The 57,671-nt window shown below is 72.5% G+C and carries 42 protein-coding genes and 2 pseudogenes (1 of these 44 running past the window's edge); 28 read left to right on the forward strand and 16 right to left on the reverse strand.

The features are described 5' to 3' along the window. The 3 genes from ABT245_RS23275 to ABT245_RS23285 form a co-directional block, all read right to left on the reverse strand. On the reverse strand, positions 1-337 hold the 5' portion of the coding sequence (locus ABT245_RS23275) for a hypothetical protein (RefSeq protein WP_351736512.1). The gene continues 611 nt to the left of window position 1, outside the view; the window shows 337 of its 948 coding nt (coding positions 1-337); it begins with the start codon at positions 335-337; the stop codon falls past the left edge of the window. A gap of 39 nt (positions 338-376) precedes the next feature. Then, entirely contained in the window at positions 377-1,942 is a 1,566-nt protein-coding gene (locus tag ABT245_RS23280; protein ID WP_351736514.1) for a DUF6801 domain-containing protein, read from the reverse strand. Positions 1,943-2,072: 130 nt separating this feature from the next. Further along, positions 2,073-2,699, reverse strand: a complete 627-nt coding sequence (locus tag ABT245_RS23285; RefSeq protein ID WP_351736516.1) for a hypothetical protein — start codon at positions 2,697-2,699, stop codon at positions 2,073-2,075. A gap of 701 nt (positions 2,700-3,400) precedes the next feature. Here ABT245_RS23285 and ABT245_RS23290 point away from each other — a divergent pair. The 14 genes from ABT245_RS23290 to ABT245_RS23355 all read left to right on the forward strand — a co-directional run bounded on the left by ABT245_RS23290 (position 3,401) and on the right by ABT245_RS23355 (position 17,547). Beyond that, on the forward strand, positions 3,401-4,405 hold the full coding sequence (locus tag ABT245_RS23290) for an ABC transporter ATP-binding protein (protein WP_351736518.1): 1,005 nt from the start codon (positions 3,401-3,403) through the stop codon (positions 4,403-4,405). Beyond that, a complete protein-coding gene (locus tag ABT245_RS23295; RefSeq protein WP_502982169.1) occupies positions 4,402-5,166 on the forward strand; it encodes an MlaE family ABC transporter permease in 765 nt (254 codons plus the stop codon). The genes ABT245_RS23290 and ABT245_RS23295 overlap by 4 nt, the downstream gene beginning before the upstream one ends. Positions 5,167-5,171: 5 nt before the next feature. Further along, positions 5,172-5,978 carry an MlaE family ABC transporter permease gene (locus tag ABT245_RS23300; RefSeq protein ID WP_351736520.1) on the forward strand — a complete coding sequence of 269 codons (807 nt, stop codon included), beginning with the start codon at positions 5,172-5,174 and terminating at the stop codon, positions 5,976-5,978. Between the two features lies 1 nt (position 5,979). After that, entirely contained in the window at positions 5,980-7,233 is a 1,254-nt protein-coding gene (locus ABT245_RS23305) for an MCE family protein (protein WP_351736521.1), read from the forward strand. After that, the gene (locus ABT245_RS23310) at positions 7,230-8,288 is read left to right on the forward strand and encodes an MCE family protein (RefSeq protein WP_351736522.1); all 1,059 of its coding nucleotides are present in this window, start codon (positions 7,230-7,232) and stop codon (positions 8,286-8,288) included. Before ABT245_RS23305 ends, ABT245_RS23310 begins: the two co-directional genes overlap by 4 nt. Beyond that, on the forward strand, positions 8,285-9,406 hold the full coding sequence (locus ABT245_RS23315; protein ID WP_351736523.1) for an MCE family protein: 1,122 nt from the start codon (positions 8,285-8,287) through the stop codon (positions 9,404-9,406). Before ABT245_RS23310 ends, ABT245_RS23315 begins: the two co-directional genes overlap by 4 nt. Then, the gene (locus ABT245_RS23320) at positions 9,403-10,419 is read left to right on the forward strand and encodes an MCE family protein (RefSeq protein WP_351736524.1); all 1,017 of its coding nucleotides are present in this window, start codon (positions 9,403-9,405) and stop codon (positions 10,417-10,419) included. The genes ABT245_RS23315 and ABT245_RS23320 overlap by 4 nt, the downstream gene beginning before the upstream one ends. Before the next feature lie 236 nt (positions 10,420-10,655). Next, the gene (locus tag ABT245_RS23325) at positions 10,656-11,873 is read left to right on the forward strand and encodes an MCE family protein (protein WP_351736582.1); all 1,218 of its coding nucleotides are present in this window, start codon (positions 10,656-10,658) and stop codon (positions 11,871-11,873) included. Next, entirely contained in the window at positions 11,870-13,144 is a 1,275-nt protein-coding gene (locus tag ABT245_RS23330; RefSeq protein ID WP_351736526.1) for an MCE family protein, read from the forward strand. Before ABT245_RS23325 ends, ABT245_RS23330 begins: the two co-directional genes overlap by 4 nt. Next, positions 13,141-13,659, forward strand: a complete 519-nt coding sequence (locus tag ABT245_RS23335; RefSeq protein ID WP_351736528.1) for a hypothetical protein — start codon at positions 13,141-13,143, stop codon at positions 13,657-13,659. The genes ABT245_RS23330 and ABT245_RS23335 overlap by 4 nt, the downstream gene beginning before the upstream one ends. Before the next feature lie 365 nt (positions 13,660-14,024). Further along, positions 14,025-14,630, forward strand: coding sequence for a hypothetical protein (locus ABT245_RS23340; RefSeq protein ID WP_351736584.1), 606 nt, complete (start codon positions 14,025-14,027; stop codon positions 14,628-14,630). A gap of 26 nt (positions 14,631-14,656) precedes the next feature. Then, a complete protein-coding gene (locus ABT245_RS23345; RefSeq protein WP_351736530.1) occupies positions 14,657-15,199 on the forward strand; it encodes an Rv1363c family protein in 543 nt (180 codons plus the stop codon). Positions 15,200-15,250: 51 nt separating this feature from the next. Then, positions 15,251-16,237: a hypothetical protein gene (locus ABT245_RS46150; RefSeq protein ID WP_502982170.1), complete on the forward strand. Its 987-nt coding sequence runs from the start codon at positions 15,251-15,253 to the stop codon at positions 16,235-16,237. 68 nt (positions 16,238-16,305) lie between these two features. Continuing rightward, positions 16,306-17,547: a lytic transglycosylase domain-containing protein gene (locus ABT245_RS23355; RefSeq protein WP_351736534.1), complete on the forward strand. Its 1,242-nt coding sequence runs from the start codon at positions 16,306-16,308 to the stop codon at positions 17,545-17,547. A gap of 855 nt (positions 17,548-18,402) precedes the next feature. Here ABT245_RS23355 and ABT245_RS23360 read toward each other — a convergent pair. From ABT245_RS23360 to ABT245_RS23375, 4 genes are all read right to left on the reverse strand, one after another. Then, the gene (locus ABT245_RS23360) at positions 18,403-20,541 is read right to left on the reverse strand and encodes an SUMF1/EgtB/PvdO family nonheme iron enzyme (protein WP_351736536.1); all 2,139 of its coding nucleotides are present in this window, start codon (positions 20,539-20,541) and stop codon (positions 18,403-18,405) included. 34 nt (positions 20,542-20,575) lie between these two features. Beyond that, positions 20,576-20,704 (reverse strand): hypothetical protein, encoded by a 129-nt coding sequence (locus ABT245_RS23365; protein ID WP_351736594.1) that lies wholly within the window; start codon positions 20,702-20,704, stop codon positions 20,576-20,578. Positions 20,705-20,713: 9 nt separating this feature from the next. After that, a protein-coding gene (locus tag ABT245_RS23370) for an IS5 family transposase (protein ID WP_502982173.1) occupies positions 20,714-21,648 on the reverse strand; the annotation gives its coding sequence in 2 pieces (ribosomal slippage) (positions 20,714-21,250 and positions 21,253-21,648; 933 coding nt in all). A gap of 53 nt (positions 21,649-21,701) precedes the next feature. Beyond that, positions 21,702-21,881, reverse strand: coding sequence for a hypothetical protein (locus ABT245_RS23375; protein ID WP_351736538.1), 180 nt, complete (start codon positions 21,879-21,881; stop codon positions 21,702-21,704). 66 nt (positions 21,882-21,947) lie between these two features. Here ABT245_RS23375 and ABT245_RS23380 point away from each other — a divergent pair, with 66 nt between their 5' ends. After that, positions 21,948-22,604: a nucleotidyltransferase domain-containing protein gene (locus tag ABT245_RS23380; protein ID WP_351736540.1), complete on the forward strand. Its 657-nt coding sequence runs from the start codon at positions 21,948-21,950 to the stop codon at positions 22,602-22,604. Between the two features lie 240 nt (positions 22,605-22,844). Here the strand turns inward: ABT245_RS23380 and ABT245_RS23385 are convergent, their stop codons facing one another. Beyond that, positions 22,845-23,264: a cysteine hydrolase family protein gene (locus ABT245_RS23385; RefSeq protein ID WP_351736542.1), complete on the reverse strand. Its 420-nt coding sequence runs from the start codon at positions 23,262-23,264 to the stop codon at positions 22,845-22,847. Positions 23,265-23,592: 328 nt separating this feature from the next. Between ABT245_RS23385 and ABT245_RS23390 the strand changes: the two are divergent. The 6 genes and pseudogenes from ABT245_RS23390 to ABT245_RS23425 all read left to right on the forward strand — a co-directional run. Beyond that, positions 23,593-23,920: pseudogene (locus ABT245_RS23390) on the forward strand (IS5/IS1182 family transposase); the annotation flags it as partial. A 449-nt stretch (positions 23,921-24,369) separates the two neighbouring features. Continuing rightward, a complete protein-coding gene (locus ABT245_RS23395; protein ID WP_351736544.1) occupies positions 24,370-27,375 on the forward strand; it encodes a glycosyl hydrolase in 3,006 nt (1,001 codons plus the stop codon). 391 nt (positions 27,376-27,766) lie between these two features. Continuing rightward, the gene (locus ABT245_RS23400; protein ID WP_351736546.1) at positions 27,767-30,343 is read left to right on the forward strand and encodes a glycoside hydrolase family 127 protein; all 2,577 of its coding nucleotides are present in this window, start codon (positions 27,767-27,769) and stop codon (positions 30,341-30,343) included. Positions 30,344-30,487: 144 nt separating this feature from the next. Then, a complete protein-coding gene (locus ABT245_RS23405) occupies positions 30,488-33,874 on the forward strand; it encodes a glycosyl hydrolase (protein WP_351736548.1) in 3,387 nt (1,128 codons plus the stop codon). A 35-nt stretch (positions 33,875-33,909) separates the two neighbouring features. Next, entirely contained in the window at positions 33,910-37,197 is a 3,288-nt protein-coding gene (locus tag ABT245_RS46155; RefSeq protein ID WP_502982171.1) for a family 78 glycoside hydrolase catalytic domain, read from the forward strand. Between the two features lie 161 nt (positions 37,198-37,358). Further along, positions 37,359-37,544 carry a hypothetical protein gene (locus tag ABT245_RS23425; protein WP_351736550.1) on the forward strand — a complete coding sequence of 62 codons (186 nt, stop codon included), beginning with the start codon at positions 37,359-37,361 and terminating at the stop codon, positions 37,542-37,544. Between the two features lie 103 nt (positions 37,545-37,647). Here ABT245_RS23425 and ABT245_RS23430 read toward each other — a convergent pair whose 3' ends face one another. Continuing rightward, complete coding sequence (locus ABT245_RS23430; protein WP_351736552.1) at positions 37,648-38,601, reverse strand: aldo/keto reductase; 954 nt, start codon at positions 38,599-38,601, stop codon at positions 37,648-37,650. A gap of 84 nt (positions 38,602-38,685) precedes the next feature. On the opposite strand from ABT245_RS23430, the gene ABT245_RS23435 reads away from it, so the two are divergent. Next, a complete protein-coding gene (locus tag ABT245_RS23435; protein ID WP_351736554.1) occupies positions 38,686-39,315 on the forward strand; it encodes a TetR/AcrR family transcriptional regulator in 630 nt (209 codons plus the stop codon). Positions 39,316-39,420: 105 nt separating this feature from the next. On the opposite strand, the gene ABT245_RS23440 is transcribed toward ABT245_RS23435, so the two are convergent. The 4 genes from ABT245_RS23440 to ABT245_RS23455 all read right to left on the reverse strand — a co-directional run bounded on the left by ABT245_RS23440 (position 39,421) and on the right by ABT245_RS23455 (position 44,545). Continuing rightward, positions 39,421-40,155, reverse strand: a complete 735-nt coding sequence (locus ABT245_RS23440; protein WP_351736556.1) for an SDR family NAD(P)-dependent oxidoreductase — start codon at positions 40,153-40,155, stop codon at positions 39,421-39,423. A gap of 49 nt (positions 40,156-40,204) precedes the next feature. Next, positions 40,205-40,945 carry a GntR family transcriptional regulator gene (locus ABT245_RS23445; protein WP_351736558.1) on the reverse strand — a complete coding sequence of 247 codons (741 nt, stop codon included), beginning with the start codon at positions 40,943-40,945 and terminating at the stop codon, positions 40,205-40,207. Positions 40,946-41,119: 174 nt separating this feature from the next. Continuing rightward, entirely contained in the window at positions 41,120-44,035 is a 2,916-nt protein-coding gene (locus ABT245_RS23450; RefSeq protein WP_351736560.1) for a GH92 family glycosyl hydrolase, read from the reverse strand. A 345-nt stretch (positions 44,036-44,380) separates the two neighbouring features. Continuing rightward, a complete protein-coding gene (locus ABT245_RS23455) occupies positions 44,381-44,545 on the reverse strand; it encodes a hypothetical protein (protein ID WP_351736562.1) in 165 nt (54 codons plus the stop codon). A gap of 305 nt (positions 44,546-44,850) precedes the next feature. Between ABT245_RS23455 and ABT245_RS23460 the strand changes: the two are divergent. Beyond that, positions 44,851-45,208 (forward strand): annotated as a pseudogene (locus tag ABT245_RS23460) (alcohol dehydrogenase catalytic domain-containing protein); the annotation flags it as partial. Positions 45,209-45,521: 313 nt separating this feature from the next. On the opposite strand, the gene ABT245_RS23465 reads toward ABT245_RS23460, so the two are convergent. Next, positions 45,522-46,310: an HAD family hydrolase gene (locus tag ABT245_RS23465; protein WP_351736564.1), complete on the reverse strand. Its 789-nt coding sequence runs from the start codon at positions 46,308-46,310 to the stop codon at positions 45,522-45,524. 528 nt (positions 46,311-46,838) lie between these two features. Between ABT245_RS23465 and ABT245_RS23470 the strand changes: the two genes are divergently transcribed. The 4 genes from ABT245_RS23470 (at position 46,839) to ABT245_RS23485 (ending at position 52,110) form a co-directional block, all read left to right on the forward strand. Beyond that, positions 46,839-47,558, forward strand: coding sequence for a ScbR family autoregulator-binding transcription factor (locus ABT245_RS23470; RefSeq protein WP_351736566.1), 720 nt, complete (start codon positions 46,839-46,841; stop codon positions 47,556-47,558). Between the two features lie 265 nt (positions 47,559-47,823). Then, complete coding sequence (locus ABT245_RS23475; protein ID WP_351736568.1) at positions 47,824-49,590, forward strand: PP2C family protein-serine/threonine phosphatase; 1,767 nt, start codon at positions 47,824-47,826, stop codon at positions 49,588-49,590. A gap of 268 nt (positions 49,591-49,858) precedes the next feature. Next, positions 49,859-51,490 (forward strand): phosphodiester glycosidase family protein, encoded by a 1,632-nt coding sequence (locus tag ABT245_RS23480; protein ID WP_351736570.1) that lies wholly within the window; start codon positions 49,859-49,861, stop codon positions 51,488-51,490. A gap of 116 nt (positions 51,491-51,606) precedes the next feature. Beyond that, entirely contained in the window at positions 51,607-52,110 is a 504-nt protein-coding gene (locus ABT245_RS23485; RefSeq protein ID WP_351736572.1) for a hypothetical protein, read from the forward strand. Between the two features lie 92 nt (positions 52,111-52,202). On the opposite strand, the gene ABT245_RS23490 is transcribed toward ABT245_RS23485, so the two are convergent. Beyond that, positions 52,203-54,098: a glycerophosphodiester phosphodiesterase gene (locus tag ABT245_RS23490; protein WP_351736574.1), complete on the reverse strand. Its 1,896-nt coding sequence runs from the start codon at positions 54,096-54,098 to the stop codon at positions 52,203-52,205. Positions 54,099-54,507: 409 nt separating this feature from the next. Beyond that, entirely contained in the window at positions 54,508-55,980 is a 1,473-nt protein-coding gene (locus ABT245_RS23495; protein ID WP_351736590.1) for a N,N-dimethylformamidase beta subunit family domain-containing protein, read from the reverse strand. 754 nt (positions 55,981-56,734) lie between these two features. Between ABT245_RS23495 and ABT245_RS23500 the strand changes: the two genes are divergently transcribed. Then, entirely contained in the window at positions 56,735-57,406 is a 672-nt protein-coding gene (locus tag ABT245_RS23500; protein WP_351736576.1) for a ScbR family autoregulator-binding transcription factor, read from the forward strand. Positions 57,407-57,671: the final 265 nt, after the last annotated feature.

Genomic DNA, 57,671 nt, shown 5'->3' on the forward strand with positions numbered 1-57,671 from the left:
TGATCGCACCGTCGCTCGGGGCCACCACGGTACTGGTGCCGTCCGAGCTCTGCACGACGCCCATCTGGAGGTTGGTACGGCCCGTCACCACGGTGGTCTTGCCCAGCGTGATGGAGCCGTTCGGCGAACTGGAGACCACGCACTGCGGCGTCCTGGCCAGGCCGTCCGCGGCGAGCATGGCCGGCGCGTTCACCGGGCAGCGGGTGAACGGCGCCCACTCGCCGCTGAGTTGGGCCGTGGCCGCGGTCGCGGTGCCCATCGAGGCGAAGGCGCCGAGCGCGGTGCCGAGCGCGGTGACGGTGGTGGCGAGTCTGGCGCCGAGCGGGAACCGTTTCATGAGGTGGCCTTCCGTGAGGGGTACGGGCTGGGGCGGGACTCAGCGTTCGGGAACGGGAATCTTGAGGGGCTGCAGATCCGTGGTGCACTCCTCCGGGTTCGGCACGTCGGCGGCCACATAGCAGGTCTGACCCTGCATCTGCTTGACGTAGTTGCCGGAACCGGAGACCGAGGCCGTCAGCAGGCGGTCCACCCGCTCGCCGCCGGCCCCGCAGCCGGTGAAGGCGGGGATGGTCACCTCGCCGGTCAGCGGGCCGCCGGACAGCAGTAGATAGCCGGTGGCCGGCTCGCCCGTGACCTGCTCCCCGCGGCCGTGCAGCACCAGATGGTCGCCGGGATGGTGCGCGGGATCCGGTTCGGGGGAGGCGAGGGGCTTCTCGGTGCGGCAGTTTGGCCCCACCTCCAGCGGTGTCCCGTTGACGGTGAGCGAGATGACCCGGAGCACCAGCGGCACCCGGACATAGGTGTCGGTGCTGGTGAACACGAAGTCGGTGGCGCCGAGCGAGTCGATGGTCAGCGGGCCGGTCTGCTCCAGCACCATGGTGGCCTTCGTCGGGGTGAAGCCGAACGTGAGGAAGGTGGCCTCGAACGGGGGCGACCAGGCGCGGCCCCCGTTGTACAGGTCGCCGGTGGAGTGCTGCTTGATGGTGCCGCCGCTGAAGTCCGGGTAGAACTCGAACTCCGGCTCGCCCTGCTCGATCAGGGTGCAGGTCAGCGGGATCAGCGCGGCGCCCTTCAGCTTCCGGACGTTCGCATAGCCGGTGATGTACGCGTTGAGCGACATCGGGCCCGCCGGGTACCGGGCGTCGTACCGGCACGGCGGCGCGTCGGGCCGGGCCCCTGTGCCGCCCGGTGTGTCCCCGCTGACCCTGGGGGACCGCTCCCGCTGCCGGTCCGCCGGTGCGCCGCCCTGCCGGGTGGGCGTGCCGGACGGGGAGGGCGAGGCGGACGGCGAGCCGTCCGGGCCGCCGGGGTCCGGGCCGACCGGGACGGCGGCCAGCAGGCCGTTGTCAGGCGCGTCCTCGGCGAGGGCGCACTCGACGGTGAGCGCGGCGGGCTCGGCGGCGCCGTCGTCCGCCGCGCCGAGCGCCAGGTCCACCGCGAAGTCCGCGGCGGACAGCGTCAGTTCACCGGCGCCGCGCCCGGTCACCGTCGGTACGTCGCCGGTCGCGGTGAGCGTCAGCGGCCCGGCCGTCGGGAGGACCACCGGCTGCGCGGTGCCACGCCAGGTCGCCTCGGCGGTGGCGTCGTTCTGCGCGACGGCGACGGTCAGCCGGGTCTCGGCGGACCGCACACCTGGCGCTCCGGTCGCGGCAAGGTCGGCCACCGCCTGCGCCGGGAACTCCACGGTGGTGGTGACGTCCGCGGGCCGGATCGGCTCGCCCGCCGCCACCCGGTCGGGAAAGGCCGCCGAGACCCGCACCGTCACGGGCCGCTGCCCGGACGGAAGCGTGCACACATAGGGGAGTTCGGTGTCGACCTCCCGTATGCCCGCGGCGACGGCCGCGGCCGGGACCGTGGCGGCCAGCACCACGAACGCGGCGATCGTCGCGCCGCGGGCACGGGCACGGGACGGCCGCCGCACAGCGGCACGGGGACCTCTCATCGATTGCTCCGCTCGCATCGTTCGCCGGCCCGGGGACGGCGGTGGCGGCCGGCGGTCGCCGGCCGGGCGCGGACAGCCCGCGTGCGCCCGGCCGGTACCACCGGCCGGGCGGGCGCGAGCGGGACCTGCCCTACGGGTTGGAGCCGACGATCGTCGGGATGGTGCTGGTGCCGCTCACCTTGACGGCGTAGTTGCCCTTGAAGGTGGGTTTCGTGGACGTCGTGACCACGGTGCCGCAGCCGCTGGCCGAGGCGACGCTCAGATCACCGGAGACGCTGTTGACCGCGAGGATCCCGGTGGAGTTGGTGTAGGTCGCGCTCGCCTTGCCCGTCACCGTGAACACGCAGGCGCCCGCGGTCACCTTGGCGTTGACGTTGCCGACATAGCCGGTGGTGACGCCCGCGTTGTAGTCCTTGCCGACGACCGTCCACGGGACGGTCGCCACCGTCGTCACATTGCCGAGGACGCTGGTGCACGGCGCGCCGCTGCTGCCGAAGCTGACGGCGGCGATGGAGGCGACGGTCGCCGGGTTGCCGGTGGTGCTCTGCATGGTGCCCGACGCGGTCGATGTCGTACACGTCATCGGGATGTTGGCGGTCAGCACGATGTTGCCGCTGTTGGTCGCCGTGTAATCGGCCGGTGACGGGGTCACGGTCCACACCGTGGAGGGCACCGCGGAGGCGGGGGCGACGGCGATGCCGAACGCGGCCGCTGCGGCGCCGAGGACGAGGGCGGTCCGTGTGCTGGGTTTCTTCATGACTCTGGGACTCTCCTTGTGGATTGACCGGCAGAGGAGGGCCGCTACGGAAGCGGACGGAGATGGGGACCGGGCGGCCCGCGGCTCGGAAAAGCTCGACCGCGGGCACCGACGTTACTTGCCGGAAACTTGGCCGAACAATGCCATCGCCCATGATTCTTTGGAGAACGGAATTATCTGTCCGCCGGGTGAGCACTCCATGCTTCCGCTTAGTCATCGGATGCTAAGGACGAGGCCGTGGGAAGTTTGTGGCAGGCCACCCCCGTGATGCTCACCGAATGACAAGAACGGCGCCCTTTTTTGTCTCCGTGCTGACAGATTCCGGGCGGTCGGTCGGAAACGCGCACAAAACTCGGAACCCGCTCTTGCCCGCCGAGGTTACTCGGTCGTAACGTGCCGGGTACCGTGCCGATCTCCAGGTGGGTGGCCCCCGCAGGCCGACGGCGCGGCGGACGAGGTACGGCCCTCACCCGCCCTCCGGGGCGGTTGTCCGCCGGCCGGGCCCCGCGGATCCCGCCCCTGTGCGGGCCCGCCGCGCCGCCCTGTGCCGGCGCGACAAGTACGCGACCGGTCTTTGTCTGCGCGGTGACAAAGTCCGCGGGAGCCAAGGGAATCCGGCGCCCCACCTATTGTCAGCCGACCGCGCACCGCTTTAACGTGCGCTCCGCGGTGCACGCCGAACCGTTCCTGTCGGAGGTGATATGGGAATCGAAGTGGTCGTCGAGGGCCTGACCAAGTCCTTCGGCCGGCAGAACATCTGGCAGGATGTGACCCTCACCCTGCCGGCCGGAGAAGTCAGTGTCATGCTCGGCCCGTCCGGCACCGGAAAGACCGTCTTCCTGAAGTCGCTCATCGGTCTGCTCAAACCGGAACAAGGCCGTGTCCTCATCAACGGGGTGGACATGGTGAACAGCCCGGAACACGACATATTCGAGACCCGGAAACTCTTCGGGCTCATGTTCCAGGACGGCGCCCTTTTCGGCTCGATGTCCCTCTTCGACAACATCGCCTTTCCGCTGCGTGAGCACACCCGCAAGAAGGAGTCCGAGATCCGCCGCATCGTCATGGAGCGGATCGAGGTCGTCGGACTGCTCGGCGCCGAGGGCAAACTACCGGGCGAGATCAGCGGCGGCATGCGCAAACGGGCCGGCCTCGCCCGCGCCCTCGTGCTCGACCCGCAGATCATCCTGTGCGACGAACCCGACTCCGGACTCGACCCCGTACGCACCGCCTACCTGTCCCAGTTGCTGATCGACCTGAACGCGCAGCTCGACGCGACGATGCTGATCGTCACCCACAACCTCGACATCGCCGCCACGGTCCCCGACAACATGGGCATGCTCTTCCTGCGCCGACTGGTCACCTTCGGCCCCCGCGAGGTGCTGCTCACCAGCGAGGAACCCGCCGTGGCCCAGTTCCTCGGCGGACGCCGCGAGGGACCCATCGGGATGTCGGAGGAGAAGGACGCCGCCACCCTCGCCGCGGAGGCCGCCGACACCCGCCCGGCCCATCCGGCCGTGCCCCGCCAGATCGTCCCGCAGCTGGAGCCGTCCCCCGGACTCCCGCCCCGCCGCGCCGTCGCCCGGCACAGGGAGCGGGTCGTCGGCATGCTTGACCAACTGCCGCCCGCCGCCCGCTCGGTCATCGAGCGCACCTACGCCACGGCCGCCATCGCGCCCGCCACCGCCGCCGGGAGCGGCCCATGATGCTCGGCGCGCTACGGCAGACCGGACGGCTCTTCGCGCTCGCCGCGGAGGTCGGCCGGGCGATCTTCAAACGGCCCTTCCAGTTCCGGGAGTTCATCGAGCAGTTCTGGCTCATCGCGAGCGTCACCATCCTGCCCGCCGCCCTCGTCTCCATCCCCTTCGGTGCCGTGATCGCCCTTCAGGTCGGCTCACTCACCCAGCAGTTGGGCGCCCAGTCGTTCACCGGCGGGGCCAGCGTGCTCGCCGTGGTGCAGCAGGCGAGCCCGCTCATCGTCGCCCTGCTGATCGCCGGCGCCGGCGGCTCCGCCATCTGCGCCGACCTCGGTTCCCGGGTGATCCGCGAGGAGCTGGACGCGATGCGGGTCATGGGTGTCTCACCGGTACAGCGCCTCGTCGTGCCGCGGGTGCTGGCCGCGATGGGCGTGGCCGTTCTGCTCAACGGCCTGGTCTCGGTGGTCGGCATCCTCGGCGGCTACTTCTTCAACGTCTTCATGCAGGACGGCACCCCCGGCGCCTATCTGTCCAGCTTCTCCGCCCTCGCCCAGCTGCCCGACCTCTACATCAGCGAACTCAAGGCCCTCGTCTTCGGCTTCATCGCGGGCATCGTCGCCGCGTACCGCGGGCTGAACCCGCGGGGCGGCCCCAAGGGTGTCGGCGACGCCGTCAACCAGTCCGTCGTCATCACCTTCCTCCTGCTGTTCTTCGTCAACATGGTGATGACCGGCGTCTACCTCCAACTCGTCCCGCCGAAGGGAGGCTGAGACCGATGGCCTCCCCGCTGGTCTGGCTCGACCGCTCTGGCGACCAACTGCTCTTCTACATCCGCTCCCTGCTGTGGGTGCCGCGCACCCTGCACCGCTACCTCAGGGAGGTGCAGCGCCTGCTCGCCGAGGTCGCCTTCGGCACCGGCGGCCTCGGCGTGATCGGCGGCACCATCGGTGTGATGATCGCGATGACCCTGTTCACCGGGACCGTCGTGGGCCTGCAGGGATACGCGGCGCTCGACCAGATCGGCACCGCCGCGTTCACCGGGTTCGTCTCCGCGTACTTCAACACCCGGGAGATCGCCCCGCTCGTCGCCGGACTCGCCCTGTCCGCGACCGTCGGCGCCGGCTTCACCGCCCAGCTCGGTGCCATGCGCATCAACGAGGAGGTCGACGCCCTGGAGGGCATGGGCATCCGCTCCCTGCCCTATCTGGTCACCACCCGCATCATCGCCGGGGTCGTCGCGATCGTCCCGCTGTACGCGATCGGGCTGCTCTCCTCCTACGTGGCGTCCCGCTATGTCACCGTCCTGTTCAACGGCCAGTCCCGGGGCACCTACGACCACTACTTCAACCTGTTCCTGTCACCCACGGACGTCCTGCTCTCCGTACTGAAGGTGCTCATCTTCAGCGTGATGGTGATCGTCGCGCACTGCTATTACGGCTACCGCGCCTCCGGCGGTCCGGCCGGCGTCGGCGTCGCCGTGGGCCGTTCGGTGCGCAACGCCATCGTGCTGATCAGCCTCACCGACTTCTTTCTGTCGCTCGCCCTGTGGGGTGCCACCACAACGGTGAAGGTGGCCGGGTGAGATGAGCAGCCCACGGGGTCAGACGCTGCGCCGCCGGCTCGCCGGAGTGGTGTTCTGGGTGGTGCCCGCCCTGCTGATCTGGCTGGCCGTCGCCGTCTACGACAAGAAGTTCACCGAATCCGACCCGGTGAGCGTGGAGACTGGCAGCGTCGGCAACGAGATGCACCTGGGAGCCGAGGTGAAGCTGCGCGGCGTCGTCGTCGGCGAGGTCCGCGCCATCGAGTCCACCGGTGACGGCGCCCGGCTCACCCTCGCCCTCAGGCCCGGCGCCCGCGCCGGCATCCCCTCCGACGTGCGCGCGCAGATGCTGCCGACGACCCTGTTCGGCGAGCGGTTCGTGGCCCTCGTGCCACCCGCGCACCCCTCCGGCCGGCCGCTCGCCGCCGGAGCCGTCATCCCGCAGGACCGCTCGGCCAACGCCGTCGAGTTGCAGCGGGTCCTCGACGACGTCCTGCCGATGCTCACCGCGGTCCAGCCGCACAAGCTCTCCGCCACCCTGTCCGCGGTCTCCCGGGCCCTGGAGGGACGCGGCGACCAGCTCGGCGCGACCCTCAGCCGACTCGACGCACACCTGCGCAAGTTCAACCCCGACCTGCCCGCACTCAACCGTGACCTGAGAGAGCTCGTGAAGGTCAGCAACCTCTACGCCGACGCCGCACCCGACGTCATCACGGCCCTCACCGACTTCACCACCACCAGCGGCACCCTGGCCGAGAAGTCCGGCGACCTGGCCGCCACGCTCGGCGCCACCACCGGCGCCGCGGACGACCTGACCGGCTTCCTGCGCCGCAACAAGGACACCATCATCCGGCTCAGCGCCGACTCCCGGCCCACCCTGCGCCTGCTCGCCGAGTACTCCTCGTCCTTCCCGTGCACCCTGCGCACCCTCGCCGACTTCGTGCCGGAGATGGACAAGGCCCTCGGCAAGGGCACCGACCGGCCCGGCCTGCGGGTCGACCTCACCACCGTGCCGTCCCGCGGCGCCTACGTCCCCGGCCAAGACACCCCCTCCTACGACGCCGGCGGCGGACCCCGCTGCTACCCGGTCCCCTACCTCGGGGTGCCCACGAAACCGGCCGCCCAGGTGTCCGCCGCGGCCGGCCAGGACCTCGGGCTCGCCAACTCCCCGCAGGAGAACGCCCTCGTCAACGAGCTGCTCGCGCCGGCCACCGGCAAATCGCCGGCCGACCTGCCGGACTGGAGCAGCCTGCTCGCCGGGCCCGCCCTGCGCGGCACGGAGGTGACCCTGCGATGACCCGGCCGCGCCCCGCGCACACCCGGCGCCGCCCGCCGACCGGCCCCGTGCTGAAGTCCCTCGTCTTCCTGGTGGTGACCGCGCTGGCCACGACCGTGCTCGGGCTGAGCGTCGCGGGCACCGGCGTCGGCTCCGCAACCCGCTCCTACAAGGCGCTGTTCACCGATGTCACCGGGCTTGTCGACGGCGACAGCGTGCGCATCTCCGGGGTGAAGGTCGGCGAGGTCACCGGCATCCGCGTCGTCCACCGGCGCACCGCGCAGATCACCTTCACCGTCCGCGACGACCGCACCCTGCCCCGCTCGACGACCGCAGCCGTCAAGTACCTCAACATGGTGGGGCAGCGGTACATCGCCCTGGACCGCGGCAGCGGCGACCTCACCGGCACCCTGGAGGACGGCGACACCATCCCGCTCGACCACACCGCGCCCGCCCTGGACCTGACCCTGCTCTTCAACGGCTTCAAGCCGCTGTTCGAAGGGCTGTCACCGAAGGACGTCAACGAACTCGCCGGTTCCATCGTGCAGGTCCTACAGGGCGAGGGCGGCACCGTCGACAGCCTCATCCGGCACATCGGCTCGCTCAGCCGCACCGTCGCCGCGAAGGACGAGGTCGTCGGCGCGGTCGTGAAGAACCTCAACACGGTCCTGACCACCCTCAACGACCGCGAGGCCCAGTTCGACGACCTCGTGGACACCCTTCGCCGGCTCGTCACCGGCTTCAACGACGACCGCAAACCCCTGGGGCGGGCCGTCGCCGCCATGGGCGACCTGACCACGGTGACCGCGGACCTGCTCCAGGACGGGCGCGCACCCCTGAAACAGGACATCCACGAACTGGGCCGGCTCTCCCAGAACCTCGGCGCCGCCACCCCCCAGATCGAGGACTTCCTCGCCAGGACACCCGCCAAGATGACCGCCCTGGCCCGGCTTTCCTCCTACGGATCATGGTTCAACCTCTACCTCTGTGAGGCGCGCGTGAGTCAAGTGACCACCTCCGACGGCTCCGAGGCCCCCACCGGCATCGCCGTCACGGAGCCGAGGTGCGGCGCATGAGGCTGTCTGGCCGGCCCGGCCGCCGCGCGGACGACCGCACCACCGGCACCGGCACGCGCACCCGCGCCGGCCGGCGCCGCGGGCCGTGGCTCAAGCCCGTCAAGGACCGCGACCCGGTCGCCGTCGCCCTCGTCGGCCTGCTCCTGCTGGCCCTGCTCACCGTGTTCGCGTACCAGGCCGGCCGGCTGCCGCTGATCGGCGGCGGCACCACCTACAGCGCCGACTTCAGCGAGTCGGCCGGCCTCGACGAGGGCGACGAGGTGCGCATCGCCGGCGTCAAGGTCGGCCGCGTCACCCAGGTCTCGCTCGACGGCCCCAAGGTGAAGGTCGGCTTCGAGGTCGACGACGCCTGGATCGGCGACCGGAGCACCGCCGCCATCGCCATCAAGACACTGCTCGGCGAGAAATACCTGGCCCTGGACCCGCTGGGCAGCGCACGCCAGGACCCCGGCCGCCGTATCCCGCTGGCCCGCACCACCTCGCCGTACGACGTGACCCAGGCGTTCCAGGATCTCAGCGGCACCGTCGACGCCCTCGACACCCGGCAGCTCGCCAAGAGCTTCGAGACGATCTCCAAGACGTTCGCGGACTCGCCGCCCCATGTGCGGGAGGCCGCCACCGGACTGTCCGCGCTGTCCAGGTCCGTCTCCGAACGCGACACGGAACTCTCCGAACTCCTGGCAGGCAGCGCCCGGTTCAGCAAGACCCTCAAGGACAAGAAGTCCAGCTTCGAGACCCTCATCGAGGACGGCGGGTCCCTGCTCGGCGAGTTGAAGGACCGCCGCAGCGCCATCCGCGCCCTGCTCAAGGGCAGCAGGGCACTGTCGACACAGCTCAGCGGCCTCGTCGCGGACAACGAGAGCCAACTCGGGCCCACCCTCAAGGCGCTCGGCCGGGTCACCACCATCCTGGAGAAGAACGGCACCCAGCTCGACCGCACACTGGCGCTCGTCGGGCCCTACTACCGGCTCGTCGGCAACACCCTCGGCAACGGCCGCTGGTTCGACAGCTATCTGTGCGGGGTGGTGCCCCGCGACTACCTGCCCGACCCGGCCCAGACCGAGCCGTGCATGCCGCCGAAGCAGTCGGCACCGGCCCAGGGGGGTGGGGCGCGATGACCGGACGCGGCAGACTCCTCGCGGCCGCCCTCGCCCTGGTGGTGGTCGCCGCCTCACTCGCCGTCGCCCGGGCCCTGGACTCCGGCACCCGGCTGACCGCCTACTTCGACCGCGCCGTCGGCATCTACTCCGGATCCGACCTGCGTATCCTGGGCGTGCGGGTCGGCGAGGTGACCTCGGTACGGCCGCGAGGCACCCGGGTGCGCGTGGAACTCGCCCTCGACGAGGGCGTACGGGTCCCCGAGGGCGCCCGAGCCGTGATCGTGGCGCCCAGCGTGGTCGCCGACCGCTATGTGCAGCTCACCCCCGCCTACCGCGCCGGCCCGGCCCTCGCCGACGGTGCCGTGCTGCCCGCCTCCCGCAACCGCACCCCCGTCGAGATCGACCAGCTCTACGCCTCCATCACCGATCTCAGCAAGGCGCTCGGCCCCGACGGCGCCAACGCCTCGGGCGCCCTGTCCGACCTGCTGACGACCGGCGCGGCCAACCTCGACGGCAACGGCGCGGCGATCGGCGACACCATCGAGCAGTTCGGCAAGGCCGCAAAAACGCTCAACGGCAGCAGCGACGACCTGTTCGCCACGCTCAGCCGGCTCCAGTCCTTCACCAGCATGCTCAAGCAGAAGGACACCGATGTGCGCACCGCCCAGGAACGCCTGGACACGGTCGTCGGCTTCTTCGCCGACAACAAGGACGACCTCACGGGCGCCCTCGAAGAACTCGGCAAGGCCCTCGGCCAGGTCAAGCGGTTCATCAAGGACAACCGCGGCGAGCTGAAGAAGAACGTCGACCGGCTGGTGCCGGTCACCCGCACCCTCGTCGAGCAGCGGGCCTCCCTCGCCGAGGCGCTGGACGTGGCACCGCTGGCCGCGGACAACCTGGTGTCGGCCTACGACACCGACACCCGCACCCTCGACGGCCGGGCGAACCTCAACGAGATCAGCATGGGCGGACCGCTGCTGCCGCTCCCGGCGACGGGCGGCTCCGCGTCCTCGGGGGAGGGGAAGCGGTGAGGCGCGGCCTACGACGACACAACGCCTCCGGCGCGGCCCGGCCCGGCACCCGACGCAGGGACGACCGGGGCAGCCAGGACACTCGGCGGCACGGGGACGCCCCGGAGGACCGGGACACCCTGGAGGACCGGGACACCCTGGAGGAGAGGGACGACGGGGCGGAGGGGGACGACGGGGAAAGGGCGGACGGCGACGAGAACCGGGCGGGCACGGCCGGCGCGGCGGTCGGACGGGGCCTGCTCACCGGCGGGACGGCCGTGGGCGCAGGAGCGGGCGGACTGCTCGCCCTGGCACTGGGCTTCGCGCTGGCGGTCGGCGCGTTCACCGTACCCCTGCCACGCTTCGGCGGGATCGAGAACCTGCCGCTGCCCGGCGGCGCCGACCTCGGCTCCCACCCCTACACCGTCACCGCCGAACTCGACGACGTACTCAGCCTCGTCCCGCAGGCGGCGGTCAAGGTCAACGACGTCGCCGTCGGCAGGGTCACCGCCATCGACCTCGACCACGACGGCTGGGCCGCCCGCGTCACCATGAAGATCAACGGCGATGTGCGGCTGCCCGCCGGCGCCGGCGCCCGGCTTGAGCAGTCCAGTCTGCTCGGCGAGAAGTACGTCCAACTCGTCGCGCCCAGCACATCGCACAGCGCCGGCCGGCTCCGCGACGGCGGCGTCATCCCGCTGTCCCGCACCGGCCGCAACACCGAGGTCGAGGAGGTGTTCGGCGCGCTGTCCCTGCTGCTCAACGGCGGCGGCGTCAACCAGCTCAAGACCATCACCAAGGAACTCGACGCCGCTCTCGGCGGGCGCGAGCCAGAGGTCCGCTCGATGCTCGAACGGGTCAACACCCTGGTGACCGACCTCGACGGGCACCGCGAGGACATCACCGACGCCCTCGACGGCGTCAACCGGCTCGCCGCCACCCTCGCCGGCCGCAAGGACGACGTAGGGACCGTCCTCACCGACCTCTCGCCCGGCCTGAAGACCCTGGACGAACAGCGCGGCTCGCTGCTGGCCATGCTGCGCTCCCTGGACACGCTGTCCGACGTCGCCGTCTCCACCGTCAACGCGAGCAAGGACGACATGGTCGCCGATCTCAAGGCCCTCGCACCCAGCCTGCGGGCACTCGCGGACGCGGGCACCGACCTGCCCGACTCGCTCCAGGCGCTGCTCACCTACCCGTTCACCGACGAGGTGCTGCGCGGCATCAAGGGCGACTACCTCAACGTGTACCTGAGCATGGTCGCCGCCCCCGGAACGCGGATCATCCCGCCCCTGGTGCCGCGCAGCACACCCTCGCCCTCCGCCTCGGCGCAGGAGACACCCGGCACGGCCCGCGGCAAGAGCACCACCAAGGGGTCCGGCGGCAGCGCCCCCGCCACCCGGGCCCCGACGGCGCCGCCGCTGCCGCTGCCGTCCGTCACCACGTCCTCCCAGGACGGAGGCGCCACGCCGTGATCACCCTCGCCGTACGCCTGAAGAACCTCGCCTTCCTCGTCATCGCCGTCCTCGTCCTCGGCTTCGTCGGCATCCGCTACGCCGACCTCGGCCGCTACGCCGGCGTCGCCGACTACTACACCGTCGACGTCCGACTCCCGCGCACCGGTGGCCTGTTCACGCACTCCGACGTCACCTACCGCGGGGTGTCGGTGGGCCGGGTCGGCCCGATCGGGCTCACCGCGGACGGCGTCGTCGCCGAACTCCGCATCAAGAAGTCCGCGCCGCGCATCCCCGCCGACACCCGCGCCGTGGTGGCCGGGCTGTCCGCGGTCGGCGAGCAGTACATCGACCTGCGGCCCGCGAGCGACAGTGGGCCCTATCTCGCCGACGGCGCCCGGATCGAACAGGCCGACACCGAGGTGCCGGCGCCCGTCACCGACGTGCTGTCCAGCGTCGACGGCCTCGCCCGGTCCGTGCCGCTGGACGATCTGCGCACGGTCGTCGACGAGTTCGGCAAGGCGTTCGAGGGCCACGGTGACGACCTCCAGGTGCTCCTGGACAACGGCAGCGCCTTCGTCGAGGCCGCCGACCGCGCCCTGCCGTCCACCAGCCGGCTCATCCACGACGGCGAGACCGTGCTGCGCACCCAGGCGGAAGAAGCCCGTGCCGTCCGCGACTTCGCCACCGGGGCCGAGCAACTCGCCCGCGCCCTCAAGGGATCTGACGCCGACCTGCGGCGCCTGCTGACCGTCACCCCCGATGCCGCCGGCCAGGTCAGCGGCGTCCTGCGGGACCTCGACCCGAGCCTCGGCGTGGTCCTCGCCAACCTGCTGACCACCTCCGAGATCGCCGTCACCCGGCAGCGCGGCATCGAGGAACTGCTCGTGAAGTACCCGGCGGCCGTGTCCGCCGGAGCCACCGCCGTCGACGGAGGAAAGGTGAACTTCGGCATGGCCGTCACCTTCTTCAAACCCCTGCCCTGTACCGCCGGTTACGGCGGCACCCGATACCGCGACGGACTCGACCTGGGCACCGCGCCCGCGCTCAACACCGGCGCCTCGTGCACCGCCCCGGCCGCGAGCGGCAGCAACGTACGCGGCTCGGCGAACGCGCCCAGGGGCGGCCTGGTGCCCGACCCGGTCCGACCGCCCTCCCTGCCCTCCGGCAGCGCCGCACCGACCGCCGCCGGGGCGGCGCTGCCGGGCGCGCTCGCCCTGGACGACCTGGGCGACGGCGCCCCGACGGACCTCGCGGCCCTGCTCGATCCGACCGGCGAGGTCGCCCGATGAGGCCCGCCTGGATCATCGCGGCCGCGGGGCTCGCCCTGGCGCTGGGGTTCTGCGGCACCGGCGCGTGGACCTACGCGCAGGCCCGCGGCGACGACGGGCTCGCCTACGGTCGGGAGCGTGACGCGGCGCTCTCCGACGGGCGGCGCGCCGTCGCCGTGCTCAACACGCTCGACGCCTCCTCGCAGCAGCGGGCACGGGCGGGCATCCGGGCCTGGCGCGCGGCGTCGACCGGCCCGCTCCGGGACGAGCTGGGCCGCACCGAGCCCCGCACCGGCGCGTCGGCCCGGGGCACGGTCACCGAGGCCGCCGTCACCGCGCTGGACCCGCGCGCCGGCACGGCCAAGCTCATCGCGGCCGTACGCGTCGAGGTCACGCCGGCCGGGTCCAAGACGTCGACCACGGACCGCAAACGCCTGGAAGCAGTGCTCGCCCGCACGGCCGCGGGGGAGTGGAAGGTCCAGGCCCTGAGCGCGGTACCGCTCGCCCGGACGGCCACCGAGGAGGCCACCCGATGACACGACTGCTACCCAACGAGACGAAGGGCACGGCGAGGCAAGCACCGCGGGACGCGGAGTCCGAGGAACCGCGGGATGCGGAGGCGGCAGTGGGACAGGGAGCGGTGGCGAAAGCGCCGCTGGGGGCTGAGGCGGCAGTGGGGCAGGGGGTGGTGGTGGAAGCGCTGAGGGACGCGGAGTCCGAGGAACCGCGGGATGCGGAGGCGGCAGTGGGACAGGGGGAGGAGGCGGACGTGCCGCTGGGGGCTGATGCGGGAACGGGGCAGGGCGTGGTGGCGGAAGTGTTGCGGGAGGGGGAGGCGGCGGAAGCGGAGGACGGGCGGGGCCAGGCTCCCGCGGCGGTATCCGAGGACGGCGCGGGTCGGGTGCCCGCGGCGGAGTCGGGGGACGGGTCGGGGCAAACGTCCGAGGCGGCGTCGGAGGGCGGGGTGGAGCCGGGCGAGGGGGAGGTTTCCGGGCGGTGGCGTCCGGGGGTTCGGGTGTGGCGCGTCGCGGTCGCCGTACTCGCCGTGGTCCTCGTCCTCGCCGGCAGCGGCTTCTTCTACGGCGCCCACCAGTTGACGTCCACCGCGTCGGCCCGGAACCGCGCGCTGACCGACACCGAGGCAACCACCCGTGTCGCGGGAGACGTCGGCAACGCCCTCGCCCGCGTCTTCTCCTACACCCCCGACGGCCTCGACGCCGCAGAGCGCTCCGCACGCTCCGTCCTCGACGGCCGGGCCGCCCGCCAGTACACCGAACTCCTCGGCCGGATCCGTGCCGAACTGGCCAAGCAGCGGGTCACCCTGAGTACCCAGGCCGTACGCGTCGGAGTGATCGAACTCAACGGCCACAGCGCCCGGTTGCTGGTCTTCCTCGACCAGGTCTCCCGCCGCGACAAGGCCGCGCCCGCCTCGGCGGCGGCCCAACTCAGCATCACCGCACGGCGGGAGCACGACCAGTGGCGGATCGTCGACATCACCACCCGCTGAACGAGCGCGGGAGACGGGAGCACCCCATGAAACGCGCGGTCCGCGCCCTCACCGGAGCCCGGACGCTGCCGGCCCTGGCCCTCGCACTCGTCCTGACCGCGGGCGGTTTCGCGGCGTGGACGGGCTGGGACTGGTACGCCGCGGCGCACGACGACTCGGCCGGGTACGCCGCGCAGCGCGACGCGGCACTCGCCGCCGGTGAACAGGCCGTGCAGAACCTGAACACGCTCGACCACCGCGACGTCGAGCACGGCCTCGATCTGTGGGAGTCCTCGACGACCGGTGACCTCCACAACCAACTCGCCGACGGACGCAAGGAGTTCGCAGCCCAGGTGCGGACGGCGAAGACGGTGACCACGGCCCGGGTGCTGTCCGGCGCCGTCACCGAACTCGACGACCGCGCCGGCCGCGCCCGGGTCCTCGTCGCCCTGCGGGTGACCGTGAAGGCGTCCGGCGCACAGAGCACCGACAAGGACAGCCGCCTGCTCGGCGAACTCACCCGGACCGGCGGCCGGTGGAAGCTCAGCGCCCTGGGCCAGGCACCCGTGGGCGGCACATCAGCCGGCTGACCCGGACCCGTGCCGCGCGTCGGCCGGCCGCACGAGAGGACGACACATCCGATGGCGACGACCCGTCACCACATCAACCGCGAGCGCCGGCGTCAGGCCCGCGAGGCCCGGCCCCCGGCACCCGCGTCCGGGCCCGGAGCCGGTCCGGGCGGGCCGGCCGACGAGGCCCTGCCCGCCGCGGCCACACCGGGCCCGTCCCGCTCCGGGCTCGCGGTGCTGCCCGAACGCGCCGCGCCGCCCGTGTCCCCCCGCCGCCCCGCACTCACCGAGGCCGCGAAACCGGACGGGGCTGGCGGGCCGGACGGGGCGGACCGGGCGGGCAGGCGGGACCCGGCGGGTGCGGGAGACGCGGGGCATGCGGCGGGTGCGGGAGACGCCGGAGATGCCGGGGGCGCCGCAGACGCTGGGGATACGGAGGATGCGGCGGGTACAGGAAACGCCGTGGGCGTAGGGGCCCCGAGCGGAGGCCGGAGACGGGTCCGCCGTCCGTCCCGCGGCGTCGGCCTGTCCCTGCTGTGCCTGCTGACCCTCGTCCTCGGCGGCTTCGCCGGCTGGGCGCACGCCCGCGCCCAGACCCTTCGCGACGACCCGGCCCTGCGCAACACCGCGCTGAGCGACCCCGCCCGCACCAGCGAGATCAAGGGGCAGACGGCGAAGGCGGTCGCCGCGCTCTTCTCCTACGACCACGCCGACCCCGCCGCCTTCGAAAAGGCCACGAAGGGCCTGCTCACCGGGAAGGCCGTGGCCCAGCACGAGGCCCTGCTCGCCGACGTCCGGGCCCGAGCCGACCAGCAGAAGGCGGTGATCACCACCACCGTCACCGACAGCGCGGTCGAACGCATCGACGGCGACCGGGCCCGCGTCCTGGTCTACGCCGACCAGAGCAGCGTCAGCACCGCCGGGGGCAAGAGCGCGGCGGACACCGAAGCCAAGCAGGCCGCGGACGGCGGCAGTTACGCCGGGGCCATGCTCGCGGTCGACGTGGTACGCCGCGACGGGCGCTGGCTGGTCTCCGGCATCGACACCTTCGGCCGCTGAGGGCGCCGGCCCCGCCGCCCCGGGGCGCCGGCACCGGTATCCGGCCCATCGACAAGGGAGCGACAGCCATGCCCGCACGCCGTGTACGCCGTCCGCAGGCCCGGACCCTACGGGGCCTGCGGGCCACCGCCGTCGCCGTCGCGGCCGTGGCGGTCCTCACCGCCTCACAGGCGCCCGGTCTCGTGTCGAGCGCCGACGGGAGTCCCGGCCGACGGGCCGCCGACGACGCGCCCACCCCGGCCACGGGCACCCCCTACGCCGATCTCGCCCCGCCAGGCGACGGCTCGTACCACACCGAACTGCCACCCCTGACGAGGCGTCAAATGCCCTACAGTGCCGGGGAGATCACCCGGATCAACGACGAGTCCGGCATCCCTGCGACCGTCCTGCGCGCCTACCGCGCGGCCGAGAGGGCCGTCGCCCGTACGGACCCGGGCTGCCGGCTGCCCTGGGAGCTGCTCGCCGCGATCGGCAAGGTGGAGTCGGGCCATGCGCGCGGCGGCGCCGTCGACCGGGCCGGCACGACCCTCGGCCGGATCACCGGCCCGGCCCTCGACGGACGGGGCTTCGCCCTGATCCGGGACACCGACGGCGGCGTCCACGACGGCGACCCGGTGTACGACCGGGCGGTGGGGCCGATGCAGTTCCTGCCCTCGACCTGGGCCCGCTGGGGCGTCGACGGCAACGGCGACGGCCGCGCCGCCCCCGGCAATGTCTTCGACGCGGCCCTGGCGGCCGGGCACTATCTGTGCGCGGGGGACCGGGACCTGGCACGGGCCGCCGACCTGGACCGGGCGATCCTCAGCTACAACTACTCGCGTACCTATCTGAACCTGGTCCGGCAGTGGCTCGACTTCTACCGGCGGGGCGTGCACGGCGTGCCCGACGGTGAGGGTGTCGTCCCGCGGTCCCCGGGCGCCGGCAGCGACACTCAGGCGACCGGGCCCGTGGACGGCGAGGGCGACGGCACCGACGGCGGCGGGATCGTCATCGGCCCCGACCCGGGCGGCCCCACCCCCACCCCCACGCGCTCGCCGAGCCCGTCCCCCTCCGCGACGGCCACGACGGGCCCGGAGCCGTCCAACTCGCCCGGGGAGCCGCCCGCGCCGGACCCGTCCGGCTCCCCGACCGGGGACTCCTCGGCCACACCGGACCCCACCGCAACCGCGACACCCTCCCCGGACCCGACAGACCCGACGGACCCGACGCCCGAGCCGTCCTGCCCCGATTCCTCACCGAGTCCGTCCCCCGCCAGCCCTGGCCCCACGGATGACACCCCCGCCTGCGCACCGCCGACACCGACGACATGAGCACACGGCACCGCGGACCGCGGGACCGAACCGGACCCGCCGGGGCGTTCGGGAAACCCCCGGCGTCCCTTCCGGTGCCCGCGGCGGCCGACGTCGCCGCGGCCACCGTACGGACAGGGCCGCTCGGACGATGACGAGGGCGTCGGCGCGGTCCATGCCGAGGGAGCCGCCCGCGCGGCCGTACGCCGCCGCGGCCCCGGCCGCGCGTGTCCGGCTCCGGTCGCCGCCGGAGGCGACATACGTCCCCGCATGGCCGCGGACCTCCAGGAGTTGGGCGGCCTCCAGCGCCCGGTAGCCGCGGACCGACCGGGGCAACCGGGCCGCACGTCAGCGAGCCCGCTCTTGCGTGTTCCCGCTCGTCGCGTGCCGGTGGCGGAGCGCGCGTGCGACGACCGCGGGCGCGGCGAGCGCCGCGCTGACCCACGCGGCGGCGCGGTAGTCGCCGGTCGCCCCGGTCACGGCCCCGGCGAGCAACGGACCGAGGAACGACGGAACCGGACCAGACACACGGAGCAGGTGTCCGGTCACCGGCAGCGAATCGGCCGAGGAGCGTTTCGCTCGTCAGCGGATCGCAGGCCGCCAGGTGACCGGCGGCTCCGCTCTGTCCGACTCAGGGCTTGTCACGCGGGGCACGCTACCCGTGGCACCGTCGGTCATCAACCGGATTACCGAGGGCACCGGTCCGCGGCCGACCGCCCACCGGACCGCGGCGACGGCCACCTCGCCGCGCTCGCCGCCCGCTTCGCCTCAGCGGATTCCGAAGCAGGTGGCCGACGCCAACGCCGGCCCCGGCAGGTTCTTGCCGCAGGCGTTCCGCGCCGAGGTGGCCCGCGCGGAACGCCCGCGGCAGGTGGGTCAGGCCGTTTCGAGCGTTGCCCATCCTTCGGCGTCGGCGGACTGCTTCAGCGTCGCCACCGCCCGCAGCAGCTTTGCCCCGGCGTCGGTGCCGGCCGGGACCGTGACGGTGAACTCGCGCGTGACCTCCGTATGCGGGGCGAGCCCGCTGAACCCGGCCGCCGCCGGGGTGACGCTCAGCGGCTCGGGGGCCGCGAGTCGCAGGCTGCCCGAGACGGGTGCGGCGCTCTCGTTGCGAAAGCCCACCTTGACCGTGACGCTGCTCCCGGCGGCGGGGCGCGCATCGCTCGGTGTCAGGGTCGGCGGCACGGGCGGCTGCCGGTCGCCCCTGGTGTAGACGCGCAGGTAGTCGACGCCCGTCACGGCGTCCGTCGGGCCGGAGGGATCGGTCTCGATCCGTATGGTGTGCCGGCCGTTCGCCAGGCCGCCGATCCGGGCGAGCAGTTCGTAGTACGTGTCCGTGGCGCCCTGCTGGGAAATCGGGCCGCCCCGGGCGATGCCGTCGACCAGTATCCGAAGGCGCCCGCCGTTCGGCCCGCGCCAGCCGTAGACGTCGACGCCGGTGCCGGTGAACGTGTACTCGGCCCAGTTTCCGGTGCCGGTGCCGCTGAGGTGGGTGGCGTTGTATGAGGAGTCGACGACGGGATACGCCAGGTCGAAGACCATTTTCGTGGTCCAGCCATGGCAGGTCCAGCCGGGCGTGACGGCGTTCTTGTGCGGGCCGGCGTCGACGACTGTGCCGTTGTCGACGGGTTCGGGCGCCGGTTGCGCGGCGTCCACGACGGTGCGGAAGCCGATCGTCGCCGCCCGGTCCCGGCCGGGGGCCATCAGCAGGTACTTGCTCTGGTGGTCGAGCCGTTGGGCGGTCTTGTCGGAGGGGAAGTAGTAGTTGGTGATACTCGAGGCGACGATCTGGTAGTAGCTGCCGCCGCGCAGCACGGCGGACCGGGTGTGGTCGTCGGTGAACTCGTCCGTCCACTGCCATACGTTGCCGACCATGTCGAGGACGCCGAACGGGCTTGCTCCGCCCGGGTGGGCGTCGACATCGTCCGGGGCCCGCATCTCGTGCCGGCCATGGAACGGCTCCGGTACGCGCGTGGTGTCGTAGGCGCTGCCCCACGGATAGGTGCGATTGTCCAGGCCCTGCGCGGCGTACTGCCACTCATAACTGTGCGGCAGCCGCCTGCCGGCCCAGCGGGCATACGCACGGGCGTCCTCGATCGAGACGTAGATGACGGGCTTCTTGGCCCAGCCGGCCTTGTGCTTCGGGTGGTGCTCGAAGCTCCAGTCCCAGTGCTTGAGGAAGTTCTGGTCATCCGCCGGCCGGTAACCGGTGGCGTCCATAAAACGCTGGAACTGCTCGTTCGTCACCGGTGTTCGGTCCATGTAGAACGGTGCCAGGTTGAGGGTCAGCTGGTGGTAGCGGTCGGGCTCCGGCTCGCCGGGGAACTGGACGCCGACGCCGCGCACGAGACCCGCGGCTCCCCGCCAGGACCAGCCCTCCAACTCGGCGCCACGGACGGCGAAGCGGTAGTTGGCGCCGGGGATGTACACCATGCCGGGCGGGGCCTTACGGGCCCGGGCCGTGCTCTTGATCTTCGTCATGGTCTGCGGCAGGAACGTGTTCGCCGCGGAGAAGTCCGACAGCGGGCGCCTGGCGTGCCGGTGCATTGACAGCAGGAAGTCGCCGAAGTCTTGGGGCAGCTGGGCCGGCGTGCCGGCGAGCACCGCGCCGAAGCCCTTGGCCTCGATCGGGAACGACAGCACGGCGCGACCACCGGAGATCTCCGGCTTCAGCTCGCAGCCGTTCCAGAGGTCGTAGTAGCGGATTCCCGGTCGGTGCGCGACCTCCAGCTGCGCACCGGTGCGCGGTGCGGTGTCGCGGTTGATGAGCGTCCACAGTGTTCGGGTGCCGCGTTCGGCCGGCCACTTGCTCGCGTACACCCTGCTCTGCCGCGTCGGGGTGTGCGGCTCCCACTCCGCGCTGACCAGTAGCTCCGGGAACTCTCTCTCGATCGTGGCGACGCGGCGGACCGCCTCGTTGTCGCGTTCGGTCATGCCGTTCCAGATGCCCCAGATGTTCTCCCAGCTCTCCAGGCCGGTGCCGTTGAAGAACGCGGACTGCAGCAGCTTCTTCACCGCGCTGCGACGTGCCGGTTCGGGCTTCGGCAGCTCAGCGGGCGGCTACGGCCTCGCTGCGCAGCAGCAACATCGCCGCGGGATACCCGGCGCAGACGCCGAGGCCGAGCAGGCCGCGGGCGCCGATCAGTACGCCGAGGCTAGGCCGTGTCCGGTCGATCAATCGGGTTGATCAGCGCCGGATCCAGATAGAGATGGCCGCGACGGTGACGGTGCCGAGGTAGATGTAGGCGCGCTTGTCGTATCGGGTCGCCACGGCCCTGAACTGCTTCAACTTGTTGATCGCGCGCTCGACGGTGTTTCTCTTGCGGTACAACTCCTGGTCGAACCCAGGGGGTCGGCCGCCTGCCGAGCCTCGCCTGATCCGGTGGTTGCGGTGATCGGTTTTCTCCGGGATGCAGTGTCGGATCTTCCGTCGCCGCAGTTCACGGCGGGTTGCCCGGTTGCTGTATGCCTTGTCGGCGCTGACGCTGTCAGGGCGGGTGCGAGGCCGTCCCGGCCCGATGCGCGGCACCCGGATCTTGTCCATCACCGGCTTGAACTGGGTGCAGTCGGCACACTGGCCTGCTGTGATGACGATCGACAGAGGGCGGCACCTGCCGTCGGCGCACAGGTGGATCTTCGTGGTGAAGCCGCCCCGGGACCGCCCCAGCGCCTCTCCCGACGCGCCGCCGCCTCCCTGAGGCCGAAAGGTCAGCGGGGCTTCTTGCCCCGGTTTGGCGCCCGTTGTCCCCCCTTTGGGGAATCAAGGGGTGGCGGTGGATCCCTGCGGGCCCCGGCGGCGTGCTGATGCGCCCTCACCGCGCTGGAGTCCACCGCCGCTGCCCAGTCGATCTCGCCCTCACTGTCCGCGACCGCCAGCACCTGCTGGAACAGCCGCTCCCAGGTGCCGTCCCCCGACCACTTGCGGTGCCGCTCGTACACGGTCTTCCACGGCCCGTAGCATTCCGGCAGGTCACGCCATGGCACACCCGTCCGCTCCCGGTACAGGATGCCGTCGATCACCTGCCGGTGATCACGCCACCGGCCGCAACGGCCGTTACTCACAGGCAGGAACGGCTCCAGCCGCTCCCACTCCTCATCGCTCAGACCACCCCGACCTTCCATGTCCAGGACAACGGAAGCAAGAGCGATAAGTCTCATGATCGGCCGGACACGGCCTAGGGCGCCCCCTCCCGGTGTACCTCATAGCCGTAGCCCTTGTCCGGGTTCGTGTCGAAGTACAGGGTCGGGCTGTCGCCCACCTTCTCGACCTGGAGAAGTGTGGACTCCGTGTCCGAGAAGGAGCCGGCGGCGTCGAAGAAAACCTCGATGGCGCCGCTGCGGTCGTCGTCACCCATGAGGCTCCACTCACCCCGCCCGTAGAGCCTTCCGTTTCCGGGCGGGGGTCGATGAAGCTGAACTCGATGGCACTACGCGGAATGCCCGACATCGACTCGGTCATGAAGGAGCGGCTCGCGCTGATCGGTTCCTGGGCCGCCCTGGTGGCCGGGTTCACCGGGGAGCACGTCGGCGAGCCACGCCTGATCATCACACTTGTCGGATCGCCCCTGCTGCACGTGGACTTCAAGTTCGTACGGGCCGGCGACTTCGCCGAGCGCGTCGAGGATCCGGATGTCCTGTGGGACCGGGACGGCCACCTGGCCGACGCGCTCGCCAAGCATCCGCCGACGCTCCCGTCGCTCGAACTCCAGTGGATCGAGGACCGGTTCTGGATCTGGGTGCACTACGGTGCGACGAAACTCGGCCGCGGTGAACTGTTCGAGGTCATCGGCTTCCTCACCTATCTGCGTGAGGCCGTGCTGGGTCCGCCGGCCGCCCGCCGGGTGGGCGCGCCGCCACGCGGCGTGCGCCACCTCGAATCCATCGCACCCGAGGAGGCACGCGACCTTCGGGCGACCGTGTGCGGTTACGACCGGCACGACGCCGGTCGGGCGTTCCTCGCGGGCGTCGAGCTGTACCGGCGGTGGCGCGACGACGCCGGAGCGGCGGTCCGACGCCACCGCGATGCCGAAAGGCTCGCGGTGCAGTATCTCCACGACGTCATCGATCGGACGGAGTGACCGAGTTGCGAGCCGGGCACCGCTTGGGGCGTGCTCTTCCGGGCAGCAGCCGCCCGCCGAGGAGCACGGCGCAGGCACCGACGGTCACGAGCCCGCCGGCGAGAAAGGTGCCCCGCACGTCGGCAAGCGGAAGGGCCAGTGCCCCCTGTCGGTCCCGCCGTAACCGAATTCATCCGGGAGGCGAGCCGAAGGGTTCGGGCATGGGCTTCGGGATCACCGCGGTGATCGGCTGCCGAGCGGTCATGCCACCTCAGCCGGCCGGGACGGTGAGGGTCCTGCTCCAGCCGTCGACGGTGGTGGCGTCGCCCTGCGGGCAAGGACCCGTTCGACGAGCATCCGGTGGAGTTCCGGATCCGGGCCGGAGCAGCCGTCGGCGAGGAAGGTCAGCCGGAAGTCCAGGTCGGCGACCCGGCAGGCGGTGGCGAGGACGACTCCGCCGGTCGCGGTGCCTGCGAGGACGAGGTGCCCGATGCCCTGGGCGGCGGGGGCCTGACGCAGGACGCTTCCGGGGAAGGCGCTGACGCGGTTCTTGGTGACGACGGAATCGCCGGGCAACGGCGCGGCATCGGGATGTATCTCGGCGCCGGGGTCGCTCGCGGTGAACGCGGCCGGGGGCAGCGCGACGAAGGTCCCGTTGCGCGGGCCGACTTCGGGTGCCACGGACGCAGACCGAGCCTGAGGTGCACGACCGGACGCCGCCACCGCGTGCCGCGTCGAGCGCGGAGGCCACGCGGGGCAGACAGCCGGGGTCCGTGATGTGGGCGAGGCGGCCGCACTGGACGTCCACGACGAGGAGTGCGGTGTCGGACATGGGGCGGGGTCCTTCCACCTTCGGTGGTCGATGCTGTGGCTACGACGGCCTCGGCGGGGAGGCGGGCCTTCGGGGCCATGGCCGGGCCGGCGGTCCCGACACGGGCGGCGGGGCCGGTGGGCAGGAGGTGGTCGGGGGCGGGTGACTGCTGTGGATGCTGCGTAGGCCACCGGCGAGTACACCCCTCGACGGCCGGGCAGGGCGCGGGACTCGGGGGGGCCGAGGTCGTTCTTCGACAGGACGTTGCAACTCCCTGCGCTGCGGCTGCTCCTGCCAGGCGATCGCCGACACGACCTGCTCGGCCGCCACGATCCGCGACCGCCGCGTCGAGAGAGTCGGCTGCGGCGTCTTCGCACGGCTCAAGCAGATCGTGCTGGAGTCCTACGACCGGATCGTCGGCCTCGTCCCGGACCAGATCGCCATCGACGGCTCGGTCAGCAAGGCACCCGCAGGCGGCGAGGCGGCAGGACGTTCCCCGGTCGACCGCGGCCAACAGGGCCTGAAGGGGGTGGCATCGCTTGTTCGTGGTGCAGTCGATCACGGCCACGACTCCGAGAAGACTTGAGCCCTGCTCGATGCGTGCGGCCCGCACGGTCGAGTCGCGTGCAGCACAGGAGGACACCGCGCGAGGTCCGTTGCGGCCATACGGGGCCGCGCAGCGGACGGCTGGGACCGACTCGGGAAGTCGGGTGTTCGTCCGGGTTCCAAGGACACCGGTTCCCGGCCGCCGGTCAGAAACGTGTTGCCGACATCTTGACCTTGCTCGAACCAGCGGCTTACGGTTCCCGCGTCCACGGTGATTGAAACGATTCAATCACCCGTTTCAACCCCGATTCGACCCCCGATCCACACTCCCCGATCCACACCCGCCGATCCACACCCGCCGATCCACCCCCCGATCCAATCCCCTGGTCGCCATCACCACCAGGAACCAACTCCCTTTGGGGCGCAGTCATGCATGAACACTTCTCGCAGCGTGGCGGGATCTCACGCCGCACGGTCCTGACCACGGGACTGGCCGCCGGCACCGCGGCGGCCCTCTGGACCGCGGCCCCCGGCGCACTCGCGTCCCCGGCCACCGGGAGCGGCCCCGGCGGCGACTGGTTCGCCGACCCCGCACGGTCGGTGCGCCCCAGATTCCGGTGGTGGTGGCCCGACGGCCTGGTGGACCCCGACGAGATCGCCCGCGAGATCGACCAGATCGCCGACGCCGGCTTCGGCGGGGTCGAGATCGCCGCGGTCCACCACAGCATCAAGGACAAGTCGGTGCTGGACACCGCTCGTCACGGGTGGGGCAGCAGACCGTGGCGGGACGGCGTCGAGGCCGCGCTGCGCCGCGCCGCGCGACGCGGCGTCACCGTCGACCTCACCCTCGGCCCGAGCTGGCCCGTCGCCGTGCCCGGCGTCCGTCCCGACGATGCGGCGGCGGCCAAGGAACTCGCCCACGGCCGGGTCGACCTGACCGCGGGAGCCACCTACCGCGGCCCGGTGCCGCCACCGCTGCGCGAGGCCGCCGCCGGTGTCACCCGGCAGCGGCTCCACGCCGTGCAGGCCGCCCGGGTGGCACCCGCCAACTCCACGCGCAAGGAGACCGGGCTCGACCTCGCCGGCGTCCGCGACCTCACCGCCACCGTCACGGACGGCACGCTGACCTGGACGGCACCCGAGGACGGCGACTGGGTGCTGGTCTCGTACTGGCAGCGGGGTTCGGGGCAGCAGCCCGAGTCCGGCCCGCACTCCGATCCGGCCGCGTTCGCCGTGGACCACCTCTCCGCGGACGGGACCGCCGCCGTCACCGAGTACTGGACGCGGCAGGTGCTGACGCCGACCCTGCGGCGGCTGCTGAAGGCGGCGGGCGGGACCTTCTTCGAGGACTCCGTGGAACTGGAGACCGACGGGCTGACCTGGACGCCACTGCTGCCGGACGCCTTCGAGAAGCACACCGGCCGGCCGCTGCTGCCGTATCTGCCGGCGCTGGTCCTCGACAAGGGCAACCAGGTGTTCGCCTTCGAGGCCGAAGTGACCCGGCAGATCAGGCACGACTTCTGGGAGACGGTCTCCGACCTGTTCAACCGCCGTCATCTGCGGGCCCTGCGGGACTGGGCGCACTCACTGGGCATGGAGCTGCGCTCCCAGCCGTACGGCCTGCAGACCGACGCCATCGCGTCGGCCGCCGTCCTCGACGTCCCCGAGGGCGAGTCGCTGGGCTTCAAGAACCTGGACGACTACCGCTGCCTGGCGGGCGGCCGGGACATGGCGGGGCACACGGTGCTGTCCTGCGAGGCGGGCGCCTACAACGGGTCCGCGTACAGCACGACATGGGACAGGTTCCTGCGCACCATGGGCGGCGCCTACGCGGCCGGCGTCAACCAGACCGTGGTGCACGGCTTCTCCTACGCCACCGCGCCGCAGGTGAGCTGGCCCGGCTTCGCCGCGTTCAGCCCGTACAACGGGACGCCCGGCTACGGCGAGTCCTGGGGGCCGCGGCAGCCCACCTGGCGGCACATCGACGACATCTCCGGGTATCTCGCCCGGGTGCACGGGGTCCTGCGGTCCGGCACCGCCCGGGCGGACGTCGCCGTCTTCCGGCAGACCGGCTACACCGCCACCGGCATCGGCGCGTCCTGGCTCACCTCGACCGGCGTACCGCTCGGCTGGACCCACCAGTTCCTCAGCGGCCCGCTGCTGGATCTGCCCTCGGCCACCGTGTCCGGCGGCCGGCTGGCGCCCGACGGACCCGCGTACAAGGCGCTGTTCGTCGAGGGCGACTTCTTCTACGGCTCGACCCCCACGCTCGCGGAGCCGCACGCCCGCAAGCTGCTCGAACTGGCCCGGGCCGGCCTCCCGATCGTCCTGCTCGGAGCCTTCGACCGGGCCCTCACCCCGGGCGTACCCGCCCTGGGCGAGACGGACCGGCTCCGCGGGATCCTGGCCCGGCTGCTCGCCCTGCCCCATGTGCTCCAGGTCGCCGACAAGACGGCGGTCGGCGACGCCCTCGCCCGGCTCGGCGTGACACCCGACGTGCGCCACGCCACCTCGTCCACGCTCCTGAACGCGCACCGGGCCACCCCGGACGCGGACTACTACTACCTGTGCAACGGCAAGCACGCCGAGACGGTCAAGCCGCCCGTGGCGGCCGTCGACCACGAGGTGACCCTGCGCGGCACGCGGCGCGGCGCCACCGTGCCGTATCTCCTCGACCCCTGGACCGGCGAGGGCGTGCGACTCGCCCGGTACACCCAGGACGGCGACGACTTCACCCTGCGGGTCACGCTCCAGCCGGGGCAGGCGATGATCGTGGCGCTCGGGCGGCCCGGCCTGTTCGGCGACCGCAACGGGGCCCGCCCGCACGCCCTGGCCACGGACGCCGACGCGGTGCTGTTCACCCGGCGCGGGCTGACGGTGCGGGCCACCACCGCGGGCACATACACGACCCGGCTGTCCCGGGGGCGTACGGTCACCACGGTCATCCCCTCCGTGCCCGCGCCGATCACCCCGGACCGCTGGCAGTTGGACGTCGAGGACTGGCTGCCCGGAGCCGAGGCGACACGGACCGAACGGGTGCGCCGCACGCTGACGCTCGACACCCTGCTGCCCTGGTCGCAGATCACCGAACTGGCGGACTCCGCCGGGGTGGGTCGGTATCGCACCACGGTCGTGCTGCCGGCCGACTGGGACGCGTCCCACGGCGCGCTGCTGGAACTCGGGCAGGTCAGCGACACGTTCCGGGTGACCGTCAACGGCACCCGGACGGCACCGGTGGACCGTCTGCACCCGGTCGCCGATGTCGGGGCCCTGCTGCGGCGCGGTGCGAACGTCATCGAGATCGAGGTGGCGACACCGCTCATCAACCGGCTGAGGGTGGTTCAGCCGTCCGTGTTCGGCGGCGTCGCCCGGCAGGCCCACGGCCTTGTGGGGCCCGTCCGACTCGTGCCGCACATGCAGGCGATCGTGGCCTGACTCCGGCGGGCGCACCCGGACACACCCGGCGGCATATGTCGCCGCCGGGTGCGCTCGCGTGTTCCGGCGGGACACACACCTGGTTGTGCTCTCGCCTGGATTGAACGATTCAACTCCCTTGTCGGCGTGGGCAGGTGATCGGCCCGTCACCACACCCGCGGCTTCGTGGCCGAGCCCGAAGTGCCCGCCTCACCTTGCATTTTTCCCTCCTCAATTACCAAAGGCTGCAAGGGACCTGGACTCGTCCTGTGAGAAACCTTGACGCCGACGGTGGTCACACCTAGCGTCTCCGGCGAATGAAATAGAACGTTTCAAGAACCTCCCGCCGGACCTGCCCGAGCCGCCCCGCCCGTCCGGTGCCCTGTCTGTCCGTCCGAAGGGAATCCGGCACGTGCCCGCACCGCGCGACACCTCAAGCCCGTCCCGTCGCCAGATCCTGTTCGCCGCGTCGGCCGCGGCCGGCGCCACCGCCCTGTCGTCCACCGCCGCGTGGGCTCCTTCGGCCGCGGCCGCCACCCGGCCGCCGGCCGAGGCGTCCGGCGCCGAACCGGTGCTGGCCCCCTTCGCGCTCGGCGCGGTCCGGCTGCTCGACAGCCCGTTCCTGGACAACATGCGCCGGACCTGCGCCTATCTGCTCTTCGTCGACGTCGACCGGCTGCTGCACACCTTCCGGCTGAACGTGGGGCTGCCGTCCGCGGCCCAGCCGTGCGGAGGGTGGGAGGCCCCGGACGTCCAACTGCGCGGTCACACCACCGGCCATCTGCTCAGCGCCCTGGCGCAGGCCCACGCGGGCACCGGCGACCGGGCCTACGCGGACAAGGCGGACGGCCTGGTGCGCGCGCTGGCCGAGTGCCAGAAGGCCGCCGAGTCGGCCGGATTCCACCGCGGCTACCTCTCCGCCTTCCCCGAGTCCGTCTTCGACCAGCTGGAGGCGGGCGGCAAGCCCTGGGCGCCGTACTACACCGTCCACAAGATCATGGCCGGGCTGCTCGACCAGTACCGGCTCAGCGGCAACCGGCAGGCGCTGACAGTTCTGCTGGAGATGGCGGACTGGGTGGACGCGCGCACCGCACCCCTGTCCCACGAGCGGATGCAGACGGTGCTCAAGGTGGAGTTCGGCGGCATGAACGACGTCCTCGACCAACTCCATCTGCTCACCGGCGACCCGGCACATCTGCGCACCGCACGGCGCTTCGACCACGAGGAGCTGTACGCTCCGCTCGCGGCGGGCCGCGACGAACTCGCCGGACGCCACGCCAACACCGAGATAGCCAAGGTGGTCGGCGCGGTGCCGGCCTTCGAGACCACGGGGGACCGCCGCTACCTGGACATCGCCGACACCTTCTGGACGATGGTCGTACGGGACCATTCGTACGCCATCGGGGGCAACTCCAACCAGGAACTCTTCGGCCCGCCGGGCGAGATCGTCAGCCGGCTGTCGGAGGTGACCTGCGAGAACTGCAACAGCTACAACATGCTCAAGCTGGGCCGGCGGCTCTTCTGGCACCGGCCCTCGCGCGCCGCCTACATGGACCACTACGAGTGGACGCTGCACAACCAGATGCTCGGCGAGCAGGACCCCGACTCCGCACACGGCTTCGTGACCTACTACACCGGGCTGTGGGCCGGTTCGCGGCGGCAGCCCAAGGGCGGGCTCGGCGCGGCTCCCGGCAGCTACAGCGGTGACTACGACAACTTCTCCTGCGACCACGGAACCGGCCTGGAGACACACACCAAGTTCGCCGACAGCATCTACTTCCGCTCCCGTGACACCCGCGACGCCGAGCTGTACGTCAACCTGTTCATCCCCTCCGAAGTGCGTTGGCACGAAGCAGGAGTGTCGCTCCGTCAGGAGACCCGGCACCCGGACTCGGACCGTGTCCGGATCACCGTCACCGGGGGAGCGGCGCGCTTCGCGCTGAAGATCCGCATCCCCGCCTGGGTGGCGGACGGTGGCAGACCTGCCCGGCTCAAGGTGAACGGCCGGCACGTCGGTGCGGCGCCGCGGCCGGGGACGTACGCGACCGTCCGACGTCACTGGCGCACCGGAGACAGCGTCGAACTCGTGCTGCCCCGCACCCCCGTCTGGCGTCCGGCTCCCGACAACCCGCAGGTGACATCGGTGTCGTACGGGCCGCTCGTCCTGGCGGGGGAGTACGGCGACACCCCGCTCGCCGTGCCGCCCACCATCCGCCCGGACACGCTGCGCCGCGTGCCCGGTGAGTCCACCGCGTTCACCGCGGTGGCCGACGGCCGGCCGGTGTCCCTGCGGCCGTTCCACGAGGTGCACCACCAGCGGTACAACGTGTACTGGTCGGTGACACCGAGGCAGGGCCGCGAACGGGACGTGGCGCGCTACCCGTTGGACGAGGGGAGGGGTACCTCGGCCGCCGACCGTACCGGCACGTTCGCCGATGCCCTGCTCGCCGGGGGCGCCTCCTGGATCCGGGACGGCGCTACCGACGCCGTGGCGCTGGACGGGGTGAGCGGCCATGTCGCCCTGCCGGACGGCCTGCTGACGGGTCTGACGGAGCTGACGGTCAGCGTGCGCGTACGCGTTGACGCGCTGGTCGCCTCCGCCCGTGTCTTCGACTTCGGATTCCACAAGGAGACCTATCTGTTCCTCGCCGCGACCACCGGCGCCGGACGCGCCCGCGCCGCGCTGAAGATCGCGGGCATGGCCGCGGAGGACGTCGTCGACGCGGCGGGCTCGCTCCCGGTCGGCCGCTGGACCCATGTGGCCCTCACACTCGGCGGCGGCACCGGCGTCCTCTACCTCGACGGCGGCGAAGCCGGCCGCAACCCGGCCATGGCCGCGGGGCCGCTGCTGCTCGGCGCGACCAGCCGCAACTTCCTCGGCCGTTCGCAGAACACCGTCCATCCCCACCTCCGGGGTGCGGTGCGCGATCTGCGGCTGCACAACCGGGCCCTGACCGCCGCCGAGGTGGCGCGACTCGCCGCCGGCTGACCGGCCTTCAGTCCCGCAACCCGCAACCCGCAACCCGCAACCCGCAACCCGCAACCCGCAACCCGCAACCCGCACCCGCACCCGCACCCGCACCCGACCCCGGCACCTTCGCCGTACCCGGCCGTACCCCGCAGGAGTGCACACATGCCCGAACACGACCTGTCCAGACGCCGTTTCGTCGCCGCCGCCTCGGCCGGTACCGCGCTCGCGGCGGGGCTGCCCGGCCTCGCCCACGGCGCCGACGCCGCACAGCCCCGGGACGGCGGCGGCCCCTCTGGGCACCCGGCACGGCACTTCGCCGATCCCCCCAAGGACAGCCGCCCCACCGTCTACTGGTATTGGAACGGGCCCGTCACCACCGACCTGGTCGACCGTCAACTCGCCGACCTGCGGTCCAAAGGGATGTACGAAGTCGTTCTGTTCCCGTTCGACAACACCGAGATGCAACCCGCGTTCTTCACCGAGGAATGGTTCGACATCGTCGGACACGTCCTGCGCACGGCGGAGCGCACCGGCATGCGGGTGTGGCTGTTCAACGACGACCACTTCCCGTCCGGCCGGGCCGGCGAGTACGTCGTCAAGGGCGGAACCGTCGGCTTGCGCACCTATGAGCCCCGTCCCGATCTGCGGCTCAAGGCACTGTGGCGGTCGACCACCGTGGTGAGCGGACCCGCCCGCGTCGATCTGCACCGCACCACGGGCGTGGGCGTGGAGGCCGGCCGCCTGGTCGCCGACGCCGCTCTCCTCGACGGCGCCGCCGTGCTCCGCGACAGCGAACGCTGGGGCGACTACACCCTCACCGCGGACGGCAAGGCCGACCACACGGCCGCCGGGGTCGTGGTGCGGGCCGCGCAGGACGGCCTCGACGGCTACGCGGTCACCTTCGACCAGGCCGGTGTCGTCACCGTGCTGCGCCTCGCCCGCGGCGCCGAACCCGTCGAACTGCTGCGCAGCAGCAGGACCGACGGCTTCAACAAGACCAAGTTCCACACCCTCGCCGTCACCGTCCGCGGAGCGCGCCTGTCCGTCACCCTGGACGGCAAGGACAAGGGCGGCGTCGAGGACGCCGGGCACCCCGCCGGAGGCGCGGGTGTGCGGGCGGTCGGCGACCAGCGCGGCCTGTGGGACACCCTCGCCGTCACGGCGGACGACGGCACCACGCTGTACCGGTCGGCCTTCGAGGACCCGGCCGCCGCCGGTGACTTCCCCGAGCGTGCTTCGCTCGCCGCACGGGCCGTCGCCGCCGCGGCCCGGCCCGCCGGGTCCGCGGACGCCGCCGAGTCCGTCGACCTGACGGCGCGGCTCGCCGGCGGCCACACCTGGCAGGTGCCCGCGGGCCGTTGGCAGCTCGACCTGTTCGGCGGGCTGCCCCTCGTCGACGACTCCCAGGGCTACAGCCGCAGTTACCTCGATCTGCTCGACGACGAACCCGTGGACCTCTTCCTGGACATCGTGCCGGGCGAGTACCACCGGCGCTTCGCCCGCTACTTCGGCACCGTCGTCCCCGGCTTCTGGGACGACGAGCCGTTCTTCGGCTCCGCCGAGGCCCACTTCAAACGGCTGCCGTGGTCGCCCGCCCTGGACGAGGCGCTGCGCGCCGTGGGCGCCGCACCCGGCACGGCCTACGCCAGCGCCTTCGACGACCTGGGACGTGCGGGACGCATCGCCCGGGGCCGCTACTGGCAGGCCGTCTCCAACCGCTTCGCCCAGTACTTCCGCAAGCAGGCACAGTGGTACGAGCGGCGCGGTGTCGCCCTCATCACCAACCCGCTGTACGACGAGACGGCCCCCGCCAAGCGCATCCCCTCCACCGGCGACCTGCACAAGGTCAACCAGTGGGCGCATGTGCCGGGCGGTGACATCATCACCGCCGAATACGTCGCGGGGCAGCCCACCATGATTCCCCGCAACCCGGCCTCCGCCGCCCACCAGGCGGGCCGCGAACGGGCGTTGCTGGAGATGTTCGGCAACATGGGCTGGCAGGTCACGCCCGGCTTCGTGCACGCGACCGTCGGGGCCCAGGCCGCCCGCGGTATCAACCTGACCGTGCTGCACGCCCTGTGGACCGACGAGACACGGGTGTACTTCCCGCCGCCGTTCGGCCCGCGCGCCCCCTGGTGGTGGGCCATGCGGCCGCTCGCCGAGTGGATCGGCCGGGTCATGGAGGCCGGGCGCGGCACGTCCGGCGCGCGTACCGACCTGCTGCAACCCCAGCGTGCCGCCGAGCAGTTGGCCGGCACGGCCCGGCAGGGCGAGGTCGACGGCGCGTTCGCCGACGCCGCCTACGCGCTGGAACGCGCCCAGGTCGACTTCGATCTGCTCCACGAGGGCGCCTTCGGCGACGATCCTGACCTGCGGTACCGGGCCGACGTCCGCGGCGGCCGGCTCGCCGTGGGCGCGGCACGCTACGACCTGGTGGTCCTTCCGCGGTCACCGACCCTGGACGCGGCCGGTGTGCGCACCCTGCGGGAGTTCGTGCGCTCCGGTGGCACCGCCGTCGCCGTGGGCCCGTTTCCCGAGGACGACGCGGACGGCAACGACCGCACCCTCGCCCGTGCCCTGTCCGACCTGTTCGGGGACGCGCTGCCGGGCACCCGTGCCCTGGGCGCCGGGCGTGCCGTACGCGTGGCCGATGTGTCCGGTCTGCGTGCCGTCGCCCACCGGGCCGGGGCGGCGGCGGCCGTGCTCGACCCCCCGCGCGACGCGATCCGGGTGCTGCGCGTGCACCGTGGCACGGACACCGTGTTCCTCCTCAACAACGAGAGCGGTGAGCCCGTCGAGACCGTGGCGGCCCTCCCGGCCGGCGGAGTGCCCGAGCTGTGGGACCCGGCGACGGGTGACACCGGGCCCGCACCGGTGTACCGGAGCACCGGGCTCGGACTGCATGTGCCGCTCGGCTTCGAGCCGTACCAGACCCGGATCGTCGTGGTCCGCCGCACCGGCCCCACCCCGCCGCACCTGACGCAGGCCACACTGCCCGTGCTCGATGTCGACACCGACGGCCACACCCTGCGGGTGACGGCGGAGGCCACCGCGCCCGGCGTCCACCGGCTCACCGGCACCCACGGCGGCCACACCTACCACGGCACGGTACGCGTCGACGACCCGCTCGCACCGGTCACCCTGGACGACGACTGGACCCTCATCCTGGAACGCGACGGCGCCACCCCCGTCACCGGCCCCCTCGGCAGCTGGACCGACGTCGACCGGCTGTTCTCCGGCAGCGGCACCTACCGCACCACCGTCGACGTCAGGCCCTCGCTGCTCGCCGGGCGGCGGGTGCTGCTCGACCTCGGGGACGTACACGATGTGGCGGCCGTGACCGTCAACGGCACGGACCTCGGGCCGCTGCTGTGGGCGCCCTTCGTCGTCGACGTCACCGGCCTGCTCACCCCGGGACGCAACCGGCTCGCCGTGCGTGTCTCCAACACGCTGTCCAACGAGCGCAACAAACCCCTGCCGTCCGGGCTGCTCGGCCCGGTCACGCTGCGCTTCGGGCGCCGCGTCACCGCCCGGCTCACCCGCGTCTGACCCGTCCGGCCCCCGACGCCACCCGTAGGAGCACCATGCACAGATCCCGCGTCCCCCGCGTCCCCCGCGTCCCCCGCGTCCCCGGCGGCCACCGGCGCCGCCTGTCCCTGCTGATCGCCGCGCTCACGGCCTTCGCGACCGTGTCGGCCGGCGCCGTGAGCGCCGACGCCACCACGAGCGGCGGCGCGCTCACCGCGAGCCGACTGCGCACCCAGCACCTCGATCGGGCCCTCGGCATCGACGACACCACTCCCTCGCTCAGCTGGCGGACCGCCGCCCGCGGCGCGAACGTCCTCCAGTCCGCCTACCGGGTGCAGGCCGCCACCAGCCCAAAACGGCTGCGCGCGGGCCGCCCCGACCTGTGGGACTCCGGGAAGGTCCGCTCGGCCACCCCGGAGACCACCTACGCCGGACGGGAACTCGGCTCCCGCACCCGCGTGTACTGGCGGGTCATGCTGTGGCCGCGGCACGGGGCCCGGGGATCCGCCTGGAGTGAGACCGCCGTCTTCGAGACCGGACTGACCCGGCAGTCCGACTGGAACGCCGACTGGATCACCCACCCCGACTGGCAGCTGAGCAAGCGCACCGTCCAGCCGGTCGTGGTCGACGTGCCCCGAACCACCGCCCGTTACCTGCGCCTGGACGTCACCCGGCTCGGCCTGCCGCTCGCGGAGGACTTCCCCGCCCGCACCTGGCGCCTGCAACTCGGCGAGATCGACGTCCGCGACTCCGTCACCTCCACCACGGGCCTCGCCAAGGGCGCGGCGGTCACCGCCTCGGAGAGCAACACCGTCCGCAAGACCTGGGAACCCGCCCTGGCCGTCGACGGGCTGCCCAACAGCGCACTGCAGACCGCGGCCGGATACTCCAGCGCCGCGCACCCCGGCCCCGACGTCGCCGACACCCCCCTCACCCTCACCCTGGACCTGAAGACCGCGAAGACCTTCGACCAGGTGGCGCTCTACCCGCGCGCCGACGTCCTCACCGACGACGGCCGCGTCCCCGGCTTCCCCGTCGACTACGCGCTCGCCGGCGCGGACGAGCCGTCCGGACCGTTCACCGCGCTCGCCCGGGTCACCGGCCGGCGCCCGCCCGAGCCCTATCTGCCGTCCGGACTGCCGCTGCTCGCCGACGACTTCACCCTCCCGCGCGCGGTGCGCAGCGCCCGCCTCTACATCGCGGGACTCGGTGTCTACGACACCACGATCAACGGCGAACCGGTCGGCGACGCCGTACTGGAACCCGCCAACACCGACTACGCCGACCGCGTCCAGTACGCCACCTACGACGTCACCGACCGGCTGCGGACCGGCGCCAACACCATCGGTGTGGCCCTCGGCAACGGCATGTCCAACGTCGTCAGCACCGCCGACCGCTACCGCAAGCTGTACGGCAACCTCAGCGACCCCAAGCTGATCGCCCGGCTCGAAGTGACCCTGGCCGACGGCAGCGTCCGCACCGTCACCAGCGGCGACGACTGGCGCACCACGCTCGGACCCACTACCTCGTCCAACTGGTACGGAGGCGAGGACTACGACGCGCGCCGGGAGATCCCGCACTGGGACGAGCCGCGCGGTAACCGGCACGACTGGCGCCGCGTCGTGACCGTGTCGGGACCCGGCGGCGCGGAGCGGCCGGCCCGGCTCAGCGCAAGGGAGACCGAACCGATCCGGGTCGTGGAGACCCTCAAGGGCAAGGAAGTCGACGGCGCCGACGGCAGCCGCGTCTTCGACCTCGGACGCAATATCGCCGGCTGGCCGGAGATCACCGTCAGCGCACCCGCCGGAACCGAGATCCGCGTCTACCCCGCCGAGAGCCTCAAGGCCGGCCACGCCTTCCAGTCCATCAGCAACGTCGGCGCCCCGCTGTGGGACAGCTACACCGCACGCGGCAGCCGCGCCGAGACCTGGCACCCGCGGTTCGGCTACCACGGCTTCCGCTATCTGGAACTCAAGGGCGTTCCCCAGGGCGCCACGGTCACCGTACGGGGCAAGGTGCTGCGCACCGACAACGCGTCCGCCGGCACCTTCACCACCTCCGACCCGCTCGTCAACGACATCCACGGGCTGATCCGACGGGCGATCGAGGGCAACATGATGAGCGTCCTCACCGACTGCCCCAGCCGGGAGAAACTCGGCTGGCTGGAACAGGACCAGCTGGTCTTCCCCGCGCTCGCCGGGAACTACGACATGCAGGCCCACCTCCGCAAGATCGTCCGGGACATGGCCGACGCACAGACCGCGGACGGGCTGGTGCCCAGCACCGTGCCGGAGTACACGAACCTGCCCGGCGCCTACCGCAACGACGCCAACTGGGGCGGCGCCTTCGTGCTCGTGCCCTGGCAGCTGTACACCACCTACGGCGACCGGGACACGCTGAGCACCTACTACCCGCGCATGCGGCAGTACGCGGCCTTCCTGGAGAACCAGGTCTCGGGCGGCATCCTGGACTACGGCCTCGGCGACTGGTTCACCCCCGACCGCACCTTCCCGCGCGCGGTGGCCGGTACCTACGGCTACTGGCGGGTCGTGGACACCCTCGGCCGGATCGCCACCGTCCTCGGCGACCGGGCCGCGGCCGAGGAGTACCGGGCGAAGGCCGACGCGAGCGCGAAGGCGCTCGCCGCCACGTACTACGACACCGCCACCGGAACCTTCGGGGGCGGCGGGCAGGGCGCCGAGGCCCTGGCACTCGACATGGGCGCCTACCCGGCGGGGGAGCGGGACCGCCTGCTCGCCCACTTCACGGCCTCCGTACAGGACGCGGGACACCATCTGGTGCTCGGCGAGATCTCGCTGCCGGCCGCCTTCCGCGTGCTGTCCGCGGCGGGCCGGGACGACATCGTGCTGCGGATCGCCACGCAGACGACCAGCCCCAGCTACGGCTACCAGGTCCGCGCCGGGAACACGACGCTGGGCGAATCCTGGGACGGCGGCCCCGGCCAGTCGCAGAACCACTTCATGCTCGGCGCCATCGACGGGTGGTTCATCGGCCGGGTCGCGGGCATCGCGCAGACGGCCGACTCGGTCGGCTACGCGAAGCTGCTCATCGACCCCGCGGTCGAGGGCGGCATGACGTCCGCCTCCGGCTCGTACACCACCCCGTACGGTGTGGCACGCACCGACTGGCGGCGGGACTCAGGCCGCTTCCGGCTGACCGTGGACGTGCCCGCGGGCAGCACGGCGGAGATCCACGTCCCGGCGGACGCGGGTCACGCCGACGCTCCCGGCGGCGCACGCCTGCTGCGCACCGAGGGCTCGGAGGTGGTGTACGAGGTGGGGTCGGGCCGTTGGACCTTCCACTCGACGCCGACCCGGTCGTGACCCGGCTTCACGGCGGGCGCCGCCCGGCCGCCCCACGGGACACGAGTCGCCGAGCGCAGCGCGTGGACCTAGCGTGTGAGGCGTACGGACGCTCTCCCATGACCGGGAAACCCGCCGGCCTCGCGGGCCGCGGCGGCGCCGGCCCCAGGAGGAGGAGAACCATGGCCAAGGGCGACGACATCAACATGGAGAAGACGGTCCAGGAGTGGACGGACCGCCTGGTCAGCGAACAGGGCACGGCGATGGACCGGGAGCACGCCCGCCAGTTCGTCAGCGGCGTCTACCACTCGGCCCAGGAGGACCTGCTCAACCGCAATGCCCAGGCGGAGTACGAACGGGAGGAGTGACTCCCGGGCCTTGCGCGGGGCGGTTCCGGGTGTTTTCCGGCGCCCGGGGCCGCCCCTGCCCGTCTCCTCGTCGAGGGCGCGTGCGGCCTGCGCCGGGGGCCGCTCAGTCCAGCGGGATCTCGGCCGTCCGGGAGGGCACGGCGTCGAGGGCGGCGAGCGTCGCGTCGTCCAGGTCGTCCAGTCGGACTGTCCCCGCCGCGATGTTCTCCTCCAGGTGCCCGGTGTCCGCGGTGCCGGGGATGAGAAGGACGTTCTCGGCGTGCCGCAGCAGCCAGGCAAGGCCGACCTGGGACGGAGTGCGGCCGAGGGATTGCGCGGCGGCGCGCACGGCCGGCTCGTCGGTCACCTTCGGCATGCCGGGGAACGCGCCGCCGAGCGGGAAGAACGGAACCCAGGCGATGCCCTCGGCGGCGCACAGCCGGAGCATGTCCTCATCGACGCGGCTGACCAGGCTGTAGGCGTTCTGCACACAGACGATGCCCGCCGGGAGGGCCCGGCGCAGCACGTCGTACGTCACGCCGCTCAGGCCGATCGCGCCGATCTTGCCCTCGTCGCGCAGCCCGGTCAGCACCGCGAGCTGGTCGTCGGGGTCGACCGCCTGGTCGCCCTCGGCCCGCAGCCCCGGGCCGGCGTCCAGGCGCCGCAGGTTCACGACCGGGATCCGGTCGACGCCGAGCGCGGTGAGGTTGGCCTCCACGCTCGCCCGCAGCTGCTCGGGCCGCTGCGCGGGCCGCAGCGGCAGGGGGCCGTTAGGGTCGGGGTCGGCACCGACCTTGCTGACGACGACGACCTCGTCCTGCGGGCGGATCGCCTCGCGGATCAGGTCGTTGACGAATCCGTTGCCGTAGAACTGGGCGGTGTCGATGTGGTCGACGCCCAGCTCGACGGCGCGGCGCAGCAGCGCGATGCCGGCCTTGCGGTCGCCGTGCAGGCGCTCCAGCTGCATGGCGCCGTATCCGATGCGGGCGACGGTGCGGCCGGCCAGCGGGCCGGGGCCGCCGGGACGCGGAGCGCCGCCGGCGGTGACGTCGGTGGAAGGGGTGTCGGCAGAGGTCATGGGAGAACCGTCCCCGTGCGATGATGGATGAAGCGGAGGACCCTCCGCTTGTTTGACCGTAACACAACCGGAGGTCCCTCCGCTTTGACTCCGCAGAAACCGGCGCCCACGGGCGCCCGAGCCGAACCGCCGGCCGGTGCCGCACGGCCCGCCCGCGCCGACGCGCGCCGCAACCGCGACAAGCTCATCGACGCCGCCCGTGCCGCCTTCGCGGCCAGCGACGACACCGTCGCGCTGGAAGCGATCGCGCGTGCGGCCGGCGTCGGCATCGGCACGCTCTACCGCAACTTCCCCACCCGCGAGGCACTGGTCGAAGCCGTCTACGCCGCCGAACTCGACGACGTGACCACCAGCGCACCCGCGCTGCTCGACGCGTTCCCGCCCGAAGTCGCCCTGCGCGCCTGGCTGGACCGCTACGCGGCGTTCGTCGTCACGAAGCGCGGCATGCTCGACACGCTCCGCGCCGGCTGGGCCTCGGGACGCATCGCGACCTCCACCACGAGGGAACGCATCACCGGCGCTCTCGACACGCTCCTGAAGGCCGGGGCGCGCACGGGCGCGCTCCGCGCGGACGTGGCCCCCGAGGACGCCACGCTGATGCTCCTCGGCGTCTTCCTGGCCACAGCGAACGACGCCACCCCCGACCAGACCGCCCGCCTGCTCGACCTGCTGACCGACGCCCTCAGCGCCCGCAAGGGGCGCGGGACGGTATAGCCATGCCGCTCCGCCGCGCGAGCGCGACCGGCCGCGATGGCTCCGCCGCCGCCACGGTGGCCGCCTTATGTCGCTCCGCGGAGAACGTCTTGTAGGGGCCGGCCGTCAGGCGGCGAGCAGTCCGCCGTCCACGACCAGTTCCGTGCCGGTGATGAACTCGGCCTCGTCCGAGGCGAGATAGAGCGCCGCCGCGGCGACCTCCAGGGGGGTGCCGAGCCGGCCCATCGGCTGCCGTGCGACGAGTTCGGCGAGCGAGCGCTCCGGGTCGTCGGACGCGTCGAGCAGCCGTCCCACCCAGGGCGAGTCGACGGTTCCGGGGCAGACGCTGTTGCAGCGCACTCCGGTTCCGGCGTACTGCACGGCCACCTGGCGGGTGAAGGCGACGACGGCGCCCTTGCTGGCGCAGTAGGCCGCACGGTCCTTCAGGCCGACCAGCCCGGCCACCGACGCGGTGTTGACGATGGCGCCGTGCCGCTGGGCCAGCATGTGCGGCAGCGCGAACTTGGTGCCGAGGAAGACCCCGCGGCTGTTGACCGCGAAGGTGTGCTCCCACTCCTCCACGGTGCAGCTGACGGGGTCCGTGGTCGAGGACGCGCCCGCGTTGTTGCACAGGACGTGCAGCGCGCCGGTCTCGGTCACCGCCCGGGAGACCGCCGCCGCGAAGGAGTCGGGTTCGGTCACGTCCACCGTCACCGCGACACTCCCGTCCGGCACACCGGAGGGGTCGAGGTCCGCCGCGTACACGGTCGCCCCCTCGTCGAGGAACCTGCGGGTCATCGCGAGGCCGATGCCGGAGCCCGCGCCGGTGACGAGCACCGTCCGTCCGTCGAATCTGCGCATGTGTCACGTTCCTTTCCGGGCCCAGGATGTCCGGTGCCCGCCGTGGTGCTCATTCGGTGAAGTAGCCCGGGTGCTCGGCGCGCAGCGCCGGGCCACGCTCCAGCACGCGCCTGGCGTGCCGGCTGATCAGGGTGCGGCCGGCGGTCGCGTCGGCGTTCTCCAACGCGTCCACGATCAGCCGGTGTTCGTCGATCACTTCCCGCATCGCGGCGGCGTCGGGCAGCGCGAGCCGGCGCAGCCGGTCGAGTTGCAGCTTCATCCGCTGCACGGCCTGCCAGGCTCCGGGGTAGCCGCTGAGCGAGAAGATCTCGCCGTGCAGTGCCTCGTCGGCGGCGAAGAACGCGTCGTAGTCCTCGGTGCGGTAGCTGTGTTCCTGGCGGTCGAGCAGTTCGCGCAGCGCGGTGACGTCGGGTGCCGGGTCGGCGCACGCCGTCTCGAAGGCCGCGACCTCCAGGCTCTCGCGGACGAAGCGTGCCTCTTCCACGTCGCGCAGCCGGATCAGCCCCACCCGGGTGCCCACCTGGGGCACCACATGGACCAGTCCGGCGTCGACGAGGCGGGCCAGGGCCTCGCGGACCGGAGTGCGGCTGACGTGCAGGCGGTTGGCGAGGTCCGTCTCCGACAGGGAGGCCCCGGGGACGAGCCGTAGTTCGCGGATCGCCGAGACCAGTTCGTCGTGGACGAGGTCCGACGTGCGGGTGCGCGTCCGGTTCCGGGTGACCGGTGACAGCCGGAGATCACCGCCGGCCGATGACCGCTCCGAACTGCGTGCTGCCTCAGGGGAATTCACGGCAGGATCGTCGCACCCCGCTAGCTTGTATGCAAGTATCCCGGCGGCCGGAGCCGTACGACCGGAGAGCCGACTCCGTGAAGCCGCAGCGGGCCACCGGGTCGGCCGGCCGAAACAGCGGCGCCCGCCCCGCGGCGGTGCGGGGGCGGGCGCCTCGGGCCGGCGGCCGGTCGGTCAGCGGGTGGTCAGGGTGACGTCGAAGACGTGCATCACGCCCCGGTCCGTGCCCTGCGGGAGGACGACGGACGCGACATGTTTGCCCGGGTCGAGCGCCGTCGGCACGGTGGCGAACACCTTCGCCTGGGCGCTGTCCGAGCCCCCGGAGACGTTGTTGCGCCCGTTGGTGGTGACCAGCGGGGTGTTGCCGAACTGGTAGGCGGTGCCCGGGGTCCAGTCGGTGAACCGGACCGGCACCTGCGTGCTGCTGCCGTCGGTGTACTCGACGACCGCGGTGCCCTGCGACGGGCCGTTGGCGGCCAGGCCGAGGAAGCTGACGGCGGTCGCCGGGGCGCCGTGCAGCTCGATCCGCTGGCCGTGCGGGATCCAGTTGTCGGGCTCGCCCGGCGCGGCCTCAGGCCAGGTGAAGACGGCGCCGGTGTCGCCCAGCGGCAGACGCGCGCCCGGGGTGGCACCGGCCGCCGCGAGCTGCTCGCGCGAGAGCGAGTTGTCGCTCAGATCCAGCGAGCCCAGGTCGCCCCGGCCCGCCGGAGTGGTCCCGATGTTGTTGCGGTCGTCACCGCCGTCCGTGTACGACGGCGGCACGTCGCCCGCGCCGGTACCCCAGGTGCCGGGGGTCCCCGCCATGGTGAACTTCAGGGTGCCGCCCTTGCGGGCGAAGTCCTCGCCCACCCAGGAGCGGCTGGTACGGTGCCCGTTCACCTTGAGGCCGTCGACGTACGGGCGGCCGTGGGCGACGCCGTCCGCGGCGATGGTGATGGTGCGTCCCGTGCCGGCGCTCCTCACCTTGATGTGCTCGAACATCGGGGCGGAGACCACCAGGTTGGCGGTGCCGTAGATCGAGGGGTAGACACCCAGGTTCGCCCACACGTACCAGGCGCTCAGCGAGCCGAGGTCGTCGTTGCCCGGCAGCCCGGACGGCGAGGTGTCGTACATCTCGGTGGTCGCGCGGCGCAGCACATCGGCCGTCCTGTCGGGCCGTCCCAGCCAGTTGTAGACGTACGGCATGGAGAAGCTGGGCTGGTTGCTGAGGTAGGCGCCGGTGACGTTGTACACGCCGGCGTCCAGGTTCTCGGTGTGCTCGTCCAGTTCGGCGGTGGTCTTCGCGACCCCGCCGCGCTTCTCGATCAGCGTGCCGACGTTCTGCGGCACCAGCCAGCCGTACTGGTAGCCGGTGGCCTGGTCGAACTGGTCGCCCCGCTCACCGAGGTCGAAGCCCTGGTCGAAGCCGGTGCGGCCGCGGGGCCGGATCTGCTGGGTCCGGCTGTCGAAGACGTTCTGCCAGTTCTGCGCGCGCGCCATGAACGTCCGGTAGGCGTCGTGGTCGCCGAGCCGCCCGGCGAGCTGGGCGATGCCGAAGTCGTCGATCGCGTACTCCAGCGTCGTGGAGGTCGCCGAGTTGCCCTTGCGGTTCTCGATGAACCCGGTGCTGAAGTACTGGTAGCCGGCTGCCCGCTTGGTGGTGGTGGCGGGCAGCGACTGGGTGGCGACCATGGAGGCCAGCGCGGCGGCCCGCTCGTAGTGGGTGCTGCCGAAGGCGTCCACCGAGGCGAGCAGCGACTGCAGCGAGTCCCCGCTCATCTTCTGCTGCGACTGGTTCAGATGCGGCCAGTTGGGCCAGCTGCCGGTCTGCCGCACCATGTCCACGATGGACTGGTTGATGTCGTCGCCGACCTTGGGGAACAGCAGCGCGACCAGCTGGGCCTGACCGCGGTAGGTGTCCCAGCCCGAGAAGGTGACGTACTGGTGGTGTCCCCGGGCCACTCGGTGGATCTCGCCGTCGTAGCCGGTCCACCGGCCGTCAACGTCCTCGAACACGTTGGGGTGCAGCAGTGCGTGGTACAGGGCGGTGTAGAACTTCACCCGCTGGTCCCTGCCGCCGCCGTCCACCGTCACGGTGTTCAGCGCCTCGCGCCAGGTCTTGGCCGCCCGACCGCGGACCTTGTCGAAGCCGGACGAGCCGACCTCGGTGTCCCGGTTCAGGGCGGCGCCTGCGACGCCGACATAGCTCAGCCCGCTCTTCGCGGTCACCTTGGCGCCCTTGTCGAAGACCAGATAGGCGCCGGCGCCGTGCTTGGTGTCGGTGCCCTGCGCGGTGGTGGACCCGGGGGTGACGGTGCCGCCCTGCCAGGTGCCGAAGGAGCGGATCGGCTTGTCGAAGGTGGTCGAGAAGTACGCGCGGTAGTGGCTGCCCACATCGCAGATGGAGGCGGCGTCGACCCACCCGCTCACCGTGTTGCCCTCGATGGTGACCTGGCTGCCGAAGATGCGGTTGTTGGAGCCCGCGACATCGATCAGCAGGGTGGAGCCGGTCGCGCCGGTGAAGTCGTAGCGGCTGACCGCGGCCCGGGTGCCGGCCGTCAGCTCGGTCCTGACATCGTTATCAGTGCGCACCGAGTAGTAGCCGGGCTCGGCCTTCTCGGCGGTGTGACTGAACGGCAGGTAGTAGTCGGTGATGCGCGTCGCCGGGCTGGTGGGCAGCGCGCCGCCGGGCAGTTCGCCGGTGTACGGCAGTACGGGGAAGTCGAACGCGCCGAACCGGCCCTCGCAGCCGGTGCCGGACAGCCGGGTCATGCCGAAGCCGCGGATCCGGTCCGCGGTGTACTCGTATCCGCCCTTCTGGTCGCCGTCGCTCGTCCGGTAGGTGGTGGGGCTGGACTGCACCATGCCGAACGGCACGGTGGCGCCGGGATAGGTGTCGCCGTAGGCGCTGTTGCCCTTGTTCTGGCCGGTGTCCAGCCGGGTGCCGATGAACTGGTCGACCGCGTCGAAGGGGTCGATGGTGCTGTTGGACGCCGCTGCCGTGCCGGGCAGCAGGCCCGACAGGACGGTGCCCAACGCGAGGGCGCCGGCCAGGAGTCGGCGCCGTCCGGCGCCGGGCCGCGGCGCACGCCGCGAAACGGATCTCCACATGGGTGTTCTGGTCCTCTACAGCCGTTGGCAGGGACCCGCGAGCGAGGGCTCGCGGGTCAGGGGGCTCCATGGGTATCGACCAGAGCACATATAGACACCGGACAAGGCCAGTTCGTGAACACCGCTGGAACCGTCCCGTACACGGTTCGGGCGGACCCCGCCCGCGCCACCGGCGCTCATGGCGCTCCACAGGTGCGCAGGTGGTCGAACGGCGCTGTCGCGCGGTGTGGCTCAGAGGCAGCACGGCGTGGACGAGTTGCTGATCGTACGAGTTTCACGGACTGCCGCGACAAGGGCCGCTCGGGCAGGGGCGCCCCGACCGCGACATGTGCACGGCCCGGCCGCTCAGGCAGAGGCCGACCACTCGGGCACGTAGTCCTCCGGCGGCGGTCCCGGAGGCTCGGGGTCGGGAGGGTCGGGGGGCGGGGGGAACAGGAGGTCTTCCAGGGCCTGCATGGCGAACATCAGGAGCAGCAGTGCGACGGGGATGAGCAGGGCGAGCAGGATCACGTGACCTCCCAGAGGAGTAGTGATCAGCCTGTGGCGTGTCCGTGGCACGAACGGTTTCAGCCTGCGTCCGGATGGGTGACCGCGCACTCAGTGCGGACGGACCCTGAGCCGTTCGGGTGAAAGACGGCTGCCCGGGTGCGCCCTGAGGTGCGGTGGGCGACCCTGACGCCCTTGGAACGGCCGGGCCGTCACCCGGTTGCGCGGACTAGCGCCGACACGCCGGGCCGACGACCGGAATGCACGCCACGCCGCGCGCCGATCGCGGCCTCGCGATGGGGCGCACGGGGTCGGGTACGGCAGCACCTGGGGCCGTACCCGAGCCGCCTGTCCTGCCCGCCGTGCCGGGACGTGAGGTGGCCGGTGCGGTCGAGTCGCTCGGCGAGGGGGTCGCCGAGCGGTGTCGCGGGCGACGCGTGGTGGCCCATCTCGGGTTCGCGCCCGGCGGCTACGCGGAACTCGCCGTCGTCGGCGTCGACCCGGTGCATGAGATAGCCGGAGAGCCTGGACTTCGCCGGGGTCGTCGCCATGATCGGTACGGGCCGTACGGCGATGGGGGTCCTGCGGTTCGCCGAGCCGGGCCCGGACTCGGTGGTCGTGGTCCCCGCGGCGGCGGGCGGCACCGGCACGCCGCTGGTGCAGTACGCGCGCCCCGCCGGTGCGACGGGCGCCGCGAGGTACGCGGCCGCCCTGCCGAACCAGGACCCCCGCCCCGTCGGTGCGACAGGAGCGGCCAGATCGTCCGTGTGGGCGGTGTCTCACGGTGCGCCCCCTTTCGTTGCTCCGACACCAAGGACGACCTCGTCGGCAGCAGCGAGGAGCGGTTCGTCACCCCGGTCGGGCCTCCGGCCGGGCGGTCGGGTGGGTTCAGCCGGGTTCCTGTGGGCTCCGAGTCGGGCGTCGGGCCGGGCGGTCGGGTGGGTTCAGCCGGGTTCCTGTGGGCTCCGAGTCGGGCGTCGGGCCGGGCGGTCGGGTGGGTTCAGCCGGGTTCTTCGGGTCCCCGCTGGTTGCCCACCCGGGGGGCGGGTCCTGCGGGGCGCGGCACCCGGTCCCGGACCCAGGCCCGCAGCAGCGGCGAGTGCAGGGCCGGCACCCACAGGTCGGCCCGCTCGGCGTCCGCTTCACTCGGCCGGGGCCCCACCCCGAGCACCCGCAGCCCGGCCCGCCGTGCGGACTCGACGCCCGTCAGGGAGTCCTCGACCGCCAGCGTGTCCTGCGGCCGGGCGCCGCACAGCCGTGCCGCCGTCGCGTACACGTCGGGCCAGGGCTTGGGCCGCACGATCCCCGGCGTACCGGCCGCCGGGTCCGTGCCGGGCGTGTCCGGAGGCATGCCGGACGGTACGACGATGTGCCGGAAGTGACGGCGCAGCCGCGCTCGGGAGAGGCATTCCTCCACGACCTCCAGAGGGCAGTTGCTGGCCACCGCGAGCGGCAGCCGGCCGGACAGCGACCGCACGAACTCGGCGGCACCCGGCATGGTCGCGGGATCGCCGGCGACGAGTTCCAGGAAGTTCGCCAGCAGCGCCTGCGTCAGGTCGTCGGTCAGCTCGGGCTTGTGCGCCTCCTCGGCCATCAGACGGCCGCAGTCGGTGTAGTGCACGCCCTTGGCCCGCTCCGCGAACCCGGGCGACGGCCGCAGGCCGAAGGCGCGCAAGGCCCTCATCCGGGCGTCCTGCCAGTGGCGTTCGGTGTTCATCAGGGTGCCGTCGCAGTCGAAGACGACGGCTTCGGGGGACCAGTCGAGAAGGGAAGATGCCTGGGTGGTCACGGTGGCTCCTGCGGGAGGGGCGGCCCTGCTCGTGGCGGACCGCGGTTCGGGCGAATGCTGCGGTTCCCCGTGCCGGACGCGCGCAGAGCGGGCGCCTCCATCGGTGTCGTCGTACGGATGAAACGGCCCGGACTCGGGTCATTTAGTCGCAAAGGGGAAACATCGCGGTCGCTACGCTATTTTCGGCTCGGAGCCTCACGCAATCACTACTTCGAGTGCTCGACAGTGGTCGGAGTGAGGGTGTAAGCGGGCTTGCGCGCAGGGCACTCGGCCGCCGTTTCCGCGTCCCGTCAACGCTGCATAAATGCTGCCGAGTTGATGCATATGCGGGAGGCAATGCGGAATAGGTGCGGCCAGGCCGTAAAAAGTCGCGTCGCCGCCAGGAGCCGCGCCGAATCGGGCCCGAAATCACCCGCGAGCGTTCACCTTCGAAAGAATTGAGCATTTACCGCACAGGGTCGGCGATAATTCCACCCGGCGTGCGCGGGCGCATTACATTCTCCGTCGTCAGGGCAATGCTGAGCGAAAGTGGACAGCACATTGCAGGAACGGGCCAGGGCAACCCGCAGATCACTCCTGGAGGCAGCTGCCTGCCTCTTCGCCGAACAGGGATACGCCGGTACCAGCGTCAACGACATAAGTGCCAGGTCCGGGCGGACCAGCGGCTCCGTCTATTTCCACTACGCCAGCAAGGAGGGGATCGCCCTCGCCGTCGTCCAGGACCGGTTCGCCACCTGGTCGGGCCTCGCCGCGCGGTACACGGACCGCGCCGTACCGCCCCTGGAACGCCTCGTCACCCTCAGCTACGAGATCGCCCGGGCCCTCGCCGAGGACACCCTCACACGCGCGGGCGCACGCCTGTGGGCCGAGCGCGACACCATCGACGCCCCGCTGCCCGACCCCTTCGCCCAGTGGACCGCCGCCGCCACCCGCCTCCTTGCCCAGGCCCGGGCCGCCGGCCACCTCGCGCACGACGTACGCCCCGCCGCCACCGCCCGCACCCTGGTCCGGGCCTTCTTCGGCCTGTGCACTCTCACCGAGGCCCTGGAGGGCCCGCACACGGTCACCGAACGCCTCACCGACTGGTGGCATCTGACCCTGCTCTCCCTCCAGCGGGACTCGGACCCGGCGCAAGTGGTCAAAAAGGCGCGCGCGGCGGCGACGCGCCAGGCGGCGCGGAAGCCGGCGGATTCCGTGCGCCCGGCGGGTTCCTCGGGTCCGGCGCAGGTGCGGGCGGCACGGGACTAGGGCGTATTTCGAAAGTAGCGTCGTCCGCCCGGAGGGCCAGACGGGACTTTCGAGACACGCCCTAGGAGGTCGTGAACCGCTGGTCCGGCGGTCGCCGTGTCCCACCGCGCGGCCGTGCCGGTCGCCGGGGCGCGGGCGTCGAGTGGCTCGCCCGTCACGGGGCGCGGAGCATGGGACTGAAGGGGACGCGCCGGTGCCGCACACCGCAGAGCGCCGGACGCACCCGGCCGCAGTGCGGCCCCGGGAGAAGGAGGCGTGCGAGCGCATGGCGGACAATCCGGTCGGGGCCGATGCGTCGCTCAGCTCGACGGCCACCGGCGACATGCCGAGCCGCCGCAGACTCCAGGCGCTGGAACTGCTGCTGACCGAGCAGCGGTTCAGGATCGCGCGCTATGTGGAGGCGTACTCCGCCGCTCCCGGTGTCAGACGGCGGCTGTGCTCCCGCGGGCTGCCGCCGCCCACCCCCGGCATCGACTCACCGGTCCGGGAACTGCTGGACGCCCTTCCCGTGCCCACCACGCTCGTCCTCCCGGTGCCCGACGAAGCGGGCGGGCCGCCGGAGTTCTACGACGTGGGGCAGAACCAGGCCGCACGCGCGTACATGGCAGGCCGGCTGCCGCCCGGGACCCTTGCGTCGTGGACCGGGCCGGTGCCGCTGTTCGAACGCTTCCCCACCCTCACCGACACGGCCGTGCCACACCTGCTCACCGAGGCCCACCGCAGCGGTCGGGTGCAGGGCCCCGAGCCCGCCGAGTGGCCGCTGCCCGGGCCCGGCTTTCTGGTGATCCGGGTGAGCAGCGAGGTACGGGTGATCCCCTGCGCGGATCTGCTGCTGCTCACCTGGGAACACGGGCACGAATCCCTGACGGCGCAGGAGGCCCAGCGCCTGGTGCGGGTCGGATGGGCCGAGTGGAATCTCGGCGACGGCAGCGCGGACGCGTCGTCCGGGCTGCCCGGCGTCCTGGGGCTGCCCGCCGGGCAGCCGCTTCCCGGCCTCGTCGAACTGGGCCGCATGGTGACACCGGACGGCCTGGAGGCGCTGTACCGGTCCGTCCACGACATCCTGCTGGGCTCGCAGATCGCGGACTGCGATCTGCCCCTGTCCGGTCCCGGCGAGAGGATCGTCCGCTTCGTCGCGGAGCCGGTACGCCTGGCGCAGGGCCCGGTGTGGGCCGTACGCGCGGTGCTGCACGATGTGACCGACGACCGCACCAGCCGGGCCCTGGCCGCGCAGGCGAGCCGGGAGGCCCGCACCCAGCGGGAGCGGGCGGACGCGGTCGCCGAGGTGGCCGAGCGCCTGCGGGACGCCGTACTGCCGGGCTTCCCGGCGGAACTGGCCCGGCGCGGGATCGAGGCGGCCGCCGTCTACCGCCCCGAGGCACGCGCGGCGCGGGTGGGCGGCGACTGGTACAAGACCCGCATCCTGCCGAACGGCAAGGTGCTGATCGCGCTCGGTGACGCCCGCGGTCATGGCCTCGACGCCGTCACCCTGATGGCGAAACTGCGCTACGCGCTGGGCGGCCTCGCCTACACCGGCGAGCTGGTGGAGCGGCTGACCGGCTGGCTGAACGCGGTCGCCTGTGACGACGGGGCGGAGTCCACGGCCACCGCGGTCATCGCCCTGTACCGTCCCGACCTCGGACTGCTGCGCTGGACGTGCGCGGGGCATCCGCTGCCGGTCCTGGTACGCGGCCGGCACGCCTGCCTGCTCGACCCTCCGCCGGGCGGTCCCGGACTGCCGCTGGGCGTGCTGCCCGGGGAGGTCTACACGGCGGCCGGCACCTTCCTGCGGCCCGGTGACGTGGTGCTGCTGTACTCGGACGGGCTGATCGAGCGCCGCGGCTCCGACCTCGACCGGGACTGCTCCCGGCTGCTCGGGGTGGTCGAGGCGTACGCCGACGACGGCATCCCGCCCGGCGGCGAGGCGCTGGACGCCTTCGTCCGGGAACTGGTCGGGGCACTGACCGGGCCGCACACGGCGGACGACGCCACGGTGCTCGCCTTCCGTCTCGTGCACGACCGCACCGACTGACGCCCGGCCGACGGCGGTGGCCGTCACCGGACCGTGCACGTCGGCGCGATGTCGACGGTGCACGGCGCCACTTGACGGGCCGTCATATCCGATCCACCGTGGGCTGGTCGCTCTTGCGCCGCGTGGTGACCGGGTGCGGATGTCACCGAGGATTCCCCGGCAGGTCCCTGACGCCTCACGCCACCGTCCCCCCGCGGGACTGTGATGGTGGCCGAGCGCGGTGACGGCATGCCGGCCGGCACCGCAGGAGCCGTACGTCAGGAGAGGCATGTCCGTCACAGCCGAGACGCCGGGACGCGGGGCGCGCCGCGGAAAACAGGGAGTCGGACGAGGCATCGCGCTCGGGACCGCGCTGGCCCTGATCGCCTTCGTCCCGCCGGCCGCCGCGAGCGCGCGGGCCGCCGCCCCGGTCACCAGCACGATCACCTGGACCACCCAGCAGGTGGCGCCCGGTGTCCAGGTCCGCAGCGGGGTGCTGCGCGACCCCGACGCCGCCGGCGTGTGGACGGTCACCGTCCAGGCACCGGCCGTCAACCGGCTCACCGGCGCCGCCGCCTGGGCTCCGCTCGGGGACCGCGACTGGGCCGACACCACCGCCGCGCGGCTGCGCGCGGCCGGATTCGAACCGCGGCTGGAACGGGTGGTGTGGGACCCGTACTCCGACACCCCGCGCGGCACGATGGGCTGGCAGGTCAGGGTCGGCCGGTATGCCACCCAGGCCGCGGCGGGCGCGCTCAACTCCTCGGTGACGGCGGCCGGTTTCCGCACCTCCGTCGAGTGGACGGGCTACGACGGACGGCAGAGCGCCGACGCGGAACGCATCCATGTCGCCGTCGTCGACCCGGACCGGCTGCGGGGCACCGTCGCGGTCAGCGACGGCGGTGACGTCGCCGACCGCGAGAAGACCTCCGCGGTGGCCGCCCGGCTCGGCTCCCTGGTCGGCGTCAACGGCGGGTTCTTCATCACCTCGGACGCGGACGGTGTCCAGGGCACGATGGCGGGGCTGTCCGCCGTACACGGCCGACTGGAGTCGATGGCCGTCGGCTCACGCGCGGCACTGATCCTCGGCGACGGCGGACGGCGCCCGCGCGTCGCGGACCTGTCCACCACCGTCACCGTGCGCGCCGGCGCCGCCACTCACGCGGTGCAGGGCATCAACCGGGTGCCGGGCAAGCTGCGCAACTGCGGCCGTCCCGGCGCCGTGCCCACCGAGCTGCCCCGGCACGACACCACTTGCACGCTCGCGGACGACCTGGTGAAGTTCACCCCCACCTTCCGGGCCCCCCTGCCCACGGGCACCGGCGTACAGGTGGTGCTGGACGAGCGCGGGGTCGTCGTCCGGCGCGGTGACCGGGACGGTGCCGTGCCCGCGAAGGGCTCCGTCCTGCAAGGCACCGGAGCGGCGGCCGCCTGGCTCACCGAGCACGCCGACGTCGCCCGGCGTCTGACGCTGCGCGAGGTCGTCCGGGACGCCTCGGGACGCCAGGTCAGGCTCGGGCCCGACGACAGCGTCGTCAGCGCGGCGCCCACCCTGGTCGAGGACGGCCGTGTGCACATCGACGCCGCCACCGAGGGCACCCTGGACCCGCTCGACCTCTCCTTCGGGTTCGCCTGGTCGAACGTGCGCCAGCCCCGCACCCTGGCCGGCGTCGACCGCCGGGGCCGGCTGCTGCTGGTGACCGTGGACGGTCGTCAGCCCGGCGTCAGCGAGGGCTTCACGCTCGCCGAGGCCGCCGGCTTCATGCGCTCCCTCGGCGCCGTGCAGGCACTCAACCTCGACGGCGGAGGCTCCACCGCGATGGCGGTCGACGGCGCCCTCGTCAACACCACGTCCGACGCGAGCGGTGAGCGCGCCGTCGGGGACACGGTCCAGGTCCTGCCGCGCACGGGCAGGGGCTGACCCCGAGCCACCCCGGGCGGCACTTCGCCGGCGGCCGCGACCGAGCCGGCCGACGGGGTGCCGCCCCGCCGTTCTGTCAGCGGAGCCTGTCACAGGCGTGTGCTTGGATGCCCGGCATGACCGACTCACCAGACTCACCCAGCATATGGATCACCGCCGTTCCGCCGTTCGGCCCGGAGGAGACCGGCGTGCTCCTCTCCGTCGATGTGACGTCCGAGGACCCCGGGGAGCGCATGGTCTCCGTACTCCTGAACCGGGGGCACGAGGGCGAGGAGGGCGTCTTCTATCTGCTGCCGTTCGATCTGTCGGCCCGCTACGAACGCGGCGGCGACCGGCTGGCGGTCAGTATCCGGGCCTCCCGGCAGGTGCTCGCCGCCGATCTGGCCGACAGCACCGACACCCTGCACGAGCACCTGGCCGCCCTCGCCGCCGACCCGGCGGACGACGACCAGGTCATTCTGCTGCGCCGCGAGATCGTCACCGACTTCGCACCCCCCGAACGGGACGGTGTGAAACAGCCGGTGCTCCTCATCGACCACGTGGGCCCGGCCACCCTCGCGGAACTGTTCGCCCAGTTCCACGAGGGCGAGGCCGGCTTCGCGGTCCTGAAGGCCGACTGACACCGACCGGCGCCCACTGACACCGACCGGCGCCCACTGACACCGGCTGACACCGACCGACGGCGGCTGTCACCGACCGGCCGGTGGCCGTCTCAGGCCGTGGCCAGGGCGGACGCCTCGGCCGCTATCAGAGCGGCGCGGTCACCGGACAGCCCCGCCCTGCCGGCGTGCCGCTCGGCCCACGTGGCGAGCTGCCTGTAGTCGGCGCGGCCGAGCATGCCGGTCAGCGTGGCGACGGCGTGATCCTCGGCGCCCGAGGTCAGGATCAGATGGGCAAGACCGGTCCGGGACGCCTCGACGGTGAAGACCGACGTGGCCGTGGCGGTGCCGCCGGGACCGGTGGCCTCGGCGCGCAGGGTGTGCTCACCGGCGGCGAGCCCGGAAAGATCCAGGGGCTTGCCGGCGCCGACGGGGCCGCCGTCCAGGGTGAGGGTGACCTTGTCGGCGCCGGTGGACTGCACCGCGACGACCGGGGTCTGCGCGCGGTCGAGCCGGGCGCCTGCGGCCGGCGAGGTGACGCTCAGGGCCGGTGCGCCCGGGGTCTCGTTCCTGCGCTGCAGCCAGGCGGCGTTCCAACCGGCCAGCTCCGCCGGACGGTTGGTGATGATGCCGTCCACTCCGGCGGCCTCCAGCGCCTGCCAGCGGGCCGCGCTGTCCACCGTCCAGACGTTCACCGCGACCCCGGCCGCGTGCAGGTCCCGCACCACGCCGGGCTTCTTGGACAGGGCGCCGTCCGACGGGTTGTAGGCCGAGAGGTGCAGTTCCTCCGCGACGGCCACCGGGTCGGCGTCCAGGGAGTCCCGCAGCAGACCCAGCGGCAGTTCGGGCGCCAGCTCGTGGGTGTACCGCAACGCGCTGACCTCAAAGCTCTGCACGAACACCCGGCCGGTCATGCCGTGGTCGCGGATGGTCCTGACGATCGTGGCCACCTCGTCCCGGGTGTGGGCGCCCTTGATCTCCAGCAGCAGATCGCCGCCGCGGCTCTTCAGATCCGCCAACTGGGCGGCCAGCGTGGGGATGCGGGTGCCCTTGTAGGCGGGCGCGAACCACGAACCGGCGTCCAGCGCGTCCAGTTGAGCGGACGTCAGGTCCCGGATGCCGCCGGTGCCGTCCGTGGTGCGGTCCACCGTGCCGTCGTGCAGCACATACGGGACGCCGTCCTTGCTCGGCTGGACGTCGTTCTCGATGTACTCGGCCCCGCCGCGCCGGGCGATCTCGTCGGAGACCAGGGTGTTCTCCGGGGCGGCGGAGGAGGCGCCGCGGTGCGCGATCACGGTCAGCGGGGAACCCGCGGGACGGAGGTGGCTCTCGACGGGCAGTTCGGTCACCTTCAGATCGTCGAAGGAGACGGTGGCGCCGTTGACCACCAGGGCCTCGACGCCGTGCGCCGAACGGGCGAGCCTCGTGGTCCGCATGGCCTCGGTGCCGTTGAAGTACCAGCGGGCCTTGGCGCCGTGCACCTCGACGGCGATCCGTACGTCGCGGCCGGTGCTGGCGGCCGAAGGCGCGGCGGTGGTGTCGGTGACGTTCCAGGCGCCCGCGGTGGTGCGCTGGGCGAACTCCAGGCCGTTGGCGGCGGTCGTGCCGCTGCGCATGGTGGCGATCTGCCAGGGCACGGCGCCGTCGGCGGGGACGTCGAGGTTCATCGCGGTCCAGCGGGCGGAGTCGTTCACGGACTCGAACCGTGCGGTCGCCTCGATGCGGAAGTCGCCCAGGTGTTCGCCGAACGTGATGCGGCTCTGCTGGTTGGCGTTGGCCGAAGTGCCATACAACCGGCCGCCCTTGACCTGCCAGGTGCCCTCCACGGCGGTGAACCCCGCGGGCAGGGCGGTGCCGGAGAAGTCCTCGGCCACCACGGTCCGGTTCGCCGGTGCGGCGGCGCCGGACGCGGTCGGGTCGGCGCCCGCGGGGGTGACCACGACCCCGAGGACGAGTGCGGCGGAGCTGAGCATCGCCGCCGAGAAGGTGCTGAGCGATCTGTTCGACATGAGCGGAACGTACGGTTGGTTGCTCAACTTCCGCTGACGCACAGGGGAATTCCGTTCAGCGGCCGGGTAGATGATGGCTGCGGCCGCCCGCCGTCGACCGCCCGCCGCACCGTCGCGGCCGAGCGCGGTTCGCCGCGCTCCTTCGGCGGCCGTCAGCGGAGCGGGTCGGTCGTCTCGCGCGGGGCGGCCAGGGGCCGCGACGCCGTCGGCACACGCAAGGGCGCTCCCGCCGGCGCAACAGGGCCGTCGAGGTGCGGGGGCCCCGGTGGTGCGGAAGCATGATGACGGTGGGGAGGCATCGCGTCCCGCGGCAGGGCGGCGCGTTTGTGCCTTCGGGCGGGGGAGCAGGAGCCGTACCGGCGACCCGAGCGGAACACAGGTGCGATGGTGAAGCGGTCGACGCGCCGGCTCACACGGTGGCGTTCCGGTACACGTCCTCGGTGTTCGGGCGCGGCGCGGGCCGGTGCCGCGCGGCCGGGCCCTCGGCGAAGCCCCGCAGAAGGTTCTCCGTGGTACGGGTGACGAAGTCGCGGGTGCGGGCGTCCATGCCGTGGTCGCGGCCACCATCGGGGGTGCCCGCCATGAGACCTTCCACCCAGCGCATGGTGCCCGAGGCGAAGACGCCCGCACCGCCGGCGGCCGTGTAATAGGCGGAATCGCTGTGGCTGGGGCGGCCGTTGCACACGAGCGGGGAGTGGGCCGTGATCTCCAGGGGCGCCGGGACCGAAGGCCCGGGTGTGACCCGGTCGTACTCGACGCCGACGACGTGCGCGAACGCGTCGCCGGGACGCACACCGGTGCCCTCGTACAGCCAGTGGCCGGCGGCATGCACGACGTACGGCGCGTCGGTGGGGTAGCCCTCGTACAGCACTCCGGTCAGGGACGACTCGGGGTCGGCCGCCGGGGCGAGACGGAAGTCGGTGGTCGCCAGGGCGGGGTGGGTCGCGTAGTACGGGTCGCTGCGCACGGAGGACTTGTAGCAGACCACCGTGCGGTCGGCCGCGGTGTCGCCCTGTTCGAGGCGGACGCGCCGGAAACAGGTGTTGGCGCCGAGGAAGGCGATGTTGGTGCCGGAGTCCCGGGCCCGGGTGAGACGGTCCCGCTGCTGCGGGGTCCAGTACTCGTCGTGGCCCAGCGTGATCACCGCCGTCGCGCCGTGCAGGACCGCCGGGTCGTGGTGCACATCGGTGCCGGTGGTGTAGGCGAGCGGGATGCCGAGCCGCTCGGCCAGCACCACCGCCGCGCGCTCGTACACGAGGAACTTCTCCGCGCCGTCACCGTCGTAGGGGCGGTCGAAGCTGACGGCCAGGGAGCGGGTGGCGTACGCGCCCGAGGAGCCGTTGTAGAGGCTGTAGCCGCCCCACCTGTTGTACGCCTGCCAGGTGGCGGGGGCGTGCATGAGGACGGTACGGCCGGTGCCCTCGGTGGAGCGGACGATCAGCGGGATGTAGCGCTGGTGACCGGTGTCCGCGTCGAGCCGCAGCAGGTACGCGCCTTCCGGCCAGTCGGCCGTGTCACAGGCGAGGGTGCGGGGCCAGGCGGCGCGCACCGTGCGTGTGTCGGGCAGGAAGCGGGGCCCGGGGCGGGCACGGCCCGGCACGCGCCCGGACGACCAGACGAGCCGCGCCTGGGCACCGCCGTACCAGCCGATCCGGAAGGCCGAGACACGGAAGGACGAGGCGGTCGTCGACACATGCAGTCCGCACTCCTCACCGGGCGTCACGCTGGACCGGTCCGCGTACCCGGCGATGGCGGTGTCGGGGCCCCGGGACCGGATGCGCCAATCGGATGTGCCCGGGCGGTCCCGCTCCGCTTCGGCCCGGTGCGCGGCGGGTGTGGGGCGTGGCGTGGGGGCGGACGGCGTGCAGGTGGCGGCCGTCATGGAGGACAGCCCGATTCCCGCGCACACACCGAGGAAGCGTCTGCGGTCAGGACCGGCTGCGGGAGGTGTCCGCTCGTTCGCGCCGGCCGTGCCGTGCCCGCGGTCTCCGCCGTGCCCGCGGGGCCTGCCGTGTGTGTCGTGTCTGTCGTGTCTGTCGGAGTGCACAGCTCCTCCCGCCGGTCGGCTCGCGCTGCCAGGCCTATGGCCAGGCTGACACGGGACACTCGCGCGCGCGTCCCGTAGGCTACGGACAATGCGGCCGGGCCGACCGCGCCGACGGGACACTCGCGCGCGCGTCCCGTAGCGGCACCACCGGCGTTCCGGGACGGTCTCACCGCAGCCCCGACGGACCGGGGCGCCGGCCGGGCCAGAGGTGATGGCCGGGGAGCCTATGATCGTCATGGGAACACGTCAACGCCCCTGTGCGTCCGATGTGTTACCGCTGCGACCGGTCGGCTCCCGGGGCGGCGCCGGGCCAACACCCCGATCCGCGCGGTGAGTCGGTTGATCGTGCGGCACGGAGGCTCCGCTCACGAGGGCCGCCACCGGACGCCGACGCCGCGGGCAGCCCCGCGGGGTGGACGAATCGGAGCCCGCTCCCTCACCCGCCGAGAGGGCACCGGCCCCGCGCCCGGCCGCCGGGGCGGCACCCAAGACCAACGGGCCGTCGCCGCCGATCACCGCCGGGGCGGTGGTGGCGGATTGGGGTAAGGTGCATCACGTTCGGTTTGGTTTTCACCAAAGGAGCGGTCCCATGGCACGGCAGGAGCGTGCAGTTCGGACCCGCCGTGCTGTTATCGAGGCCGCCGCCTCGGTCTTCGCCGAGCGTGGCTACGCCACGGCGACCATCGCGGAGATCCTGGAACGGGCCGGGGTGACCAAGGGCGCCCTGTACTTCCACTTCGACTCCAAGGAAGCACTGGCACGCGGTGTGATCGAGGCGCGGATCACCCGCGACCACCACGTGCCGCGCGAACTGAAGTTGCAGGAGTGGGTGGACACCGGTATGACGCTGGCGCACCAGGTCCCCCGGGACGTCATCCTGCGGGCAGGCATCCGGCTCTCCGGCGACCTACAGGGGCGCACCGTGTTCGGCAGTACCTGGCCGGCCTGGATCGAGCAGTCCACCGCGCTGCTGGCGCAGGCCCGGGAGCGGGGCGAGGTGCTGCCGCACGTCGAGCCCGCGCAGACCGCCGAGTGCTTCTTCGGGGCCTGGCTGGGCACACAGGCGTTCTCCGAGGCCGCCGCCCGCTGGAGCGACCTCGGTGAGCGGGTCTCCGTCCTGTACAACCACATGCTGCCGGCCATCGCCACCCCCGCGGCGCTGGTCAGGCTGGACACCGCGCCCGACCGCGGCGCCCGCGTCGTACGCGAGGCCGAGGCGGAACACGCCCGCCGGGCCGCCCTGGTGACCACCGAGGTCTGACACCCCCATCGGGCACTTGGGCGGTCCGCCCTGCCGTTTGGCATACCGCACGTGCTGTTTCTTACTTGCTGTCTCCTGCTCGATGTGCAGACCACGGCCCGGTGCCAGGCCGTGGGGCCGGGCGGCCGTCAGCCGGGTATGCCCGCCGCGCGCGTCACCGCGGCAGCCGCCAGACGGCGGAAGGGCCGGTGTGCCAACGGCGCCCACGGACCGCCTCCCACCTGCCCGGTGCCCTGCCCGTCGTGTTCCCCCACGCCCGCCATGC

The organism is Streptomyces sp. NPDC001508 (assembly GCF_040298665.1).
Taxonomy (GTDB): Bacteria; Actinomycetota; Actinomycetes; order Streptomycetales; family Streptomycetaceae; genus Streptomyces.

Excerpts from the sequence above, each read along its gene's own strand:
- ABT245_RS23280 (WP_351736514.1), bottom strand. The coding sequence starts at position 1,942 with ATGAGAGGTCCCCGTGCCGCTGTGCGGCGGCCGTCCCGTGCCCGTGCC.
- ABT245_RS23285 (WP_351736516.1), bottom strand. The coding sequence starts at position 2,699 with ATGAAGAAACCCAGCACACGGACCGCCCTCGTCCTCGGCGCCGCAGCG.
- ABT245_RS23290 (WP_351736518.1), top strand. The coding sequence starts at position 3,401 with ATGGGAATCGAAGTGGTCGTCGAGGGCCTGACCAAGTCCTTCGGCCGG.
- ABT245_RS23295 (WP_502982169.1), top strand. The coding sequence starts at position 4,402 with ATGATGCTCGGCGCGCTACGGCAGACCGGACGGCTCTTCGCGCTCGCC.
- ABT245_RS23300 (WP_351736520.1), top strand. The coding sequence starts at position 5,172 with ATGGCCTCCCCGCTGGTCTGGCTCGACCGCTCTGGCGACCAACTGCTC.
- ABT245_RS23305 (WP_351736521.1), top strand. The coding sequence starts at position 5,980 with ATGAGCAGCCCACGGGGTCAGACGCTGCGCCGCCGGCTCGCCGGAGTG.
- ABT245_RS23310 (WP_351736522.1), top strand. The coding sequence starts at position 7,230 with ATGACCCGGCCGCGCCCCGCGCACACCCGGCGCCGCCCGCCGACCGGC.
- ABT245_RS23315 (WP_351736523.1), top strand. The coding sequence starts at position 8,285 with ATGAGGCTGTCTGGCCGGCCCGGCCGCCGCGCGGACGACCGCACCACC.
- ABT245_RS23320 (WP_351736524.1), top strand. The coding sequence starts at position 9,403 with ATGACCGGACGCGGCAGACTCCTCGCGGCCGCCCTCGCCCTGGTGGTG.
- ABT245_RS23335 (WP_351736528.1), top strand. The coding sequence starts at position 13,141 with ATGAGGCCCGCCTGGATCATCGCGGCCGCGGGGCTCGCCCTGGCGCTG.
- ABT245_RS23345 (WP_351736530.1), top strand. The coding sequence starts at position 14,657 with ATGAAACGCGCGGTCCGCGCCCTCACCGGAGCCCGGACGCTGCCGGCC.
- ABT245_RS46150 (WP_502982170.1), top strand. The coding sequence starts at position 15,251 with ATGGCGACGACCCGTCACCACATCAACCGCGAGCGCCGGCGTCAGGCC.
- ABT245_RS23355 (WP_351736534.1), top strand. The coding sequence starts at position 16,306 with ATGCCCGCACGCCGTGTACGCCGTCCGCAGGCCCGGACCCTACGGGGC.
- ABT245_RS23375 (WP_351736538.1), bottom strand. The coding sequence starts at position 21,881 with ATGGGTGACGACGACCGCAGCGGCGCCATCGAGGTTTTCTTCGACGCC.
- ABT245_RS23380 (WP_351736540.1), top strand. The coding sequence starts at position 21,948 with ATGGCACTACGCGGAATGCCCGACATCGACTCGGTCATGAAGGAGCGG.
- ABT245_RS23395 (WP_351736544.1), top strand. The coding sequence starts at position 24,370 with ATGCATGAACACTTCTCGCAGCGTGGCGGGATCTCACGCCGCACGGTC.
- ABT245_RS23405 (WP_351736548.1), top strand. The coding sequence starts at position 30,488 with ATGCCCGAACACGACCTGTCCAGACGCCGTTTCGTCGCCGCCGCCTCG.
- ABT245_RS46155 (WP_502982171.1), top strand. The coding sequence starts at position 33,910 with ATGCACAGATCCCGCGTCCCCCGCGTCCCCCGCGTCCCCCGCGTCCCC.
- ABT245_RS23425 (WP_351736550.1), top strand. The coding sequence starts at position 37,359 with ATGGCCAAGGGCGACGACATCAACATGGAGAAGACGGTCCAGGAGTGG.
- ABT245_RS23430 (WP_351736552.1), bottom strand. The coding sequence starts at position 38,601 with ATGACCTCTGCCGACACCCCTTCCACCGACGTCACCGCCGGCGGCGCT.
- ABT245_RS23440 (WP_351736556.1), bottom strand. The coding sequence starts at position 40,155 with ATGCGCAGATTCGACGGACGGACGGTGCTCGTCACCGGCGCGGGCTCC.
- ABT245_RS23450 (WP_351736560.1), bottom strand. The coding sequence starts at position 44,035 with ATGTGGAGATCCGTTTCGCGGCGTGCGCCGCGGCCCGGCGCCGGACGG.
- ABT245_RS23475 (WP_351736568.1), top strand. The coding sequence starts at position 47,824 with ATGGCGGACAATCCGGTCGGGGCCGATGCGTCGCTCAGCTCGACGGCC.
- ABT245_RS23480 (WP_351736570.1), top strand. The coding sequence starts at position 49,859 with ATGTCCGTCACAGCCGAGACGCCGGGACGCGGGGCGCGCCGCGGAAAA.
- ABT245_RS23485 (WP_351736572.1), top strand. The coding sequence starts at position 51,607 with ATGACCGACTCACCAGACTCACCCAGCATATGGATCACCGCCGTTCCG.
- ABT245_RS23490 (WP_351736574.1), bottom strand. The coding sequence starts at position 54,098 with ATGTCGAACAGATCGCTCAGCACCTTCTCGGCGGCGATGCTCAGCTCC.
- ABT245_RS23495 (WP_351736590.1), bottom strand. The coding sequence starts at position 55,980 with ATGACGGCCGCCACCTGCACGCCGTCCGCCCCCACGCCACGCCCCACA.
- ABT245_RS23500 (WP_351736576.1), top strand. The coding sequence starts at position 56,735 with ATGGCACGGCAGGAGCGTGCAGTTCGGACCCGCCGTGCTGTTATCGAG.